Below are 57,671 nucleotides of genomic sequence, written 5' to 3'. Positions count from 1 at the left end.
TTATAAATTCATTTAAGTTCCCACACTTCAAGTTATATTCCGCGTCAATTTTATTAGGAAAGAAAAAGAAATATGAAGCTGGAGAAAGATATAAAATTTCACTTTTGATATTGTACCACATTTAGCAAAAACCAAGTAATGACATGGATAAAAGTAGGACAAAGAACATAGAGAGAACTAGCTAAATTCAAACCGGAAAATGATATTCCTAGTAATAATTATTGCAGAGTAAATTAGGAAAGCATTCTTCTGATAAGTGATAGAGTGATGGCAAACTTTTGAGGTGATTGTGAGAAATTCGCTATTTTTCTATTAGTTCATAATACAATCGTTGAATGAACTTTAGGTAGCAAAAACATAACGTTAAAACAGACAAATATACGATAAAGGAATACATCAAATTCCATCCAATATAGATAAATACGTGAAATAACGAAGCTACCCATTCCGAAAATGCAAGCATGATTGACCAAACTAATATATAAATAACTGTAAAGATACCCTTTAATTTCCACCTAACCATGAAATACACAAAAAAGTACCCTACTAGTGGATAGGCTATTCCTAAACATAACCAATCGTATAAATCCTGTTTGAATGTGTCGAGCGCCAGATACTGTTTAAATTTAATTCCTATAACATAATCCGTCCATTTGCCTATTGAGGCAAAATAAATCAGTATTGCTACAGTGATAACGGATGGTAATACTATACGGAATACAATAAATCCAATGATAAGAGAAATAAGAACGATTATTACAAACCACTCATTTTCATCAAAATGGACGGGTAATAATAACATGTCTTAAACTCCTTTCAAAAGGAAAAAATAAATACGTCTAAAAAGAAATACAATAAGAAGAACAACACACCAGACTAACCATGACATCCACATTGACATTTGATGATGTTCCATAATTCCTACAGAATCTGCTGTATATTCTAAAGCAACGAGGAAAAATGGAATGTTTACTATCAATAAATATTTCCATCTATGTTTACGAATGGATAAAAAGAATCCTACCATCCAAGTGATCAATGCTGGTACCAGTACTGCACTGATTACAACAAACGAAAAAAATTCATCCATATTATTAGAGGTTGATATAAGTCCAAGGTTTAGGCCACCCATACTATAAATATCATTAACTAGATTAGAGATAAATACAATAAGTACAACTGCTTCTAGTTTGTGAAGACAGTTTGTTCGAAATGCTAGGATAATTACCAATATAGTTAGTATGATGGTTATTGTTAGCACCATTAAAAATTACCTCATTAATATTACTCTATGGTTTCTATATATCAGCAATACAAATTTCTAATTTATATTAACTCATGGCCATAGTAGTGTCCGTCGCTTTTTAAATTCTTTGATTATATTTAGCATCACAATGACATTTTATTCTTTTATACTCTATATTTTTTGTGACAAAGTTAACTTTTTAACGAATATGGAGTAGTAGAATTAACCATTTCTTGTTCTGGTCTTGTACCTGCAAATAGATGTATTTATTCTGAACGGGAAAACATGATAAACATGAAAAAGACCCGGAAATCGGAAATGTTTATTTTCGCAAAAACCGGGTCTGAATCGTTTTGACTCAGAGATGTTTATTTTAGTTAGACAGCTTTTGTACAACTATAATAAACGCTTCTTTTTTCACCAATCAAAAACCCGCATTCCACCGTTCGAGTTAAAATAAGGTTTTGATACGGAACCCCCACTTTGAACGTTTCCCGCTGTTTTTCACCTGTTTTTTCACCATTTTTTCAGAGTTGGAATATAGTTTTGGGACGGAAGATAGACAAAGGCGAGAAGAGATTATTTAAAAAAAACGAATATATATTGAACAACAATTGTTTTTATTACTGAACCGCAATCAGGGTGAATTATATTGCCAAGGGATAAAGTCTTAATATGTTTATAAGAAAACTATTGAAAAGATATTGATTTGTATTGTAATGGCATAAAAACTCGGGATTCTATTGAAGAAAACCTGAGAATTAATTGGATTTTTGATGGAAATAGCAAAAGTATTTTTTAACGAATTTGGCGTTGGATTAGCAACTGTTTATTTTAAACTACCAAATGTAATTTATTAATTAGACATAGTAGAGCAAGGTTTAGTGAGATAATTGTCTTTATTCCTGTATTGGATGAGATGACTACTGTAGGCTTTGTTTTTTAAATAACATCTTTAGCTTGTAGAGTGTCCAAAAACACTAAACCTCTACACGTGGGAAATCCAGCGTTCATTGGAATGAAAGGTTGGATTCCCCCATATAGAGTCATTTTTTCATATTTTTGCTAATGTTTATCATTTTTTCAACACCAAATATAACCCTAGTTTCTTCAGAATTTAAAGAAACCTTATCATCGTTACCTACACTATGAATAGCTATGTTGTAGGATAATCCTTCTTGTTGCCAGTATAACATTTCTACAGAACCATTATCGGCGTACTTTCCTTTAATACCATCACTTAGGTCAACTTCCTTAAAGAATAATTTCGACTCTGGTTCATCCATTGGAATTACATTTGAATTTGATACTTGAAGTTCTAACACAAATTCCTTCGATGCGTCTTCGTAATATCTATGAAATACCTGCTCATAATCCATAACATTCGAAACTTCCTCGCTAACTGCCCCAACTTTAAAAGGAAGATTATCGTTGTCGATAGTATACATTTTTTTTGCAAACTGAACCCCATTCAATGCCTCTCCTTCTGAAACAATACCATCGGATACAACCATTAATTGATCTGCTTCAATGGAGGCTTGAGGTTGCGTTTCATTAAAGATAAGTGAATAACCTGTTCCCCCGACAACTCCGAGCAATAGTGCTGATGTAATAGAAATTATAGTTTTATTAATTCTCATTAGGTATCCTCCTTGTTTATTTTATTACAAATTGGGTTACTGTTGAATAGTTCTTACAGAATATACCTTGTGGTAAACCACATTGAAGTGGGCCACCACTTTTTAAAAATTGCGTTGTTGCAGTCCTTTCTCCACTTGCTGGGTAATAACCTAAATTCTTATTAATTGAAATTGTATTATAACTAAAATCATTTAAATATTTTCCTCTTCTACTAGTATAAGTGTAGGTTTTACCGTTTTTATAATCATAAACTTTAAAATCCTGCAAATATGGACTCCCTCTTTCTATTCTATTATTTTCAATTGAGTTACTTTTCATTTTTACAGTATAAGGATCTACCTTAGCTGTACTATCTCTATGAATAATTGTAAACTTTGCAATTTTGTCCTCAGCACTCCCACTTAAAATACAAGTATTTTGAAGAGGGTTAATGACCTCACATATCTTTGTCCAATGGGCTTCAATTGCATTTGTTGATAAAATAAAAGATAGTAGAAATACTGCAATAAAGGTTACTCGATTAATAATTTTTTTCAATTTTGGTCCCCCTTTTATACTTACTACATAATTTTTCGAACAATAAATACACTAGTTCTATAGAATAGAATAATATGATATTCTCTTTATTAAATAATTCATCCCTGTCCTCCAATCCTCTTTTTTAAAACTAAATGTATTTATATTACTATTATAAAATATTAATTAAATACTTATATTGGGAAAGTTCGATAAATTCCGACAAGATTTTACCTTACTTTTTCGGATGTTTCAAATGAACTTTCCCAAGTAGTTCATAAATATGTATAATCTACTTTTTTGATATCTGATTAATTAATTGATTAATTAATCAATTAATTGCTATATAGATTGAATGTTTTGTCGTGACCCTTTAATGGGTCAACGATGTCCACGTTAAAAACATATGGGTTTAATCAGACGCAATATTCATTTTCCTTTTATATTTTAATAAGAAAACTAACTATTACAATAATAATTAGTTTTCTTATTTAAAAAGTGTTAATATATTTTTAAGGTACTATATGTAAGCACAAACAAAATTTAGAATCACTCGAAGGAGGAGAGAATAATGTATTATCAAAACTTTAGTGACATTATTTTAACTTTTATCAGTTGGTGGATACTGTTACTAATCCTACAAAAGTTTTTCTATCGTTATCCTAGTGAAAAAAAAACTTGGAAAAAGGATATTTTCATAACGTTTATACAAAGTATTATAGTACTTATATTATTACCCTTTTTCTTCAAATTTTTGAGTTAACTTTGGAAAAACATCATCAAAAAAACAGCCCACTATAACGGAAAACCGAGGCAGGACAAGGAATGGACATGAAAAAGACCCCGAATTCGGAAATGTTTATTTTAACTGGGAAATTTACTTTTTAAATAGAAAAATCTTTTGTACCGTAAAAAAATACATCTGATTTTTCTCCCTTCTAAACTCCATCGTTCGAGTTAAAATAAAGTTTTTCTACGGAACCCCCATTTTGAAGGATTTCCGGATCAAAAATGGTCGTTTTTCCGTTTGTTATCCACCGATTTTTCCATCTTATTTTGGAGTTATAAAAAACATTTGTGAAATAAAAAAAACCAAGAAAAGAGAGAATTCAGGAATGACAAGGATTTGGGCATGAAAAGACCCCGAAATCGCAAAAGTTTATTTTTACGAAATCAGGGTCGGACTAGCAAATGTTTATTTTAACTAACAAAACTATTTTTTAGTTAGACAGCTTTTTCTCCAACCAAGCCACACTCTCAATATGCATACTTTGAGGGAACATGTCCACTGGTTGAACTTCCTTCGTTTCGTAGCCACCGTCCTCTAATATGCGTAAATCTCGTGCTAATGTAGAAGGATTACAGGACACATACACTATCCGCTTCGGTCCCATTTCTATCATTGCATTTAACAGACCTTCATCACAGCCTTTACGAGGTGGGTCTACAACAATGACATCAGGCTTTAATCCTTCTTCTTTCCACTTCGGCATTACTTCTTCAGCAGTGCCAACTTCAAATTCTGTATTTGTCATACCATTAAGCTTCGCATTAACTCTTGCATCATCGATAGCTTCCGGAACTATTTCGACTCCATATACTTTCTTTGCTTTTTGGGCTAAGAATAGTGATATCGTTCCAATCCCACAATACGCATCAATAACTGTATCCTCTTCACTTATCGCAGCATATTCTAACGCTTTTTCATAAAGCCTTTTCGTTTGCGTAGGATTCACTTGATAAAAGGACTTCGCAGAAATGGCAAAGCGAATCGGCCCAATTGAATCATAAATATATTCCTGTCCCCATAGGACCTTTGTTTTGTCCCCAAGAATGACGTTCGTTCTAGCTGAATTAATATTATGAATTATCGATTTCACATTTGGATATGTTTCTGTTAATTCACGAATGAATTCCTTCGCATGAGGTAATTCCTTTGTCCGTGTAATTAACACAATCATCGTTTCCTTCGTTTCTTGACCAGTACGAACCATAATATGTCTTAGCACACCAGTATGACTTTTCTCATCATACGATTCAATCCCAACTCGGTTTGCGATTCTTCTCACTGCTTCGACCATACGATCATTTAAATCTTCTTGTACAACACACGTATCCATATCTTCAATAATTTGATGGCTACGCATTTGATAAAAACCAGTTATCAACTCACCGTCCTTTTCCCCAACAGGGATGGCTACTTTATTACGATAACGCCAAGGATCTTCCATTCCAATTGTCGGATGTACAGGTACATGTTCCAAACGCGCAATTTTACGTAGCACATTTTTTACCTGTTGCTGCTTCATGGAAAGTTGCAAGTTATAACTCATATGCTGCACCTGGCATCCACCGCATTTATAAAACACATCACAAGGGGGCTCCACTCGTTCTGGACTTGGATTGTTTACTTCTAACAGTTTTCCAAAACCAAAGTTCTTATTAACCTTCACGACTTTTACAGTTGCTTCTTCTCCAGGCAAACCATATGGAACAAATAATGGATAGCCATCGATCTTTCCAACACCATTTCCTTCGTGGGTTAAATCTTCAAAACGGATGGTTACTGTTTCATTCTTTTTCACAGGAGCTTGTTTAGCCATATATGTATCTTCCTTTACGTACTTTTACTGTCTTACCATAATATCATAAACAAAGGAGACTACCTATTATTCAGTAGTCTCCCTATTTAAATAGGATTTTGGTACAAAAAACTCAATATGTTGCTGAAGGTTTCGGAATTCACCAGGTAGTAAACCTCCATATTCCCCATCGATATTGAGTTGCATTTTATCTTCAGGGGTAACCTTTACATGCCTTGCCTTCGTATAGATGACGTGATCATCTTCTAGGTGTGCACCTCTTAGTGCCATGCTTGCAATTCGAACAAATTCAGCAAGGTTAGTCTTGCGCAATATTAATAAGTCGAAATATCCATCATCTAAGCAAGCATCTGGTGCTAGTTTTTCAAATCCCCCAACAGAGTTTGTATTAGAGATTAAAAAGAGCATAATATCTTCTTCAATAATATTACCATCATACTCAATCTTAACACGAGCAGGTTTTAATGAAGGAAGCATCTCTATTCCTTTTACATAGTAAGCTAGTTGACCTAACATCGTCTTCAGCTTACTCGGAACGTCATATGTTAATTCGGTTAGCTTTCCCCCACCTGCAATATTAATAAAATATTGTTCATTTACTTTTCCGATATCTAATAGTTTCGTATGATTCTCTACAATCACATCGACAGCCTTTTGAATACTATCACGAGGAATAGTTAAAGCTCTAGCAAAGTCATTCGTCGTCCCAACTGGTATTACACCTAATTTCGGTCGGTATTCTTGTTCAGCTAGTCCATTAATAACTTCATTAATTGTACCGTCTCCACCGGCAGCTATGACGATGTCATATTTCCGCTCAACCGCAAGTTTTGCCGCTTTTATTGCATCACCTTCACCGGTTGTAGCATGTGCTGAAGCTTCATATCCCGCTAATTCCAATTTTTCTAGAACAGCAGGCAACTCCTTCTTGAATGCCTCTCTACCAGATGTTGGATTATATATAATACGGGCTCTCTTCATCGTACATGTCCCCTCTCCAATGCTACATTATGCTAGAAAAATCTATATTAGTATCTCTTTTAGCCATATGGATATATTTTCATGCATTACTATCATAGCCATATTTTACGATTTTGAAAAGTCTTTCGAAATATCTTAACGAAAATTGACTTACCATAACTTTTTATCCTGTTGAATAGAATAGTAGATTTATTCCTTATCTGAATAGCTGGCAAAAACTTTGAACATAATTAAACAAGCTGTCGAGAATTAATCGACAGCCTGAAAAGTAGCACATTTATTTTACGTGCTTATTTATCATTACTTGTGAGTTTAAAGTTTTCAACTAATTGTTGCAGTTCTTCTGCGACAGCAGTTAGTGAGGCAGCAGACCCTGCGATTTCTTCCATTGATGCAAGCTGTTGTTGTGTTGATGCTGAAACATTTTGTGTTTCGTCTGAAATTGCGTCTCCAATAGATGCAACCTCTTTGAATGTGTTATTAAAATGCTCTGTCGCAGAGGAAATCTCTTGAATTTCCGAAGTAACACGCATTATTTGATTCGTGATAGTATCTACATAACCAGTTATATTTTTAAACGATTCACCAGCATTATTAGCAATGTCGATTCCCTTTTCTACTTCTACTGTTGCTGTTTCCATAGATTTTACAGTATTAATCGTTTCTGTTTGGATTGTTCCTATCACTTCTTTTATTTGTTCAGCTGAGTCAGAAGATTGCTCAGCAAGCTTACGAACCTCATCTGCTACTACAGCAAAGCCTTTACCATGCTCTCCGGCTCTAGCTGCTTCTATCGCTGCATTTAACGCTAGTAAATTAGTCTGCTCAGAGATATCGGTAATAACATCCACAATATTACTAATTTGTTCTGATAATTTACCTAGACCTTCAATATTACTAGAAAGTTCATGAGTATTTTGTTTAATGTATTCCATCTGCGTAATCGTTGTACCCAATGCGTTATTTCCTTCTGTCACGGCTGACATTGCATTCGTAGCTGTGCTTGACACTTCATCAGAGCTTGATGCAATTTGATTGATGGACTCTACCATTTCTTGCGCTAATTTAGAACTTTGTGAAATACTACTATTTTGATTATCCATGCCCTGAGCAACCTCTTGAACTGATGTCGATATTTGTTCGGTTGCAGAAGTGTTTTGTTCCGTACTTGCATTTAATTCTTCTGCTGATGCAGCTAAACTAATTGATTTGTCTCGAACTTGGTGAATGACTTGATTCAAGTTCTCACGCATCTTATTAAATGCTTGTGCCAACGTTCCTAATTCATCGTTTCGTTTTAAGTCGATACTAACACTTAAATCTCCTTGACTCATCGTATCACTTGCTGCTACCAATTCCTTAATTGGCTTAGAAATAGAACGGATAATAAATACAATTATTGTTCCACCAAGTAATAATGAAACTATAAGGATAAATATTGTCGATTTTAAAATCGGGCTGACACTTTTATCAATTTCACTATCATACATAGATCCTGCTATTTTCCACCCTGTCGAGTCACTTGTTGCAAATGCTAATTGTTTCTGATTTCCCTCATGAACGTAACTAAATTGACCTTGTTCAGATTCATATAGTTTATCGAAAAATTCTTCCGTTGCCTCTGATCCTGCTTCACTAGTAGGATGACTAATAAATTTCTTTGTACCATCTAGTAAAAATAGATAACCTTCCTCGCCAATAGTTACCGAGTTAATAATTTCAGTGAGTCTGTTTAGTTCTAGATTCACCCCTACTACACCATTATTATCTGCAGTAACCCTCGCAATGGTTACAACAATCTCCCCTGAGGATGACGAAACATATGGATCTGTTACAACTACATTTCCTTTATCAGACATTGCCAATTCATACCAAGGGCGTTTTCTTGGGTCGTAATCTGGCGGATTCTGAAAAGATGTAGGGGAATTCATAAACTCTCCGGTTTGTGTACCAACATAAATTTGTTCGTAAATATCATCTTTAGAATTCTGTATTTCGTCTAGAATTCCTCTAGTTCTATCATCATGGTCATTTTCTATATCAGTAGTAACGATTGTATCTGCCAGATAATTAACAATATCCATCTGATTTAGAATAAATTGATCTACTGTTTGTCTCATGATATTGACATTTTTTTGCGCTGATTCTAACATACTTTTTTCCATATTGGAACTGGCGCTTTGATAAGAGAACAGCCCAATTGCAATACTTGGAATTAATAAGACTATCAAAAATGATATGACAAGTCTATTTCTTAAACTTAGTGATCTTGTTGCCTTTTTTTCTTTGAGCTTTTTAATCTTTTTTTCCTTCAACGTTTTTCCCTCCAAAAGGATCTGTAAATGATTTCATAAAGACTATATCGGACTAAAGTACTAATTGTTAATCCTTTTTAAGATAATAAAACTAATACGAAAAGTGGGATAATTAAATCAATTATTTTATAATCTAGAATAAAAAAAGCCTGTAGAATGTATCTACAGACTTTCGCTTTATTAATGTTATCTCTTATCCATTTCTTCAATTAAAATTTTATTAACCATCGGAGGGTTTGCTTGTCCTTTAGTTGCTTTCATTACTTGCCCGACTAAGAAGCCAAGTGCTCGGTCTTTACCATTTTTATAATCAATAATGGATTGTTCATTTTCATTTAGGATTCCAGTAATCACTTCCCGTAATTGACCTTCATCGGAAATTTGAACAAGACCTTTTGCTTTAACGATTTCTTCCGGATCGCCACCTTTTTCAACTAGTTCAGCGAATACTTTTTTCGCCATTTTAGAAGAAATAGTGCCGTCTTCGATTAGCTTAATCATCTTCCCTAGAGACACTGGCGTTAGAGCTAATTCATGTAGCTCTTTATAATGCTTATTCATATAACCAGACACTTCACCCATTAACCAGTTAGATGCTTGCTTTATATCGGCTCCGTTTTGAATCGTTTCTTCAAAGAAGTCGGCCATTTCTTTTGAACCCGTTAACACGGCTGCATCATATTCTGGTAAACCTAGTTCCGTAATATAACGTTGCTTACGTGCATCAGGTAGCTCTGGAATTTCACTCTTAATACGTTCTTTCCAAGCTTCATCAATATAAAGCGGTACTAAATCTGGTTCTGGGAAGTAACGGTAATCATCGGAACCTTCTTTGACACGCATAAGGATTGTTTCTTTAGTCTTCTCGTCAAAACGGCGAGTTTCTTGTAGAATCTCTCCACCAGATAATAACACTTTCTCTTGACGTTTTTCTTCAAACTCAAGTCCCTTTTGTACGAAAGCAAAAGAGTTTAAATTCTTCAGCTCCGTCTTCGTACCGAATTTATCTTGTCCATATGGGCGTAGAGAAATGTTTGCATCACAACGAAGTGAACCTTCCTGCATTTTCACATCAGAAACACCAGTGTATTGTATAATCGTCTTTAATTTTTCAAGATATGCATATGCTTCCTCTGGTGTACGCATATCTGGCTCTGATACAATCTCAATTAACGGTGTACCTTGGCGGTTGAAGTCTACATAAGAATAACCATCTTCACCATGAGTTAGTTTACCTGCATCCTCTTCTAAGTGAACACGGGTAATCCCAATTTTCTTTTTCTTGCCACCTACTTCAATTTCAATCCAGCCATGCTCACCAATCGGTTGATCAAATTGAGAGATTTGATACGCTTTCGGGTTATCTGGATAGAAGTAGTTTTTACGGTCAAATTTCGTATGAGTCGCAATTTCACAGTTAAGTGCCATTGCAGCCTTCATCGCAAAGTTTACCGCTTCTTCGTTTAATACTGGAAGAACACCCGGGTAACCTAAATCGATTGGGTTCACATTAGTGTTCGGGTCTGCACCAAACGCATTAGGACTCGGACTAAAGATTTTTGATTTCGTTTTAAGCTCTACGTGTACTTCAAGACCAATAATCGTTTCAAAGTTCATTAGTTTGCACCTCCTATTTGAGGTCGTTTCGTATGATGGTCAGTTGCTTGTTCAAATGCATGTGCTGCACGGAACACCGTACTTTCATCAAAGTGTTTACCAATAATTTGTAAACCAATTGGAAGTCCCTCAGGAGAGAATCCACACGGTATAGAGATTCCTGGAACTCCAGCTAAGTTTACTGGAATCGTTAAAATATCATTCGCATACATCGTTAATGGATCATTAATTTTCTCGCCAACTTTAAATGCCGGTGTTGGTGTAGTAGGTCCAATGACGACATCATACTCTTCGAAAATGTTATCAAAGTCATTTTTAATCAATGTACGAACCTTTTGTGCTTTTTTGTAATACGCATCATAGTAACCAGAGCTTAGTGCAAAGGTACCGAGCATAATACGACGCTTAACCTCTTCACCAAATCCTTCACTACGAGACTTCTTAAACATATCAATCATATTTTCCGCGTTTTCAGAACGTACGCCATAGCGAACCCCATCAAAGCGTGCAAGGTTAGCAGATGCTTCGGATGATGATAATAAGTAATAGGTAGCAACAGCATATTTAGAATGTGGTAAAGAAACCTCTTCCCATGTTGCACCTAGTGATTCATATACTTTTAACGCTGCTAAAACCGCTTCTTTTACTTCTGGGTTTACTCCTTCAGATAAATACTCTTTAGGGACAGCAATTTTTAATCCTTTTACATCACCAGTTAAAGCTTCTGTATAAGAAGGAATTTCTACATTCGCACTAGTAGAATCCATTTGGTCATGACCTGCAATAACCTCAAGAACACGGGCATTATCTTCAACCGTACGAGTTAGTGGACCAATTTGATCTAAGGAAGATGCAAATGCAACTAAGCCGAAACGGGAAACTAGTCCATATGTAGGCTTTAAGCCGACTACTCCACAAAATGCTGCTGGTTGGCGAATCGAACCACCCGTATCAGAACCTAATGAGAAAAGCACCTCTCCTGCTGCTACTGCTGCAGCAGAACCACCACTTGATCCACCAGGTACATAATCCGTGTTCCATGGATTACGTGTTGGAGTGAAACTAGAGTTTTCATTTGATGAACCCATTGCAAATTCATCCATGTTTAGTTTTCCAATTGTTACTGACTTCTCTGCATTAAGCTTCTCTACAACGGTCGCATCATATAATGGATCTTCAAAATTACGCAAAAACTGACTAGCACAAGTTGTACGTAATCCCTTCGTTACAATATTATCCTTAATCCCTGCAGGAATTCCGAATAACTTAGCTGTGGCATCAGTCTCAGCATCTAGTTCTTTTGCTTTTGCCCTTGCATTTTCTTCATCTAATGTTAAAAAGGCATGTACCTTATCATCTACTTCTTTAATACGATTATAAGAAGTATCCACAAGGTCACTAACTGTAATTTCTTTGCTATGTAATTTCGCTTCTATTTCTTTAATACTATGGTCAAATAGTGACATTGATTTCCCTCCTTATTCTAATATTGATGGTACTCTGAACTGGCCATCCTTTTGGTCAGGTGCATTCTTTAATGCTTCTTCTCTAGTAATCCATTTTCTAGGCTCGTCCTTACGCATGACATTTTTCAAATCTAATACGTGTGTAGTTGGCTCTATTCCATCTGTATCTATTTCATTTAGTTGTTCAGCAAACGAAATAATTGAAGTTAGTTGTTCCGTGAACATCTCTGCCTCTTGTTCTGAAATTTCAAGACGTGCTAAATTTGCTACATGTTTAACTTGGTCTTTCGTGATTTCTGCCATTTTCCGCACCTCCATTTATTTTTATTAACTATTCGTTATGAAAATAAAAAAACATCTACAATACTAATGATAATAGCAGAATTTACTAGGTATAGGCAAATATCAGGGTACAAATAAAAAAGCCAATCCTCTTTTAAAAAGAGAAGTGACTTCATCAAAATTTTTAAATTAATTTAACTGTGATTGTACTTCTTCAAATTCTTGTTCCATTTCCGGAGTAGGTTTTCCTAGTAGACTAATAACGATAGCCGCTAATAAGTTTAGAATGAATCCAGGAACGATTTCATATAACTCAAAGATGCCACCTTCAATATTACCCCAGATAACAACGGTAATTGCACCTAAAACTATACCAACCAATGCACCCCAACGGGTTATACCTTTCCAGAACAACGCTAATAGAATAGTCGGTCCAAATGCTGCACCAAATCCAGCCCATGCATAACCAACTAAATCAAGTACAGATGCATCAGGGTTAACAGCTATAAGCGTTGCAATTAAAGCTATTACTACTGTCGCAATTCTTCCTACCCATACAAGCTCTTTCTCAGAAGCTTTTTTACGAAGAATAGCTTTATAGAAGTCCTCTGCTACAGCTGAAGAAGAAACGAGTAATTGAGAGTCAATGGTACTCATAATGGCTGATAAAATTGCTGCTAGTAAAATACCAGATATGATTGGGTTGAATAATAATTGTGAAAATGCGATGAAGATTACTTCATGATTATCTAGCATTTGTACACCATTCTCCGAAATTATTTTAAACCCATATTCTCCAAGATAAGTAGGGTCTTGTGTACTAATAAATGCTAATCCTACAAAACCGGTAAAAATTGCCCCATAAAGGCCAAGAATCATCCACGTAGTACCGATAAATCTAGCTTTTGGTACGTCAGAAGCAGAGCGTAATGCCATGAAACGAACTAAAATGTGTGGTTGGCCAAAATAACCTAGTCCCCAAGCTAATGAGGAAATAATAGCCATCGTACCAACGCCAGTAATCATGCTTAAGTGTGCAGGGTCTATTGCGCCTACTGCTTCAACAGCTTTATCCCAGCCACCCATAGTATCAATTGCTACTATCGGAACAACGATTAGTGCTAATAACATAAGTACACCTTGGAAAAAGTCTGTCCAAGCAACAGCCAAGAATCCTCCTAAGAACGTGTAGGAAACAACTACAAGTGCTCCAATCCATAATGCAGCTTGGTAATCTAAACCGAATGAAGCTTCAAACAATGTTGCACCAGCAACCATTCCTGAAGATGTGTAAAAAGTAAAGAATAGTAATATAACTAGTGCAGAAATAACGCGTAAGAGGTGTGTATTATCTTTGAAACGATGTTCTAAAAAGTCTGGGAGAGTAATTGAATTTTCCGATACCTCTGTATAAATACGAAGACGCTTAGCAACAAATTGCCAGTTTAAGTAAGCACCAATTGCAAGTCCAACTGCGATCCACGCCTCACCTAAACCATATAAATATATAGCACCAGGTAGCCCTAATAATAGCCAACCACTCATATCCGATGCCCCGGCACTTAGTGCTGCAACTGCAGGTCCTAATTTACGACCACCTAATACATAGTCGGATAAGTCATTCGTCCTTCCATACATAATAATACCGATAATTAGCATTCCAACTAGATAAAAAATAAAAGTCGATAAGACTGTAGTATCCATAATTAATTCCTCCTTTTATTCGTGAATAATGAAATAAATGATAAAATTACTAGAATAGGCATCGGCACAAATAACCAAAACCAAGTTAATCCATCGATTTCCATTTATGAAACCCCTTTCTTTTTTCAATTAGTTACTTATTGGAATATATATGCAATATACTAGTTTATAAAAACCATTATTTGCATTAAGTCCAATACACTATTTTATGATAACATAGAAAGTTTACATTAAAGGAAATAGTCTCATATTTTTGTAATAAATCTAGATTCATGTTAAAATAGAAATCTTAAATCTATTAAGACTTCCTTAAACAAAAAAAGACCTGAAGCAGAGTTAACCACTTCAGGCAAAATCTATCATATAGTAATAGGGTAAAAACATAGATTACTGACAAGCTTAAGTAAATTGATTCAAATTAGTAAAGGTTCGCAATAGACACACTAGACATTTTAAAAATGCTAGGTTCTACTTCTCCATGCTGTGTTAAATCAGCTGCCTGACTATTTTGCATGAATAAAAATCCTCCCATTAGAAGTGTCCCTAAAGCTAAAGAAGCAAATAATTTCTTCAAGACTATCCCTCCTTTATAAGTTTACTATTTCCTCATAGGTGAGGTTAGCAAGTTTATAATATTTAACAGAGTCCTTATACTTACCTACACTTTCAAAATGCTTTGCCAACATATTGGAAAATAGAATGATATTCCCATGATCCTTATGTTTTTTGAGGTAAGGTATAAGATCCTCTATTACTAACGTAGTGAATAAATCATATTGTTCGTTAATAGCATATTTATATGATTGAATTATGTAGTAATTAACTTCATAAAATACATTGTTCTTCGAAAGTTCCAATAACTTCTCTGCTTTTTCAATTATTTCTAATGCTTTATCAAAGTTTTGAATTCTATAATATTCCTTAATTAGATTTGCTGAGGCTACCAATCTTTCATATAATCCAACAGCCTCATCATCAATAACACCAAGATAATGTTTAATTGCTTCTTTTGACTCACCAATAGCTGAATATAAGTAACCTAGATTCTGGTTCGTTAACTGAATAACTGTGTTATTCTTATTTAGTTCACCTAGATGTTTTGCTAAATTGTAGTGTTTAATTGCTTTTTCATACATTTTAATTCTTCTATATGAAATTCCTAAAAGAATATGACATTGTGCACATCGTATAAAGTTATATTCTTTTTGGAAAATATCAATGGATTTATTAGAATATTCAATAACCTCAAGTGTATTTATCAATTTACTGTGTGTAACAGCTATCGTATATTGCAAATCTGCAATTTCTGAATCTTGCAGGTGAACCTGCTTTATTTTGTCCTCTGCAAGTTTAAACAGATTCATTGCTTGGTTATATTCATTATTTACAAATGCAAAATTCCCTTTGAATTTATACCAGTAATAAAAATGCAGATTATCGAAAGTACCTGTTACTTCATTTAAGCTATTAATCTGTTCTAGTGCATTGTCGTATTGGCCTAATATTAGAAAATATCTTATTTTATGAATCTCAAACAGTATTAAACTGTCAGACCGAACTAACGTCAATAGTTCATTTAATTCATTATACTTTTCAATAATTTGTTGTTTATCATGCATATCGAAAAGCATATTAAACCATTGCTCACATTTTTCTTTAATAGTGATATCCTTATCACCATTTAATTCAATACCAAGTCTTGTACATAGCATACTCACAACTTCAGGACTAGCCTCTGCACGTAGATTTTCTATTTTTGACAAATAGCTCATAGAAACAATTCCTTCTGCTAATTCCTCTTGTGTCATTCCCTTTTTGACACGCTGCAATTTTATAAAGGAGCCAATTTCCATATTACTTTCCTCCTACTATTTGCCTCTATTTCTATTTGTTAACTATATATTACCATATTTTTAGAATTTTCATATTGGGAAAGTTGGGGGTAAAAAGTACTAATAAACCCCATAAAAACTTTCCTACTTTCCTCATTTTAGGAAAGTAGGAAAGTTTTAATAGAAAATTAATGTAAAGTATGCCGAATTATGTCGAATAATGTCGATTTTTTATCTTATTTTGATAAAAGTTTTCCTAACTTTCATAAAGAAGTAAAAAAGCCTCTTCCAAATGGAAGAAGGCTTTTTTCGTATTACAACATTTCAGACGTTGTTTTACCTTGCATATGTTGGATTAGATAATCTGGTCCTCCAGCTTTGGAATCTGTACCTGACATATTAAACCCACCAAATGGTTGGTAGCCAACGATAGCTGCAGTACATCCACGGTTGAAGTATAAGTTTCCAACATGGAAGTCTCTGCGTGCTTGTTCAAGGTGCTCACGGTTATTCGTGATTACTGCACCCGTTAATCCGTACTCTGTATTATTTGCAATCTCAATAGCTTCAGTGAAATCTTTCGCTTTAGTTAAACCAACAACTGGGCCAAAGATTTCTTCTTGCATAACACGTGCTTTCGGATCAAGGTCAGCAATTACTGTCGGGTTAACGAACCAACCTTTAGAGTCATCACCAGTTCCACCTACAAGTAAGTTACCTTCTTCTTTACCGATTTCAATGTACTTCATAATCTTATCATAAGAACCTTGATCAATTACTGGTCCCATATATAGATTTTCTGCAGGATCACCTACAGTTAACTCTTTTGTTAATTCTACAATACGGTCTTTCACTTGATCATAAACATCCTCATGAATTACTGCTCGAGAGCATGCTGAACATTTTTGACCTGAGAAACCGAATGCAGATTGAACAATGGATTGAGCTGCTAATTCTAGGTCTGCTTCTTTATCTACAACAATCGTATCTTTACCACCCATTTCAAGGATAGTACGTTTTAACCAAATTTGACCTGGCTGTACTTTTGCAGCGTTTTCAAAGATGTTTAGACCTACTTCACGTGAACCAGTAAAGCTAATAAAGCGAGTGCGTGGGTGGTTCACTAAGTAATCTCCAACTTCGCTACCTGGACCTGGAATGTAGTTAATAATACCAGCAGGCATTCCAGCTTCCTCAAGTACTTCCATAAATTTATAAGCAATAACAGGTGTAACACTAGCTGGCTTTAATAGTACTGTATTACCAGTTACCATCGCTGCAACTGCAGTTCCTGCCATAATTGCAAATGAGAAATTCCAAGGAGATATAACTAGTCCAACTCCTAAAGGAATATAATCAAAACGGTTATGCTCAATTGGACGGCTATTTACTGGCATACCATCTTTAATTTTAAGCATTTGGCGACCATAAAACTCTAAAAAGTCAATTGCTTCTGCTGTTTCACCATCTGCCTCTTTCCAAGGCTTACCTGCTTCTTTTACAAGATGTGCATTGAATTCATGTTTACGACGGCGTACAATCGCAGCTGCGCGGAATAGAATACCTGCACGGAACTTAGGATCAGAAATTCTCCAGTAATTTTGGAAACGTTCATCAGCAATTGTCATAGCTTTTTCAGCTAGTTCTTTGTTTGCTGTTGATACGTAGCCGATTACTTCTTCTTTATTAGAAGGATTTACGGAAACAATCTTATCTTCAGTAAAGATGCGTTCACCACCAATAATTAGTGGATATTCTTTTCCAAGGTCTGCTTCAACCTTCTTAAGTGCATCTAGCATTTGTTGTTTATTTTCTTCTACAGTAAAATCCAAAAATGGTTCATGCTTGTAAGGTACTACCATAAAATAAAACCTCCCATTTTGTAATCCTATTTATTCCTACCGTTTTATTAATAATCTAGGAGTCTAATATACAATATATCGCAAAAAACGGAGTGGAATATATCCACTCCTTATTCTAACGTAATATTAACTTCTCTTCAAACATTCTAGTTATTAATCGAAAAGATGTACGATAGGATCCTCTTCGCCTGCCTCACGATAAATATAACCTTCTAATTGATGGCTTGACGTTATTTTAATTTCAATATCATAATTATTAGGGAATTTATCCTTAACTAATCCTAATGTATACTGGGCAAAACCTATTATTTCAGCTTTACCATTAAATTCAACTGGTACTTCAATCGTAAGCTTTTGTAATTCTTCATTTACATAAAAGCCTTCTCCGATATACCCTACATAATTCGGAAAAAACTCTGCGATTTCCACACCAAATGTATTCACAATTTGAGCATCATCAAAATATTTTTCTTCCGCTTCATTGGATGGGAATAAAATATAATCTTCTTTAATAGGTTGCCAATCGTCAATCATCATATCGCTTGCTTCAACATATGTCTTCGCAACAAAATTACCCGGAACAGCAGAACCTACTTTTTCCTCACGATAGAGAGCAAACATAATTGGAACATTTTGCAGTCCATCAATTCCTCTAATCTTTTCTAAAACCTTTTGAGCAATTTCTTCACCTTGTTCTAACATCTCACTTTTAGATATAGACTCATAATAATATGGCCCACCAATTTCTGTTTGGAAGCGATACTGAGATTTCAATGCTAATCCGATTGATAATCCAACTAACTCAACTGAATTATCTTCATTCCTTTTAATGAAGTTCTGCTCTAGAATATGAGTTAAATATCTCGGATTTTCCCGATATGTTTCAACATCAGCACCTGACTCAACTTCTGGATTCAATTCATCTATCCAACTGTACACTGTAGAGCTATCCAAATATTGCCCTTCTTCAAAGTAATATTTATTAGGATCAAAATGTTCTTTCGAATGTCTCATTAATCCTTGTTCCATTTCATCAATATCAAGACGGTTAGCTCCCATCTGGTTCATTGTAACCCCTCTTGCTTTACTCGTTCTGTATGGAAGGATAATAGGATAGTCCTCATCGGATAGCTTATATGTTGGGACGATAGATGGCTGTCCTGTTGGCTGCTCTTCTGTTTGTAATACTTCATCATCTTCATCATTCAAACTAGGTGCACAACTCGCAAGTAATAGGAGAGTGCTAAGAAATAAGATATTAATTTTTCGCAACGGTTAGCACCTCCTTATTCGCCTTCTAACATGTTCATAAACTCATCTTCATTCCAAATCGTAATACCTAATTCAACCGCTTTATCATATTTCGAACCTGCGTCTTCACCGGCAATGACGATATCTGTTTTCTTACTAACACTTCCTGTCACTTTACCACCTAAGGCTTCAATGCGCTCCTTAGCTTCTGGACGTGAAAGTTTCTCCATTTTACCAGTTAGGACAACTGTTTTCCCGGCAAATGGATTAGAGTCTTGATCTACTTCTACTCGTTTTGGACCTTTATATTCCATATTTAACTTAAGCTCTTTTAATTCATTAATTAAATCATTTACTTTCTCTTCAGCAAAATATTGTACAACAGAGTCCGCCATTTTATCACCAATCTCATCGACAGCGATTAAATCCTCATAGGTAGCTTGCTGTAATTTATCCATTGTTTCAAATTCTGTTGCTAACGTTTTCGCTGCTTTTGCACCAATAAAGCGAATACCTAAACCAAATAGTAATCTTTCTAACGAGTTTTCTTTGGAAGCTTCTATCGCTAGTAATAGATTATCAACTGACTTTTCACCCATTCGCTCTAATTTCAGTAGCTCATCACGCTCTAAGCGATAAAGGTCTGCAATGGTATGAATTAATCCTTCGCTAAATAACTGATTAATAACTTTTTCACCTAGTCCATCAATATTCATCGCATTTCTGGATACAAAGTGAATAAGTCCTTCTTGAAGTTGTGCTGGACAGTTCGGGTTAATACAGCGCAAGGCAACTTCTTCCTCTAAACGAACTAACTCACTTCCACATGCAGGACACTCATCTGGCATAGCAAATGGCTCTTCTTTACCTGTTCGTTGTTCAAGTAGTACTCGAACTACTTCAGGAATAATATCCCCTGCTTTTTTTATGACAACCGAATCACCTATGCGGATATCCTTCGCACGGATTAAGTCTTCATTATGTAAGGAAGCTCGCTGTACGGTTGTGCCTGCTACTTTTACCGGCTCTAGTATGGCAGTTGGAGTTACAACACCTGTACGACCAACACTTAATTCGATATCTTTTAGCTTTGTAACAACCTCTTCAGCTGGAAACTTATAGGCAATTGCCCAACGTGGACTTTTTACTGTAAAACCAAGTTCTTCCTGGGTTTGCAAATCATCCACTTTAATGACAATACCATCTATTTCATATGGTAAATTAGGACGTTCCGCTGTCCAATATTCTACATACTCTAGAATTTCCTCAACAGAATCACATTTCTTCCACTCTGGATTCGTTCTAAATCCTAGTTCTTTAAGCTGGGTTAAACGTTCACTATGAGATGTAACCGGATCTGCTTCCCATTCACCAATGCCGTATAAGAAAATATCTAAATTGCGGGATGCAGCAATCTTCGGATCTAGTTGTCTTAACGAACCAGCTGCAGCATTTCTAGGATTAGCAAAAAGTTCTAACCCCTCTTCCTCACGTTGCTTATTTAACGATAGGAATGATTTATGTGGCATGTATGCTTCCCCACGAACTTCAATTTTCCGCTTTTCCTTTATGGAAAGTGGGATACTTTTTATGGTACGTAAATTACTGGTAATGTCTTCCCCAGTAGTACCATCTCCACGAGTTGCCCCACGGACAAACTTTCCATCTTCATAGGTAAGCGCAATAGCAAGTCCATCAATTTTCAACTCACATACAAAGGAAAGTGGCTTATCAGTACCTTGGCTTGCACGCCGAGCAAAATCGCGAAGATCTTGCTCGTTGAATGCATTGCCAAGACTAAGCATTGGAATTGAATGCTGTACCTTTTGAAACCCTTCGAGTGGCTCTCCACCAATTCGCTGGGTTGGCGAGTCACTCGTAATCAATTCTGGGAATTCCTCTTCTAATCTGCGTAGTTCTTCTAATTTTTGGTCATATTCCGAATCTGGAACCGATGGCTTATCTAGCACATAATATTCATGTGCATACTGATTTAATAATTCTTTTAAGGATTCAATTTTTTCCTGTGCCTGGGCCTTATCCATTTCACAAGCACCTCCTATTGTTTCGTAATTGGTGCAAATTTTGCAAGTAATCGTTTAATACCTACAGGTGCTGGGAAGGCAACATCTAATTCCATCTTATCCCCTTCACCTTGTACCTTTACAACCGTTCCAACTCCCCACTTTTTATGCTCGGCCTTATCTCCTGCATTCCATGTTTCTGTTTCCGCTCCAGTAGTAGTTTGCAGTCGTTCAGCTCTACGCTTCTCTTTCGGCTGACCTAGTGGTTGACCAGGAGTTGGTCTATTCCTAGATGGATTTCCAAATGGCGTTCTTTCTTGTCTATTAAAATCATTGCCAAATGAGCTTGAACCAAACATTGATTGCCTTATTTGTTCTAACCCATCAATTAGTTCTTCCGGGATCTCATTAATAAATCGACTTACTGGGTTCATATTTGTACGACCATAAAGGGTACGCATTTTCGCATTTGTTAAGAATAACTGCTTCTCTGCTCGAGTAATTCCTACATACGCAAGCCTGCGTTCTTCTTCCATTTCCTCATCGTCAAACATCGCACGACTATGCGGGAATACATTTTCTTCCATCCCGATTAAAAACACAACCGGGAATTCAAGTCCTTTAGCTGCGTGCAGCGTCATTAGGGTTACTTTTTCCTGATTATCAGGATCTTCTTCATCCACACGGTCGATATCTGCAATCAATGCTAAATCTGTTAAGAACGCTATTAATGTTTTATCTTCGCTTGTTGCTTCAAAATCTTTCGTTACAGTCATGAACTCTTCTAAGTTCTCTAATCTGCTTTGTGATTCAATCGTACGTTCATTTTTTAACATTTCTTCATAACCGGAACGTTCCAATACTTGCTGTACCATATCAGTTGCGGTTAAAAATTCTTGTTGCTGATTTAAAGATTTAATTAAGTCACCAAATTGAGCTAGTGCTTGTGCTGCTTTTTTCGGAACTCCTGTAAAATCAACAACTTCTACAGCTTGGTAGAAGGACATCCCGTTTTCAGCAGCATATGCTCTTAAACGTTCGATAGAAGTTTTACCTATTCCTCGCTTCGGCTCATTAACAACACGTTCGAAACTTAAATCATCATCTGGATTCGTAATTAATCGAAGGTAAGCAATCATATCTTTAATTTCTTTTCGATCATAGAATCGCATACCACCAACCATTTGATATGAAACTCCAGACTTCATTAACGTATCCTCGACTGCACGGGACTGTGCATTCGTACGATATAATATAGCGATATCACTAGGTGAATAGCCTTCTTCACGAATAAGCTCACGAATTTTATCGGTTATAAATAATGCCTCATCTTGCTCTGTAGCACCTTGATAATAATTAATCTTCTGTCCATCTGGATTTTCTGTCCAAAGATTCTTCGGCTTACGTCCAGGGTTATTCGCAATAACTTTATTTGCCGCTTCTAAAATAGATTTAGTAGAGCGATAATTTTGTTCAAGAAATACCGTTTTTGCGGCAGGATAATCTTTTTCAAAGGTAAGGATATTGGTAATATCCGCACCACGCCAACGGTAAATGGACTGGTCTGAGTCCCCAACAACACATAAGTTCTGGAAACGATTTGCGAGTTGTTTTACAAGCGTGTATTGCGCACGGTTCGTATCTTGATACTCGTCCACGTGAATGTACTGAAATCTACGTTGGTAGTATTCAAGTACTTCTGGAACACGCTTAAATAAATGGATCGTCTGCATTATTAAATCATCAAAGTCTAATGACTGGTTTTTACGAAGCACTTTTTCATAGCCTTCATATACACGTGCTACCTGTCTGTCGTAGAAATTACCTGCTTTATTGGAAAACTCTTCTGCTGTAACCAGTTCATTTTTGGCACTACTAATTTGCCCTTGCATCGCACGTGGCTCAAATTGTTTCGTATCGATATTTAAGTCTTTTAATACTTGTTTAACAACGGATAATTGATCCCCACTATCTAAGATGGTGAAGTTTCGGCTATATCCAATTCGGTCAATGTCTCTACGTAATATTCGTACACACATGGAGTGGAATGTAGATACCCACATATTAATTGCTTCTGGTCCTACTAATTTACTAACGCGGTCTTTCATTTCGCGGGCAGCTTTATTGGTGAAGGTAATTGCAAGGATATTACGTGGTGAAATACCTTTTTCCTCCATTAGGTAGGCAATTCGGTGTGTTAGTACACGAGTCTTTCCACTACCTGCGCCGGCCATAATTAGTAAGGGGCCTTCTGTATGTTTAACAGCTTCTTGTTGCTGTTTGTTTAGTCCTTTTATTAAGTCGTCTATTGTTCGACTCATGTTAAAACACCTTCCTTTTTTACAATCCTTCTGGCCATACCCGTGGCTTGTATACACTTCGCTTTCACTTCCAGTACAAGTGCGACATCTGCTCGAAAGTACCTCACAGTGTCTTCTTTGCCGCGGGCGGCTGGTAAGCCTCCTCGGAGCTAAAGCTCCTGTGGGGTCATCCCGCAGGAGTCTTCGTGTATACAAGCCACTCAGTGCTATATTTTTGTTACAATTATTAAATGAAGAAGCTTAATTCAACTACCCTTAACAGCCTCTACTGTTTTTAGGGCTTGTTTTAGATTGGTGTAGATGCTGTTACCTATGACGATGATGTCTGCGTGTTGTTTCATTTCTTTTGCTTGTTCGGCTGTTTCGATGCCTCCGCCGTAGAATAGGAGCGTGTTTTTTAGTTCTGCACTAACCTTTTTTACGAGTTCGGGGGTGCCGTATTTTCCGCTATATTCTACATAAAAAATTGGAAGATGAAATACATTTTCTGCCATGTAAGCATAAGCAATTACATCCTCATCACTTGGAAGCTTACAGTTTGTATGGTGAAATACCTTTGCTTCCTCGTTCAAGACACAATAACCTTCTACAAAAATTTCATCCCAATTCATAACATCTTTATATTCTTTAATCGCCTCATGCTGAATATCCATCATCCATTTTTTCTCTGTACTATTCATAACCATCGGAATGTAGTAATAATCAAATCCTGGTGTAATAGCATCCATAGTAGAAATTTCTAGGATAACAGGAACAGTATATCTCCGTATACTGGATAATAAATCCAATACGCCATCAAGGGTTACGTCATCTGTTCCTCCAACAATAATTGCGTCCGTACCAGATTCACAGATTAACTCTAAATCCTCATCATCAATTTCTTTTGCTGGATCAAGCTTAAATACATGCTTCCATTCTTTCATATTTGTATACAAGAGTCTAATCCTCCATCACTATTTTTCCATGAATTCATTATAGCAAAAAATAGACTACCAATTGAGTGATATGATAAGTTTTTTTGGAATGGTTAAAAGCTATTAAATTCTTGGAATTACAGATATTTTGCATTATTCGATTTTACTTAAAATGAAAAACCCCTTAAGTCACCACTTCTTGGCCAAACGTAAGGGGAGATTCGCTTATTGTACTTTTCTCACAAACACTACCTTTAAATAGTTACCTTCAGGAAATTCTTTAATCGTCCTAAAATCTTCTGGAAGCGAAAATTGTTCTAACTCTTTATATTTAAAACCTGTTTCCTGAAATGCCTTTTGTATAAACCCTTTGAACTTGTCCATACCAAACGCACTACTATTCGTAGATGCAACGATTACACCATTATCCTCTGTTATCGCGATTGCTTCTTTCAGTAAGTCTTTATAGTCTTTATCCGCACTAAACACATTCTTTTTTGATCTAGCAAAGCTCGGTGGATCAAGTACGACTAGATCAAATTTTAATTGTTTCCGTCCGGCATATTTAAAATATTTGAACACGTCTTCCACGATAATATCTTGTGCTTCATAATCAATGCCATTTAAACTAAATTGTTCAATCGTTTTAGGCTTACTACGGTTAGCAAGGTCAACACTTGTCGTTTTTACCGCTCCACCTAAAGAAGCAAATATAGAAAACGCACCAGTATAGGAAAAAGTATTTAACATATTCGTACCTTTTGCATATTTATCGCGAATTGTTTTTCTAACTTCACGTTGATCTAAAAATACTCCGACCATTGCTCCTTCATTTAAATATACCGCAAAATTAACGCCATTTTCTTTTATAATTAACGGAAACTCCCCGCGCTCACCTGTAACGAAATCATCATCTTCCATATACTGACCCTTAGCATCAAAACGTTTTTTCTGATAGATTCCTTTATAATCTACTGCCTCTTTTAAAGCTCCAATGATTGCATGGCGAAATTCATATATCCCTTTGCTGTACCAATTAATGAGATAAAAGCCATCGAAATAGTCAATCGTAATTCCGCCAACTCCATCTCCTTCGCCATTAAAAATACGAAATGCAGTCGTTGCATCATCCGAAAATAAATGCTCTCTTCTATGTAGTGCTGCAGTTATTTTATTTTTAAAGAATGGGATATCAAACTTTTCATGCTCATTTTTACTCAATAGCCACCCGTATCCTTTGTTTTGCTTCCCGTAGTAGCCTTTAGCTATAAATGCATTCTTTTCGTCTATTAAATTTACGATAGTACCTTCTTCTTTTAAAACTTTTAGATTACTAATTGCATCAGCTAATATAAGCGGGAACCCACTACGATACTTCCTCGTAAAATTAGGTTTTACTTTTAAACTTACGGTGTGTGTCATTACATTCAATCCATTCAAGTTTTTTTGTTAGAAAATTAATTGTACCATATAGTATTTTCAAATATTTACATCCTTATAATTCGGAAGTGTAAATAAAAATAAATAGCCCGTATCCTTTATGCGAACTAAAGAATACAGGCTAAAACTCTAGTTTATTCTTTTTCCATCGTCCGTTCTAGTACCAACTTATACCCGTCACTACCATAATCAATACATCTTCTAACTCTTGATATCGTAGCTGTTGATGCTTTTGTTTCTTTTTCAATCGTTTTATACGTAAAGCCCTCGGTCAGCATTTTGGCAACTTGGAGTCGTTGTGCAAGGGACTGAATTTCACCCATTGTTGCGATGTCGTCAAAGAATTTATAACATTCTTCTCTATCCTTTAAAGAAAGAATGGCATCAAATAAATTGTCCAGCGCTTCCCCACGTAGTTTATCAATTTGCATTACGCAACCTCCTATTCCCTACTTAATCGTAACGGACTCTTCCATACCTGGGCTAATTGGAACTACATTAATCCATGTTTTACCTGGTACAAAGCCAACAACCTCACCATTTTTAACTGGAACTATCTTTCCACTGCGATTCTCCCATTTAAGCTGTTGAACTTTTCCTTTTTGAATTAGATAAGCATCTCCACCAGCATAAAAGTCAATTGCTCTACGCCCTGAATCATCAATTACTTCATGATAGGTTTCCACAATGAATATATTATCTACTTTAATCGGATCACCAGTATTGAGCTCTACTGTCATCTCACTATCATTATAACGCGTATATTTCTCTGTTGTAGTATTATATTCATATTCAACAATTTCCATTGGATTATTCGAGTATACAATTTCGACAGAGTTTGCTGCACTTCCATCTATAGATTCTATTTTATCCTCTGTTAAAAAAGGCATTGGACTGTGTTCTGCAGTTACCTCATAACCAAGGTCACTAGCTACATTGTACACATTATGAAATAAAAGGTACGAATTATGTGGAGCCACACGGAATGATTCCCGCTTAAATAATTTACCATCATTGTCATAGATTGCACCATCGATATGATCAATTCCTCGGTTATCAAGCATATCATTTACAATACCAGCAGCTCCATGATAGACATATAACGCACCATATCGATTAGCTAAATCGAAATAGTATTCACGAGCACTACGAACAGGTCCAACAACATCAGGAAGATCACTATGGTATAGTGCTAGAAAACGGGTGATCATACCTTCAGCTAAAATTTCGAATACTACATCTGCTTGAGATAGCCCGGTTTGTGGTCTAGCGTTGCCATGGTTATTTACCATAATACCAACAATGCGATGGTCAACACTTTCATTCGTACCAATACCAGTTAATGGATAAACATTGGCGAATTGCGCTGGCTCTTCAACTTCTTCCTCTTGACCGATATTCACATCTTCCATTTCCTCTTCCGTTCTATTTCCAACGGATTCTTGCTCTGTATCGCAAGCAACTAACAACACTGCTATTGATAAAAACAGTATTAGCATTAGTTTTCTCATGTTCCCAACACCTTTGTCTAATCTTTTTAGTATCACTTATTCCATTATATGTTAACGCATTGTTGCTGGGAAGAGTACTTCTCGTTTCTTAATATCCAAGACTCCTTCTTGCGTTATACGAATATATGGTAAATGGGTGGACGATAAAAAGAGAATACTATATATCGGATCATTAAATTGATAGCCGAATTCAAGTAATTTTTCTTTTAACTGTTTCTCCTTTTCAATTAACTCATCCATACTACCACTAAACAGTTTTCCACCTAATAATAAAGGAAGCTCCGTCACGATTTCACCATCGTGTACTAGAACGATTCCACCACCTAATTCCTTTAACCGATTCCATGCAAGAAGCATATCGTTCTTATTCTTTCCAATAAATACTAAGTCACCCGTTTGTGAAAATGAGCTGACTAAACCTCCTAGGTTCTTCGTAAATCCTCGAATCGTTGTATTAACTCGCCACTCGCCATTTCTGTCTAATAGTAATAAAAACGCGTCATTACGTGAATCTGGTAACTTGTTAACTGTAATATCAGTTTGAATCGGATAAGGTTTAATAATGACATCGTTTATCATATCAAGCCCAATCGGTATCGAAAACTGTAAATCATTAATACTCATCTCCCAATCAAATGTAAGTGGCTCTATTTTATATTTTTTCCAGTTAATATACGAAGGTAGTTTTTGAACTTCACCATCTCTTACAATCCACTTCCCTTTTGCTAATACACTTTCCGGGTGCGGATTATCCTTACTTTGTAATATGTTAATATTTGCAATTCTGCCTGGAGCTATACACCCTAGCTTTTCTTCTAAATGGAAATGCTTTGCCACATTAAATGAAGCCATCCGATATGCATCTTCAATCGGTACTCCTTTTTGAATAGCAATATCAATACACACGTTCATTAATCCATTCTCATAAAAGCCAGGTGTTCCTCCATCTGTTGTCATTGTAAGCTGATCAAAATTCGTTAATCCCGCTTCTAGTATTTCCTCTAATAAATGCGGGAGATCTGGGCGAATCGAAGAATACCGTAGCCCCACCTGATATCCAAGCTTAAGTCGATTCATGACATCCTTACCACTTATCGATTCATGATCAGCAGACACGCCTAGTAGCTTTAGCTTTGTTAACGTGTTTTCCGATGCCCCCGGGAGATGTCCTTCTACACGTTTACCTTTTCTCTTGGTTTCTTGAATCCAATATAATAATCTATCATCACCATTTAATAGACTTGGCCAACCTGTTAATTCCCCACCTTGGATAACGGATGGATGATCCAACCATTCTAGTATATCTTCTGTATTGAACAATTTATCCTCATCAACTAACGCAGTTTGCGGGTCAAGTCGGCACCACCAATACATCGAGATAGGAAGTTTATCAAATTCCGAGATAATCGAAAACGCTTTCTTTTTATTTAATAAAAAAAGCCATGATAAATTATCATTAACTAATGTGGTTGTTCCGAATTTTGCGGCATGTTTCGCTAAATTTTCTGGATTGTATAATTGAAAAGGATGTGCATGGGGCTCCATATAACCAGGAACAAGAAATTTCCCTGTACAATCCATTGTTTCTTTAGCTTGTTCAGGAAGTTTATCCCCAACATAAATGATCCGCTCATTGTAAACCCAAATGTTGGCTGTTAACCATTGATTTAAGTACATATTTAAATAAGTAGCATTTTTAAGTACTAGTGTTGGGGCGATGCTTTCTTCTAGTACTTTTACATGTTTACGAAGTTCAATATTTCTCCAATGTCCATTTTCTAACATAGGCAACTCTCCAAATTTTTTCTTTTTCCAATTGTATCACAATTCGCGCTTTATTACTGTAAAGTTTTTGTCAATTGCAGTGACATTTTTGTGACAAATTTTGGATAAAGTAGGAGTATAAATTTAAAAAACTCATATTTACTCGTCTATTGGAAAAGTTTGTATTTTCCCGGATGGATGGATGTATATATATTATCATTTCCACAAAAAAAGACACTCCTATTTAAGAGTATCTTCCTTCAACTTACCGATATCTGTTCGGTAAAAAAATCCTTTTAGTTCTTCATTTGGAGGTAACGTAGAATATACTAATTTACCAGCATCCTCTAATGATGTACGTTTAGCACCTACTAAGAGCACCCTACCCCCGTTTGAGACAAAGGCCGTTTCCGTTTTATTTACACCCGCATACACAACAAATGATTCCCCAGCCAAGGCAGGTAGTGGGGTATTCTTTTGATATGGACCTGGATATCCTTCTGAAGCGAGAACTACTCCTAAACACGACTGTTCTTCCCAAGTAAGCTCTGGATTTTTCCCATCTAATACATCAAGGAATACTTGTAGTAAATCATTTTTCAGAAGTGGTAACACGACTTGTGTTTCTGGATCACCAAATCTTGCATTAAACTCGATAACCTTTGGCCCAGCCTCTGTCATAATAAGACCCGCATATAAAATCCCCGTAAAGGAACGACCTTCTGTGACTAACCCACTTGCGGCCTTTTGCAAAATCTCTTTGGTAGCATATTGAATAACTTCATCTGTAATATCAGGAACTGGGGCATACGCTCCCATTCCACCCGTATTCGGACCCTCATCATGATCAAATGCACGCTTATGATCACGAGCAGGAATCATCGGATAAACATGTTCTCCGTGAACAAATGCCATTAACGAAAATTCATTTCCTGCTAGAAATTCCTCAATAACTACCTTCGCGCCTGCCTCAGAGAAAGCCTTTGAAATTAGCATATCATCGATAGCCTGGAATGCTTGCTCGGTCGTTTCCGCAACTACGACCCCTTTGCCTGCAGCTAGTCCGTCTGCCTTAATCACGATAGGAGCACCTTTTTCGATAATATATGCTTTTGCTTTATTTGCATCAGTAAATGTTTCATAGCTTGCCGTAGGGATTTTGTATTTTTTCATTAGTTCCTTTGCAAAGCTCTTACTTCCTTCGATTAATGCCGCCTCTTTACTAGGAGCAAAAACACTTAAACCAACCTCATGGAACCCGTTAGCTATTCCTTCTAATAATGGATTTTCTGGACCAACTACTGTAAGACCAATTTCATTATCTTGTGCAAAATGGATTAGTTTTTCTATCTCGGTCTCATTAATCGGCACACATGTTGCAACACTCTCCATCCCAGCATTTCCAGGTGCAACAAAAAGATTATCGATTAAATTACTTTCTGAAAGCTTCATTACAATACTATGCTCACGGCCACCACGACCAATTACAAGAACGTTCATCATTTGGCCCCCTCATTAATGTTTGAAATGACGCATACGTGTATAAACCATGGCTATTCCATGCTCGTTACATACATCAATCGAATCTTGGTCACCCTTCGATCCACCAGGCTGAATAATTGCCGTTACTCCTGCTTTGATCGCTTCTTCCACCGTATCAGGCATTGGGAAAAAGGCATCCGATGCAAGTACTGAACCAACTACTTTATCACCAGCTTGCTCAATCGCAATTCGAGCAGCCCCGACACGATTCATCTGTCCTGCTCCAACACCAATGGTTTGGTTATTTTTTGCTAACACAATCGCATTGGACTTCACGTGTTTCACAGCCTTCCAAGCAAATAAAAGATTTTCAAGTTCTTCTTCTGATGGAGCTCTTTCCGTCACAACTTCTAGGTCACCTTTACTAACACTAGCAATATCTTTCGTTTGAATTAGTACTCCGCCATCAACTGTTGTTAACTTAAAGCTCTCATCTTTCTGTGCCATTTCCATTGTTAACAGACGAATATTCTTTTTGCGAGTTAAGATTTCCAGCGCTTTTTCGGAAAAGCTCGGTGCAATCACGATTTCAAGAAAAATCTCACTTAATTTTTCTGCGGTATCGGAATCTACCTCTCTATTTAAAGCAACAATACCGCCGAAAATGGAAACAGCGTCAGCATCAAATGCTAGCTGAAAAGCATCCGCAATCGATTCACCCATTCCAACTCCACAAGGATTCATATGCTTCACCGCAACAGCTGTTGGCAGGTCATATTCCGCTAATATCTCTACCGCTGCATTGGCGTCTTGGATATTGTTGTAAGAAAGCTCTTTACCATGTAACTGCTTAGCCGTAGCAAGACTCATGCCATTTTGGACTGGATTTTTGTAAAACGCAGCTTCTTGATGTGGGTTCTCTCCATATCTTAAGGTCTGAACTTTTTCATATGTAACAGTATAAGTCTCAGGGAACTTCTCACCTGTTTGTGATAAAAAGTAGTTTGCTATAATTGCATCATAGTTTGCCGTATGACGGAACACTTTTGCAGCAAGCTTTTGACGGAAATCTAGATTAATCGTGGTTGTTTTTAATCCTTCTAGAATAGCGTTATAATCTCCAGGGTCGACTACAACGATGACATCCTCAAAATTCTTAGCAGCAGAGCGTAACATAGTAGGTCCACCAATATCAATATTTTCGATAATATCCTCTCTCGTAACCCCTTCTGAAACAAGCGTTTGTTTGAATGGATAAAGATTAACAACTACAATATCGATTGGCCCTATTTCATTAGCTTCCATTTGCTCCAGATGATTAGGATTCGAACGCTTCCCTAGTAATCCCCCATGTACCTTAGGGTGAAGTGTCTTTAAACGACCATCTAAAATTTCCGGAAATCCAGTTACTTGATCAATGGAGACAGCTGGAATACTAGCATTCTGTAATGCCTTTAACGTACCACCTGTAGAAACAATCTCATAATCTAGTTCTACTAAACCTTGGGCAAATTCAACGATATTCTGTTTATCAGAAACACTAATTAATGCACGTTTTTTCATAGTTACACTCCTAGCTTATTTCAGGTATTGAAACTCTTTTGATATTTTCTCGGTTCGGGGTTCATGCTCCCGCTTTTCGGGCTCATCTCTTTTCAGTTTGGGAGCATCCTCGCGTTTTTCGGGCTCATCTTGCTCCTGCTTGGGAGCATCTTCACACTTTTCAGGCTCATCTGTTTTTGGTTGGGAGCATCTTCACGTTTTTCGGGCTCATCTGTTCCTGCTTGGGAGCATCTTCACGTTTTTCGGGCGCATCTGTTCCTACTTGGGAGCATCATCACGTCTATCGGGCTCATCTGTTCCTGCTTGGGAGCATCTTCACGTTTTCCGGGCTCATCTGTTCCTGCTTGGGAGCATCTTCACGTTTTCCGGGCTCATCTGCACCTGCTTGGGAGCATCTTCAAAGGATAAAGTTATTAATCCACCGTATTGAATTCACTCAAACACACTACCTCATTAATCACCCGCGGATACAACACATGCTCCACTGCCTGTATTCGGGCTTTCAAGGAAGTTTCTGTATCCCCAGGGAACACAGGCACTTTTTCTTGTGCAATAATTGGACCTGTATCCATCCCCTCATCAATATAATGAACGGTAACTCCTGTAACGTTCGCACCTGCTTGAAATGCTTGACCAATAGCGTCTTTACCAGGGAAAGCTGGTAAAAGCGATGGATGGATATTTAACATTTTCCCTTCGTATGCTTCTAATAGTGACTTACCTACTAACCGCATATATCCTGCTAAAAAGATCCATTCCACATCATGACTACGAACAGCTTGCAATACCTCTGCTTCATACTCCGTTTTAGAACTAAAGTCCTTAGGATTTAAAACAAACGTTTGTACACCAAATTGCTCCGCCTTTTCAATCACTTTAGCACCCGGTTTGTCACAAACTAGAAGGACAATTTCACAAGCTAAGTTTTCACTTTTCATTATCGCTTCAAAGTTGCTTCCAGTTCCTGAGGCAAACACTGCTGCTTTTACTTTACTCATAACGGAAATGTACTCCCTCATTTGCCACTACTTGCCCGATAACTGATGCATTTTCTCCAGAATCTGCTAACAGATTTAAAGCACGGTCTACATCTTCTTGGGAAACAACAATGGCCATACCAATTCCCATATTGAATACTCCAAACATGTCCTCCATTGTCATCTCGCCATTTTCTTGAAGGAATGTAAAAATCTCTAGTATCTCCCAGCTTCCAACAACTAAATCAACACCTAATCCAGCCGGTAGGATCCTTGGAATATTTTCATAGAAACCTCCACCGGTAATGTGAGAGATTCCTTTTACCGATACATCACGCAACAGTCGATTTACTGGTTTCGCATAAATCTTCGTCGGCTCCATCAACCACTCGCCAAGTGGCTTGGATAGTCCAGCTGGAGTCCCACGCAAATCCAATCCTTCAACCAGTTTGCGCACTAATGAATAGCCATTAGAGTGAATACCACTAGAAGGTAGCCCAATGACAACATCACCTGCTTGTATCGATTCCCCAGTAACAAGCGCCGACTTATCAGCAATACCAACGACAAATCCAGCTAAATCATATTCATTTTCCCCGTACATACCTGGCATTTCTGCCGTTTCTCCACCAATTAAAGCTGCTCCAGCACTCACGCAGCCCTCTGCAATTCCGGAAACAATCTGCTCAATTCGAGCTGGATCATTTTTGCCACAAGCAATGTAATCAAGGAAGAATAGGCTCTTTGCACCCTGCGCAACGATATCATTTACACACATGGCAACTAAGTCGATACCAACTGTGTCATGTTTATCTAACTCAAAAGCAAGTTTCAGCTTCGTTCCTACACCATCTGTTCCAGAAACTAATACAGGCTCTTTATATTGGAATGATGTTAGTTCAAACAATCCGGCAAAAGCACCAATTCCGCCAAGTACTTCTGGTCTTGTCGTTTTGGCAATATGCTTTTTCATTCGTTCTACTGCCACGTATCCTGCTTCTACATCGACACCTGCTGCCTTATATACATTTGACACTATGACACGCTCCTTAGCATTTCGTATAGGAAATTTCCAATTGACCTTTTTTCGTTACCGGGTAATTACCGGTCATACACGCCATACAAACCCCTTGGTTTATCGAATCATCTGAAACGATTGCTCTTTCCAAACCATCACTAGATAAATAAGCTAAACTATCTGCGCCAATCATTTCACTAATTTTTTCAATCGAATAATTAGCTGCAATTAATTCCTCTTTCGTAGACATATCGATTCCGTAATAACACGGATTGGTAATAGAAGGTGAAGCGATTCGAACGTGGACTTCCTTCGCTCCTGCTTCCTTCAACATACGGACGATTCGTTTACAAGTCGTTCCACGAACGATGGAATCATCGATCATAATGACACGTTTCCCCTCAACTATGGCACGTACAGGGGAAAGCTTCATTTTTACCCCTTGTTCACGAAGCTCTTGTGAAGGTTGAATGAACGTTCTTCCTGTATAACGATTTTTAATTAAACCCATTTCATATGGAATCCCACTTTGCTCAGCGTAACCAATTGCTGCTGAAATACTGGAATCCGGTACACCTGTTACAATATCTGCCTCAACAGGTGCTTCCTTAGCAAGTTCAATCCCCATTCGCTTACGGGACGCATGGACATTTACCTCATTTAAATTACTATCTGGTCGAGAAAAATAAACATATTCCATCGCACATAAGGCACGTTTCTCCTGCACTGCAAAGCGCGTTGACTCTAATCCCTCATTCGAAATTGTAATTAACTCACCTGGTATAACGTCTCTCTCGTAAGTGGCACCGATAATATCAAATGCAGAAGTCTCCGAAGCTACTACATACGCATCTCCTAATCTACCTATCGATAAAGGGCGTAACCCTTTAGGATCTAAGGCTATATGCATTCTATCTTCCATTAAGAGAATAAATGCATACGCTCCAACCAGTTGACGCAAGGCATCCTTTAACCCATCTAGCGAATCCATATAACCATTTCGCTTTAACAAATGCGCTAGTACTTCTGTGTCCGAGGATGTCTGTAAAATGCTACCTGCCGCTTCTAACTCCCCACGAAGCTCGTAAGCGTTCATGATGTTCCCATTATGAGCAAGTGCCATACTTCCTGATTGCGACCTAAAAAGTAATGGTTGAACATTATCAATCGTTCTTTCTCCTTGTGTTGCATAACGTACGTGTCCAATTGCTGCACGCCCATTTAGCTTGGAAAAGTCCACTCGCTTAAATACATCATTTACTAATCCTTGCCCTTTATGAAGCTTTAGCTCAAGCCCATTCGAAGTGACGACACCAGCACCTTCCTGACCTCGGTGTTGCAAGGCATGAAGACCATAGTAAGTTAATTCTGCTGCTTTCTCATGTCCCCAAATTCCAAAGACACCACATTCTTCATTCAAGCCTCTTATTTCAGCAAGCATGGGATTGCTCCTTTCCAAAGTCGGTGCATTTCCTCAACATTTTCCGATAGTATTTCGCCTTCATTACTTCTAATGGTTAATTGACCGTCAGCTGTTACTAGACCAATTTCTACAGCATCTTCCACCACTTTTTCAAAAGCTTCTTTCATTTCTGGTTTTACACTTACTAGAAAACGAGATTGGGTTTCGCTGAATAATTCCACTACCGCATTTCCAGATACCTGAACATCAGCACCTAATGACGTATCATAAAATAGACATTCTGCAAGGGCCACACCTAATCCACCCTCTGCAAGATCATGAGCTGAAACGACTAATCCGTTTTGAATAGCTTCTAAAACTTTAGCCTGACGTTTTGCTTCCACGTCAAGGTCTATCTCAGGAGCTTTCCCTTCATATATTCCTTGTAATAAATTTTGCAGTTCACTTCCACCGAATTCTTGTCTACTTTCGCCAATAACATAGATAACATCACCAGTATGTTGGAAAAAGCTCGGAGTAATATGCTCAAGTGACTCGTGTAAACCAACCATACCAACAATTGGCGTAGGGAATATTGCTTTTGCTTTTGATTGGTTATATAAAGACACGTTTCCGCTAATAACAGGAGTTCCTAGCACTTCACAAGCTGCACTCATACCTTCTACACTTTTCTCCATTTGCCAAAAAACTTCTGGATTAGTTGGATTACCATAGTTTAATCCGTCCGTTAAGCCAAGAGGTCTTGCACCGGAGCAAATTATGTTTCGTGCAGCTTCTGCTACCGCAATCTTTCCACCTGTTTCTGGATCTAAATAGATATAACGTGAATTACAATCCGTTGTAATAGCAAGAGACTTATTCGTTCCCTTAATTCGGACTACTGCTGCATCTGAACCCGGGCCTGTGACGGTATTCGTTTGTACCATAGAATCATACTGATCATAGACCCACTCTTTACTAGCGATTGTTGGTTGCTGTAGTAATTGTTTTAAAACTGCACCGCAGTCCTCAACAGTCGGTATTTTATTCCCAATCTTCTGAAATTCTTGGTAATACGATGCCTCTTGAGCTGGTAAATAATAGACAGGTGCCTCCTCCGCTAATGCATCAACGGGAATTTCTGCCTGCACTTCACCATGTTGCTTAATACGAAATACTTTTTCCTCAATAACGTGACCTACTGCTACAGCGTTAAGGCCATAGCGTGTAAACACATCTATAATCTCTTGCTCTCTTCCCTTTTTCACAACTAAAAGCATTCGCTCCTGTGATTCAGAAAGCATTAATTCATAAGCAGTCATATTTTGCTCACGTTGTGGAACTAGATCTAAATCCATTTCCATTCCTGTTCCCGCTTTACTAGCCATTTCACTTGCAGATGAAGTTAATCCAGCTGCACCCATATCTTGCATTCCAACAAGTGCATCAGACTGAATGACTTCTAAACAAGCTTCGATTAGTAATTTTTCCATAAAAGGATCGCCTACTTGTACTGCTGGACGATCTTTAGCCGCATCCTCTGCTAAATCATCAGAAGCAAACGTTGCCCCATGAATACCATCACGGCCAGTAGGTGCACCAGCATAAAGAACGGTATTACCAATCCCTGCTGCAATCCCTTTTTGAATTTCATCATGATTAATTAAGCCGATGCACATCGCATTGACTAATGGATTATCCTCATAGGAATCATCGAATTGTACTTCGCCACCAACAGTTGGTATCCCTACACAGTTCCCATAACCAGCAATACCACTTACGACTTCAGAAAATAAATATTTCACACGATCCGTTTTTAAATTACCGAACCTAAGCGAGTTCATTAATGCAATCGGACGAGCACCCATCGAAAAGACATCACGGATAATTCCACCAACCCCAGTTGCCGCACCTTGATAAGGTTCAACTGCTGACGGATGGTTATGACTTTCCATTTTAAATACAACAGCTTGATTGTCGCCAATATCGATAATCCCCGCACCTTCACCTGGACCTTGCAGTACATGAGGTGCTTTCGTAGGGAATTTCTTAAGTAATGGCTTTGAAGTCTTATAGCTACAATGCTCTGACCACATCACCGAGAAGATTCCAGTTTCCGTAAAGTTTGGAAGACGTCCTAAAATAGTTTTAACCATTTCAAATTCTGAACTGCTGAGTCCTATTTCTTGGTATAATTTTTCACGTTCAATTTGCTCTGGGCTGATTTCATGCGTTTGTAACATAATAGGACTCCCTCCATTTTTTCACGATTGATTGGAACAGCTTTAACCCATCATCACTACCTAGAAGTGCTTCCACTGCACGCTCAGGATGCGGCATCATGCCTAACACATTTCCATCTTTATTAATGATTCCAGCTATATTCTCTACCGAACCATTAGGATTGTTTTTATAAGTAAATACGATTTGATTATTTTCTTTTAAATCTTTAAGCGTATCCGAATCACAGAAATAGTTTCCCTCTCCATGAGCTATTGGAAAGCGAACAACTTCTCCCTTTTCATAGCCACTTGTAAACATTGTCTCGTTATTTTCTACAATTAGTTCCTCTTGGTGGCACATAAAGGATAGACCTTTGTTCCGCATTAAAGCTCCCGGAAGAAGCCTAGACTCGGTTAATATTTGAAATCCATTACAAACTCCAAGTACAGGCTTTCCTTTAGCAGCTTGCTCTCTCACTTGATTCATAACATCCGATGTAGCAGCGACTGCGCCGGAACGAAGATAGTCACCGTACGAAAAGCCACCAGGAAGTAGAATCCCATCATAATTTTCTAAATTACTAGTTTGATACCAAACTAAATCCGCTTCCGCACCTAGTACATCCTTTACCGCATGGTACATATCACGGTCACAGTTAGAACCTGGAAAAACGATTACAGCGAATTTCACGAGTGTACAGCCTCCTCCACGTTGAACTGATAATCCTCGATTACAGGATTAGCAAGAAGCTTATCGCACATTTCTTTTACACGCGCTTCCAAGTTCGGTCCATCTTCAACTTGCATCTTGATATATTTCCCAACACGAGCTTCTGCCACTTCGTTAAACCCAAGCGAATTTAAAGATTCTTGAATTGCTTTACCTTGTGGATCAAGTACACCTTGCTTCAATGTAATATACACCGTTACGTTTCTCATACTCTTCGCTCCAGTCGCTGTAAAATTTGTTCATAAACCGTAATTAAATCACCTGTACCTTGACGAAAAACATCTTTATCCATCTTGGCGTCTGTCTCTAAATCCCACAGTCTACATGTATCTGGTGAAATCTCATCGGATAAGACGATACTTCCATTGGGAAGACGACCAAATTCTAATTTAAAGTCTACTAATTTTAAATGAATAGATTGGAAGAATTCTTTTAAAACTGTATTGATTTCTAGTGCTTGTGCTTTTATTTCACGTAATTCTTTATGGGTTACGTCCGTTAAAAGCAGAGCGTGCTCATCATTAATGATTGGATCATCGAGTGTATCATTTTTATAATAAAGTTCTACAAGGCTAGGAATAAAAGGAGTTTTCTCCTCGAACCCTAAACGCTTTGTAATACTTCCTGTTGCCAAGTTACGAACAACTACTTCTAATGGAATAATGTTTGTTTCCATTACGAGCTGCTCCGTTTCATTCAACCGTTTAACAAAATGACTCTTGATGCCTCTTTCATGTAAATAAGGGAAGATTAAGGAAGATATAACATTGTTTAATCTCCCTTTTCCTGGAAAGTTTTCCTTCTTCTTACCATTAAAAGCTGTTGCATCATTTTTATAAGATAACACTAGCTTTTCCGAATCCGTGGAGGAGCGATAAACCTTCTTCGCCTTCCCCTCATATAATAGCTCTGCCTTCATGACGTTCACCTCAATTTAGGCCGATGCGTTCAAAGATCACATCAACATTTTTTAAATGGTACGTATAATCAAAGCAATCCTCTATCTCTTCTTCACTTAGTAAAGTCGTAATGCGGTCTTCCTTTTTCACTAGCTCTCGGAAATGAACTTCTGTTTCCCAAGCTTCCATCGCTTTTGGTTGTACGATGTCATATGCTTCCTCACGGCTCATTCCTTTTTCAATTAGTGCAAGTAGCACTCGTTGTGAAAAAATAACGCCATGAGTCTTATCAATGTTACGCTTCATGTTTTCCGGGAATACCGTTAAGTTTTTCACGATATTGCTGAAACGATTTAACATATAGTTCAGTGCAATTGTTGCATCTGGTAATATAACGCGTTCTGCTGAAGAGTGTGAGATATCACGTTCATGCCAAAGGGAGACATTTTCATATGCCGTTACCATGTAACCACGTATCACTCGCGCCATTCCGGTCATATTTTCAGAGCCAATTGGGTTACGTTTATGTGGCATTGCTGAAGATCCTTTTTGACCTTTTGCGAAAAACTCTTCTACTTCACGAGTTTCTGTTTTTTGTAGCCCACGAATTTCGGTTGCAAACTTTTCAACTGAAGTTGCGATAAGTGCTAACGTTGAAATGTATGCAGCGTGACGATCACGTTGCAACGTTTGCGTTGATACTGGATCTGGAGATAGTCCTAACTTTTCACAAACATATTGTTCAACAAATGGATCGATATTCGCATATGTACCAACTGCTCCTGAAAGCTTACCGAACTCTATATTTTTTGCCGCTAGCTCAAAACGCTCTAGATTACGTTTCATTTCCTCATACCAAAGAGCAAGCTTCAGTCCAAATGTCGTCGGCTCTGCATGAACACCATGAGTTCTTCCCATCATAACCGTATGCTTATGTTCAATAGCTTTGTTTTTTAAGATTTCAATGAAATTAGTTAAGTCTTTACGGATAATCTCATTTGCTTGTTTTAATAGGTAAGAAAGTGCCGTATCGACAACATCTGTAGAGGTTAATCCGTAATGGACCCATTTCCGTTCTTCACCTAACGTTTCGGATACTGCGCGAGTGAATGCGACAACATCATGTCTTGTTTCCTGTTCAATTTCGTAGATGCGATTTATATCAAAGGAAGCGTTTTTACGTAGCTCCACTACATCTTCTTTCGGAATAATACCAAGCTCACTCCACGCTTCACATGCTAAAATTTCAACCTCAAGCCATGCTTTAAATTTATTTTCTTCCGTCCAAATGGATCCCATTTCTTCTCTTGTATAACGTCCTATCATTGTTTTGCCTCCTCAAACTGTTTAACCTGTTCTATGTTGTTTTCTCCAATAAAGGTAATATGCCCCATTTTCCGCTTTGCTTTCGCTTCGTCTTTTCCATATAAATGAACGAATCCTTGATTTACTTTTGCCATTGCTCTTAGGGTAGGTACTACATCTTCCCCTAATATATTTATCATCAAAGAAGGCTCGAGTAAGTTTACTGGAATTAATGGCAACCCACAAATTGCACGAATATGCTGGGCAAACTGTGAAATATTACATGCCTCAATGGTGTAATGCCCGGAATTGTGCGGGCGGGGTGCCATTTCATTTAAATAGATTTCTTCTCCTGAAACAAACATTTCAATAGCGAATGTACCAACGACATTCATCTTATTTGCAAGTAGTGTTGCAGCTTTTCGTGCTTTTTGCTGAACTTCTTCAGAGACATTCGCTGGAGCTGTCGTTTGAAACAAAATATGATTCTTATGTACATTTTCCGCAACTGGGAAAAACTCTATGATACCTGTAGCTGTTCGAGTAAATACAATAGAAATCTCTCTATCAAAGGAAATCCAAGATTCGATAATGCAGTGATTATTTTTCTCTGCAAATTGAATAGCTTCTGGTATATCCGCTTTTGAGTTTAGTTTGAACTGTCCTTTGCCATCGTATCCACCACGACACGTTTTAATTACGACAGGAAAAGATACCTTCTTTAGTGCTTCCTGACATTCCACACCGTTACGAACAATAAAGAATTCTGGAACTGGCAAATGTAATTCTTTCATTAACGTCTTTTCTTTTTCACGATTCTGTGTTACCTCTAGTGCATAAGCTCCTTGTGGCAGCTTTCCTTCTTTTTCAATATAAGTGGCAGCCTGTAAATCCACATTTTCAAATTCATACGTGACAACATCACTTTTAGCTGTTAATTCTTTAATGGCAGCTAAATCATCATATGGAGCGATAATTTGCTCATCTGCTACTTGTGCTGTTGGGCAATTTGGTGCCGGATCTAATACGATAACGCGATAGCCCATGTATTTTGCAGCCATGGCCATCATGCGACCAAGCTGTCCGCCACCAATAATACCGATAGTTTGTGGTGGTAAAATTACATTATTGCTTTGCAAGGTCTTCCCTCATTTCTTCCACTTTTGCTATCATTTCTTTTCGATAGATTGCTAATCTTTCTGCAATATCTTCCTGAAAAGCACCTAGAACCTGTGCCGCAAGTATTCCTGCATTAGTAGCCCCTGCTTTTCCGATTGCAACTGTTGCAGTAGGTACTCCTCCTGGCATCTGTACGATGGAAAGTAATGAATCTAATCCATTCAGTGCTCGGCTTTGAACGGGTACCCCAATAACAGGTAACGTTGTTTGTGAAGCCACCATCCCTGGTAAATGCGCAGCACCACCTGCGCCAGCAATAATTACTTTAAGACCACGCTCGCGAGCCGTTTTCGCATACATAAACATCTCATCAGGTGTTCGATGTGCACTAATCACATCTTTTTCATAACTAATAGTTAAATCATCTAATACAGAACAAGTATGTTTCATTGTTTCCCAATCTGATATACTTCCCATAATTACTCCAACTAAAGCCATTATATTTCCCCTTTCTTTTCAGTGGATATGATTCCTTTTTTTATACCAAGAAAAAGGTCTATTCACCCTCTCCTCGGATGAGAGAAGATGAATAGACCATAATATAAGGTCACGAAATATATCATTGAATACCAATGACTCATCTTCCCTCATAGTCCAGCATTTACGGTGCCGGGTAGAGACTTCAAGGCCATATTCCAAGAAATATATGAGGGTCCGTATTCATTTGTCGCTTTTAGCATAACAAAGATACTATCGATGGTCAATTAAAAAATCGAACGTTTTTTCAATATAAATAATTAATGTTCGGTTTTATGCGTTATTTCGTATAAATACGGACAATCCCTTTCTTATATTGAACGTTTTACTCATATTTAGAATCAGAGACACCATCATTCCCAGTAGCATTTTCTGATTGAGTAACTGGTTTTTTCCTCGGATTAAGTAAGCGTCCTTTTCTAACTTGCTTCACCCAGAATCCTCCATGAATTTGCTTCGGTTCATACGATATGATAAAGGCTTTTGGGTCAATTGTTTTTATTTCTTCATACAATCTAAGCTCATACTTTCTTGGGGTTAAAATTTGCATAGATAACCGGTCCCCGTCCATTCCGTAAGCAGACCAACTCGTTACCCCATATCCTTTTTCCCTAAGTCTTCGAGTAAAGTTTAAATCTGGATTACCAGAAATAACATTCACCGTGATGTAACCGAGGGCAAGCTTTTCTTCAATGATTGAACCAACTACTACCCCAATTCCATAACCAAGGGCATAGGCAATTACATTTTGAATCTCATTTAAGTTATCTAAGACAAGGCCTAACCCAAAAATATACACAACGATTTCAAACATACTAACAAAACCCGCAACATAGCGCCGTCCTTTTAACGTTAGAATCATTCGAATCGTAAACATAGACACGTATATAATATTAATAATCAGAATGATAGCTACCATCATTAGTGCGTTTTCAAGCAATCAAATAACCTCCTAGTTTCTTATCATTAGGCATACACCCATTTATTAGAATTTGCATATAGTATGACTATCATACTGTAAAAAATGAGGTGTTGTCATGGATCCATTTCAACAAATGTCAGATTGGAAGCGAAATTTGGATCACTTCTTTGGCGAGCAGTTTTGGGATCAGTTTGAAGGGATCCTTAAACCAACCATTCCCCAAATCAATCTATATCAAACGGACAATGAACTATTATGTATTGCGAGTATACCAGGTTTAATGAATATGGAGAAAGTAGATATCTACGTAGATTATGCTACATTAGAACTTCGCGGAACGATTGATATTGGTCAAAGTAGTGGTACTGTAGTAAAAGAAGAAATTTTACAGGGGGTTTTTGAACGGAAAATATCCCTTCCTTTCCCAGTTCGTTCGGATAAAATAAAAGCTACTTATAGTAATGGATTACTTTATGTGCAATTGCATCGGTTAATTTCTGATTCTAGTCGGAAAAATCGGGTGAAGGTGGAGTTGTTGGAGGAAAAATAGTTCTAATTAGCCCGAAACTTCTTTCATCTAAGATAACTGATTGAATCATAACCGCTCCAGAAATCATAGTAAATTCCGGAGCGGTTAGATACATTATCATAATTTTCATCATTTCGAAACCCCACTAACTATTCTCTTTTCTGGTTGTTTCCAAAATAATGATAATACGATTCCAATTGCCATTATGATAGTAGCGAAATAATATGGATAATCAATATCGATATCAAATAAAAAGCCGCCAACAATTGGACCAAATATATTCCCTAAGCTAGTAAACATGGAGTTCATTCCTCCAACAAAGCCTTGTTCCTTCCCTGCGATATTGGAGAGATATGATGTTATTGCTGGACGGAATAAATCGAACCCTACAAACACAATAAAGGTTACAAGTAAAATGGAAAGATATGATTGGACAACCGTCATCATGTAAACAAGTACCCCAGATAACAGTAAACTGTATTGAATTAGCCTAATTTCTCCTAACATCCTAGTTAGTCTATCAAATAGTACAATTTGTGATATTGCCCCGAATATTGCACCCCCGGTAATAACAATAGCAATATCTGTTGGAGTAAATTGAAATTTATGATCTACGAATAAGCTAAAGAAGGATTCGAAAGCTGCTAGACCAAATGAAGTAATAAAAATTAGCACAAACGAAATGAAATACATCGGTGTAAATAAACGTTTGAAGCCAACTTTTTGTTCAAATTCTTGCTCTTCCTCAAACTCTTCCACGCGTTTCGGCTCAGTTAATAATATTATAGATAGTATAGCCGCAAACGTACCTAGCCCTCCTGCAAAGAAAAATGGTACTCGAATTCCGAAGTCAGCAAGAAATCCCCCAATTCCTGGACCGATGATAAATCCTGTACTAATAGCTGCAGACATATACCCTAATGCTTTCGGACGCGTATCTTTTGTCGTAATATCTACAATAAACGCGGTTACAGCCGGCATAATGAAAGCAGCACTAATTCCACCTAATATACGAGAAACGAATAATACTTCTATTTCCTTTCCCATACCAAATAAAAATTCTGAAAAACCGAAAATAAATAACCCGATAACAATCATTATTTTTCTACCGAATTTATCAACTGCTTTTCCTGCGAATGGGGATACTGCTAATTGTGCTATCGCAAATGCTGCAGTAAGATAGCCAACTGTCTTACCTGTAATCCCCAATTCATTCATTAATGAAGGCAATACTGGAATAACTAATCCTATACCTAAAAAGGCGATAAATAAATTTAATAATAATAACCATAAGGTGACTTTATTTGTTCGCATGTTTATAATCTCCCTAACCTTATTTCTCATAGTCATATTCATCATGCTTTATCTGTTTACAACTAAATATCCTAATGTATATAGTAACTATATAGTCAAGAGTGGAGATGAAAATAATGAGTAAAAAAAAGAAATATTTGAGTTCAGGTGAGTTTGCCAAACTTTGTAAAGTAAATAAACAAACCCTTTTTTATTATGATCAGATTGGGCTTTTATCCCCTGTATTGAAAAATGATAAAGGATATCGTTTTTATTCCATTCACCAATTAGAATTGTTTATGGTGATTGACTTGTTAAAAGATTTAGATATGCCACTTAAAGATATACAAAACTACATGAACAACAAATCACCTGAACGTTTTTTGGATTTGATGTATCAAAAGAAAGAAGAAGTTGTAAAGAAGCGTCAAGAGATAGAAATGAAGGAAAAAATTATTGAAGCGAAAATAGAATTAATGGAAGAAGCAGCGAAAACCGATTTTAATCGAATAACGTTAACACCATTACCAGAAGCAACACTTTATTTAAGTAGAAATATTGAAAACATATCAAATGAAGAATTTGTAGAAGTTGTTTCTGATTTCATCGATGAGTTATACATATCCAATCTAGATTCCGGATATCCAATCGGAGTCATAACGAAAAAGGAGCACATCTTAAAGGGAGAATATACAAATTATAGTTATTTATATATTGAGCAGCCTACCCCTAAGGAAGGTCACCCATATTTTAAAGCTGTTAAGGGGGATTTTCTTATCGGCTACCATGTTGGGGATGTCTCAACGGTCAACCTCACATACAAACGGCTTCTTACCGAAATGGAGCGTTTAAATTTAACTTTAGGTGATTATGTGTTTGAAGAATACATATACGATTCGATTGTGAAAAATCATGAGGGAGAATATGTCACAAAAATTATGGTGCATGTCCAGCAAAAAGTTTAATTAAATGGAAACTCACACAGCAATAGTTATACTGTGTGAGTTTATTAGTAAGAGTAAGGACTAATACAACAAAGCTCCAATCTATTACAAGGTTGTGCTATTTTTAATAACCTTTTTCCTCAATAATCCTTTATCTATTTTTCCAACATGTGTTTTCGGTAGTTCACTTAGGAAATAAAACTTCTTAGGAACTTTATACCGAGTTAGTTTTTGATTACAATATGCTATTAACTCTTCCTCCGTTAAGTCCCCCTTTAATGAAACAAATCCCGTCACGATTTCACCCCATTTTTCATCAGGTAAACCAATAACAGCTGCCTCATCAATTAAGTCATGAGCTTCTAGCCAATGTTCAATTTCTAGTGGATACACATTCTCTCCACCGGAAATAATCATTTCTTTCTTGCGCCCTACGATGTACACATAGCCTTCTTCATCTTGCTTAGCAAGGTCACCTGTATGGACCCAACCGTCCTTCAAGACTTCTTTCGTTTCCTCCGGCTTATTCCAGTAATATTCAAATGAATGGTGACCCTTTAGGATAAGTTCCCCAACTTCATTTTCTCCTGCAAGTGAACCATCATCCTTCACAATTTTAATAGTATTAAATAGCATCGGCTTACCGACTGAACCAATTTTACGAATGGTATCTTTTGGATCAATGAAAAAATTATTCGGCCCTGCCTCTGTTAATCCATAACCTTCTTTAAAAGCAATCCCCTTTTCCCAAAAGGCATCATAAATCTTATGTGGACAAGGAGCTCCACCAGAAACAAACACTTTCATATTCGGAAAACTCGCTTCTTGAAATTCCTTCGTTTGAATAATCATATGGTACATCGTTGGGACAAATAGCACGACCGTACATTGATATTTCATTAAGTCTTCGACCGCTTTTTTTGGCTGAAAATCAGGAGATAGAACTACCTTTCCCCCAGCTAATAATAAAGGCAGCGTATACACATTTAGTCCGCCTGTGTGGAACATCGGAGTGGTAATTAACGATACATCATCTGCACCGAGGTCCCAGCTTACAATTGTATTTAAAGCATTCCATAATATTGAGCGATGAGATAAAACAACACCCTTTGGGCGCCCTGTCGTTCCCCCAGTATAAATCATGGCAAGTGGATCCTCTTCCTTCATTGCCACTTCAAAAATATGTTGTTCATAGTTCAGCGTTCTATAATAATGATTGTCATCGATATGAATGATATCTGCATCCAATCCAGTTTGTTGTAATTTATCCAAAAACGACGGTGCCGTTCCTATTATTTTAGGCTTAGAATCTTCTATGACATAGGTCAATTCATCCGTACTTAATCGCCAGTTTAATGGGATAAAAATCGCCCCTATCCGCATACAAGCAAAAAAGAAATCTAAATACCCAATATGATTCGGCGCTAAAATAGCAACTCGATCACCTTTTTTAACTCCCTTTGTTAAAAAGAAATTTGCTATTATATTCGTTCTTTCATGAAGTTCTTTATAAGTCCAAGAATCATCCGTCATAGCATCTACAACTGCTTGCTTTTCTGGAGATATATTGACTCTACTCTGTAACCAGTCCAAATTCGCATGCATCCGTATCCCTCCACATTCTATTAATAGTTTAGGAAATTGGAGTTACATGACGGTTACAGATTCCCTTTTGAGGCTAAAGACCCGAAGTTTGTTGGATTTGACCCGAAGTTTTTGTTGCTTCACCCGAAGTTGAATCGATATGACCCGAAGTTTTCACAATTACCCATGAAGATACTCCTCTGCACTTTCTTAAACAGCAAAAAAGGCGTAGGATTCTCATCCAAACGCCTTAAACCATAAGTCCAATTACATCATAATTCCGCCATCCACATGCAACACATGTCCATTCACATAATCCGACTCATCTGATGCTAGAAATAGATACGCATTTGCGATATCTTCAGGTTTCCCTAGTCGCTGCATCGGTACCATTTCCTTCATCTTATCAATCACTTTATCAGGCATTGCAGATACCATTGCAGTCATAGTAAAACCTGGTGCAACGGCATTTACATTAATTCCCTTTCGCCCTAATTCTTTCGCCCATGTTTTCGTCATCCCAATTAGTCCTGCCTTCGCTGCTGCATAATTCGTTTGCCCGACATTTCCATATGTCCCTGTCACAGAGGAGGTATTGACAATTTTACCCTTCCCTTGTTCAACCATGGATGGTAATACCGCCTGGGTACAATTAAATACCCCAGTAAGGTTTACATCGATTACTTGTTGAAACTGCTCTAGTGTCATTTTTGATAGCATCGCATCTCTCGTAATTCCGGCATTATTAATTAAAATATCAATCTTACCGTATTCAGCTAAAGCTTTATCCACCATCGTATCGACACTTTCACGATCAGCAACGTTTACTTGGACAAACTTACACGTAATCCCTTCTTCAAGTAAATTCTTTTCACTTTCTATACCCTTAGCTTCATCAAAATCAGCAATAATAACTTTCGCGCCTTCATGACCAAATTTACGTGCTGCCTCAAACCCTATTCCACCTGCTGCTCCAGTAATAATCGCTACCTTATCTTGTAATCTACTCATTTATTAAACTCCTTTTACTGTTTTAATTCACACTAGTAACACTAGAGAAAAACTCTTCCATAACACCGATTAACAGATTTAAATCATCAATTAATGGAGAATGTCCACACCCTTTTAACTCTTTATAAACTGCCTTGTCACCAAAGTCTTCCCGGATTTCTTCCGTCATTTGTTTCGTAACGACTAAATCATTCTCACCCCAGGCAATAAGGACCGGAATGTCGATATCTTTCACACGGTCTTCCCCTTCTGTTAACCCATTATGAACTGAGCTGATGTTAAAGATGTTAAGTGCATGGTAAACTTCTGCTAGATTACGCTGTGTTGTCATATCCTCTAAATACTTCTGATAGCGTTCTTCATCTGGCTTATTATCCGTATAAATGACCATATCCCAAGTTTGACGAAGCAAATCATAGTTTTTCGAATCATATGCTCCTTGAACAGCGAGACGCTTACTGTCCTTAAACATATCATCTAATGTTTGAATTCGGTTGTTAACGTCGGGCATACCGTCTTCACCTAATGGGTAATAAGCATAACCACGGGTAGAGCCAGAGGCAAGAAGGAATAATCGATTACATAACCCTGGATGATCAACACAAAATTGCATACAAACCGTTCCACCTAACGACCATCCTACAAGGGCAAAATCTTTAATCCCAATAATATCTACCCACTGTTTTACATCATGTGAGAAATCTTTAATAGCAGTAATCTGATTGTGATAGCTAGATTCACCGAACCCTCTTAAATCCACTGCATAAACTTTATACTGTTCTGATAAATTTTCGATTACTAAATCCCAATGAACAGAAGAGGTCATATTTCCATGTACTAACACAACGATGTCCTCTCCACCGTCACGTTCCCGATAAGCAAATTCCTCACCATTTGGTAGACTTACTTTTTTGAGCACGACATTTGCCATTAGTGATCCTCCTTATTCTCCCCACTTTATAATATTTGCCCCCCAAGCATAGCCAATGCCTGCAGAGACTAACACCACAATATCTCCTTGCTTCAACTTGCCTTGCTCTTCCGCTAATTCTAGTGATAATATTTGGTCCATCTGCCCAATGTGACCATAATCTTCTAGATATATAGATTTATCATGATCCACCCCAAGTTGGTTTAGCACATATAAATGCGCTGACTTTTTCATATGAAGCATCGCAACATAACCGATATCTTCTTTTGTATAGCCGCTTTTATCAAGCGCACGTTCAATACATGTTATAAAATTTTTCATCGATTTAAGCTCAAGCCGTTCCTTCATACCAGAGGGATTGAGAACATCTAACTGATACAACCCAGCCTCTAATGTTTCTTTTGTGATTGGATTTTTCGTCCCACCAGTTGTGACATAGACATCTTCAGAAAAGGAACCGTCAGTAATGATATGCGAATCTAGTAGTTGATTGGCATGATGGCCTTTTTGCAAAATTATAGCACCACCACCAGCTGCTAAATTGAACATAAATCGAGTTCTAGGATTCTTGTAATTTATGAAGTCAACATTGCGATACCCGCCTGCAAGAAGTACTGTATTTATGCTAGGGTCTGATTTCATCATATCTTTTGCAACCTTTAGCCCCATAATCGTCGTTCCACATCTTAATGCTGTATCAAATGCCCATGCATGTACAGCACCAACTTCATGCTGAAGCTTAATTCCAGCTGTCCATAAAGGATATTCCTTATGCTCTTCACCGATATAAATGACAAGATCAATTTCTTTCGGGTTTATACCCGCTTTTTCAATTGCACGTTTGGCGGCAAGGATCCCCATTTCGGCTGTATGATCATCTTTACTAGGAATAGGCTTTTCTTTTATTCCCATCTTTTGTTCTACAACTTCAACAGGAATTCCTGCCTGATCTGATATTTCTTTTGCCGTCATTCTATTTTCTGGAAGATAAACACCTGTACTAACAATTCCTATCGACGCCATCACTTCACCCCCTACTTAACTAGCCTTCTCCTCAATAGTCACTTTCTTTTTCGAACGTCCTGCAAACTTCTGCCTAAGTGTTCCAACAATTCCTAGCGGGAAGAAAATTACAACTAGAATATAGACTGTTCCGTAAAGAATAATCCAACGCTCAAAAACCCAGTGAACATTCGCAAGTCCTGATATCCAATGATGTGCTAACTCAATAAGTGCTGCACCAAGAATTGGACCAACAAGTGTACCGACACCACCAATGATTGTCATCAATAGAACATCAATTGTCATATCTGTATGAAACACACTTGTATTAACAAAACGAAGTGACAGCATATATAAAACCCCAGCGAAGCTTGCTACAACACCAGCTACGATACTGACTAACACTTTATAGTGGAGTACTTTAAATCCTAAGGACTCGGTACGATTTTCATTTTCCCGAATTGCAACTAAAACTCTTCCGAACGGTGAATTGGTTAATCTTCTTAGTCCAAAGAAAATTAATACTAAACAAATTAAACTTACAATATATAGAGTCGTAGAATCCCTTATCAATTCCGGCACTTTAATCGTAAACCCGTCATTTCCTTTTGTAAGTGAACGCCATTTTTCTGCTGCTACTAAGAATAATCCAGCAAAAGCTAGGGTTAGCATCGCATAGAAATGACTCTTCAATCTTAAAGTTAACACGCCAACGATAAAGCTCACTATTCCAGCAAACAATACCGAAACTACAATCGCTAATAGTAACGCTCCAAAACTAGCATCAAAACGATCCATAAAAATAGCCGTTGTATAAGCACCAATTCCAAAGAACATCGCATGACCAAATGAAATGATTCCTGTATAACCGAGTAGAAGATCATAGCTCATCGCAAAAATTGCGAAGATAAAGATTTGGGTAATCATGAATTGGACACTTCGACCTGTTAAAATAAATGGTAAAATGAGCAAGATTGCTGTAACACCAAGATAGATTAAATTACTTTTTGACATACTTCGTAATACCATGCCCCTCACCCCTTCACCTTAAATAATCCCTGTGGTCTAAAGATTAGTACTATGGTCATAATTAGCATGTTTACTGCAAGTGATAATGCAGGCACATAATAAGCCATATATGCTTGTGCCAAACCGACTAATAATGCTGCAAATAATGAACCTGTAAAGCTTCCCATACCACCGATTACAACTACAATAAAGGCAAGGATAGAAAACTCTAGTCCCATTTCTGCATAAATTACACTTGAGTATCCAGCATGTAACATACCACTTAGTGCAGCAAGTGCAGCTCCTACCATGAAGACTGCCATGAAGACAAAACGTATATTAATTCCAAGTGTTTGAACCATTTCACGATTCATAACACCTGCCCTAACAATTAAACCAATACGTGTTTTCCTCAGAATCAGGAATATGGCTAGAAAAAGAACGATTCCCACCACTATTATGAACAAACGGTATTTTATTAGTGTTATATCACCTAGTTGAAAACTCCCTTCTAACCATGCTGGAGGATAAACCGCTTTTTGATCTGGTCCGAAAACAACCTTAATTAACTCTTGTAAAACGAGCATAAATCCTAACGTAATCAATATTTGTTGAATATGATTCCCATAGACCGGTCTAATAATAAGTCGTTCCGTTATAAGTCCTAGCACTAACCCTGTTAAAATAGCTAAAATAATTCCTAAAAAGAAACTATCTGTTAATAGATAGATCCAAACTCCAGTATACGCACCCCAGATAAATAATCCTCCGTGTGCAAAGTTCAACACGCTCATCAAACCAAATATTAGTGTTAATCCCGCAGCAAGGAGGAATATTAACATACCTGTTGCAAGTCCATTGACTGTTAAGCTAACAATTAAGTCCATGTCATTTCCTCCTTAAGATACACCAAGGTATTTTTTCATTAATGCTTTGTCTTCCTTTAATTCTCCCATCAAGCCATTGTGAACTGTTTGGCCATCATCAATAATGTAAAACTGATCGCCAATTTTACTTGCCATCATAAAATTTTGCTCCACTAGTAGAATAGTCGTTTTTTCTTTCATTTGGAGAATCGTTTCCATTACCTTTTCTACTATAATTGGCGCTAGCCCTTTACTAGGTTCATCAATCAGGAGTAAATCATTTTCATTCACATAAGCACGCGCTATAGCTAGCATTTGCTTTTGCCCACCACTTAACTGACCACCCGGCTTTTTCCAAAACTTCTTTAAATCTGGAAACAATTGAAGAATCCACTCTAATCGCTCTGTTGTTTCCTCGTCCTCACGCTTCATCGCAACTCGTAAATTTTCCCCAACAGTTAAATCCTCAAAAATCCCTTGGTCTTCAGGTACGTATCCAATTCCTTTATTGGCAATTAAATGAGGCTTCAAATTGGGTATATCCTCATCCTTAAATGTTATGGAACCTTTTGATACAGGGTTTAAACCCATAATTGTTCTTAATGTAGTCGTCTTTCCAGCACCATTCCTTCCAAGTAGAACGGTAACTTCTCCTTTTGGTACTTCGAAGCTAATATCATGTAAAATATGAAATTGTTGTATAAATGCCTCCACCTGAGAAAGCTTAAGTAAACTGCTCATCGTACATTCCTCCTAGATATGCGGATTGGACCGTTTCGTTTTCTACTATTTCATCTGGAGTACCTTTGGCAATTAATTCTCCGTGGAATAGTACAAGGACTTCATCGGATAAGTCCATAATCATATCCATCTTGTGTTCAATTAATACAATTGTTCGATTCTCTTCTGCCTTAATATGTTTAATCACCTCAATAATGGCCGGTACTTCCTCAAGAGACATACCTGCTGTCGGCTCATCGAGTAATAGAATTTCTGTTTCTAACGCCAACAACATCGCAATTTCTAGCTTTCTTTTTTCCCCATGTGCTAGATTAGCTGCTACATAGTCCGCCCTATCGTTAAGTAACACTAAATCCAATATGGCATGAGCCTTTTCTTCAAATTTCTTATAACGCAAGAAGTGTTTAAACATTTGGTACCGCACGTTTGCTTGAGATTGAACAGCTAGACGAACATTTTCTAGTACGGTTAAATTAGGAAATACATTGGTAATTTGAAAGGATCTCCCAATTCCAAGTCTCGTTCTATCCGTTGCGGATTTTTTCGTAATATCTTGATTTTTAAAGAATATGGAGCCCTCGGATGGAGATAGTTGACCACTTAGTAGATTGAAAAAAGTAGTTTTGCCAGCACCATTTGGGCCGATAATGGATGTGAATTTTTTTTCTGGGATTTGAACGGTTACATGATTAACGGCAACATGACCGCCAAAATTAATCGTAAGGTCCTTTGTTTCTAGTATGAACGTCATATAGCTCCTCCTTTACTGTTGATAAGGGAACAACCCTCGCCAAGTGGCAAGGGTATCCCATGATTTTTTTATGTTGCATTGGATGCGGTGGGTCCTCGCGATTCTCAAGTTTAGTACGGCGACACCCACCTGGTCCGGTGAGTACTCTCTGATGTTCGGCGTTTCGTGAACTGGGTTCGGTAATTTCTAACCAAGGTTCGGCGAGTTTCAATCTTAGTTCGGCGAACCCCACCTAGTTCGGCGAGTTCGGGCTGATATTCGGCATTTCTCCAACTCGGTTCGGTAATTTCTGGCCAGGGTTCAGCGACTTTCATACCTAGTTCGGCGAACCCCACCTGATTCGGCGATTTCAACTCAGTGTTCGGCGTTTCGTGAACTGCGTTCGGTAATTTCTAACCAAGGTTCGGCGTTTCTCAAGCTTAATTCCGCGACACTCACCTGGTTCGGCGAGTTCGGCTCAGGGTTCGCGGTTCGTGAACCGGGTCCGATAATTCCTGGCCAAGGTTCAGCGACTTTCATACCTAGTTCGGCGAATCCCACCTGATTCGGCGATTTCAACTCAGTGTTCGGCGATTCGCGGACTGAGTTTGGCTACCCTACACACTCTCTATTGATTCAATATTGGTGGTGCTGTTTCTTCTGGTGTTAATACACGTTTTAATACTGGTACAGGAAAGTCAAATTCGTCACTTTCCTCTAATGTTACAGAATACATTTCTTGTAATGCTTGATGATCCTCTTCACGGAAAGTCATCGTACCCTTAGGCGTTTCGAAACTCATGCCTTCCATGGTTTCAATTAAGACATCTGCCGTTGTATCTCCGTCTGTCTTTTTAAGCGCTTCCACAATTGCGATTGCTGCACTCATTCCTCCAGCGGTAAATAGGTCTGGAACTTCCCCATACTCTTCTTGATGAGCTTCAATTAACCAATCATTTACATCATTGTCTGGTAGAGAATGATAATATAATGTAAATCCTTCCATACCTAGTAGTGGAGTCATAGAAGGTAGTGTTGCTAAATCGGCCACTCCAGTTGTTACCATAATTCCATGATCTTGTACTTTCATATCAACGATTTGATTCCATGGTGTATTAGCACCTGCCCAAACGACATAGAGATAGTCTGGTTCCGCTTCAATAATCTTCTGTATGTTCGCTGTAAAATCAGTCGCAGCTTGATCTGCGTATTCTTCTAAAACTAATTCCGCTCCTAATTCTTCTGCCGCTGCAATAAATGCTTTTGCACCATCATGTCCGAATGAATAATCTGGAGCTAATGTCGCAATTTTAACTCCTTCTCCAGCAACTGCTGCAGCCGCTGCTGCTGCATCTTGGGATGAGTTTCTAGCTGTTCTAAAAATATAATCATTGTATTCAGAGCCTGTAATACTGTCTGCCGCTGCTGGCTCTACAACCATAATTTTTTCATACTCTTCCGCGAGCGGTGTAACGGCTAAAGTATCACCTGAACTTGAAGAGCCCATTAGGATATCGACTTTCTCGTCATCAAGTAATGCTAGCGCTTTTTGGCGAGCTATTTGTGGATCTGTTTCTGTATCCTCAATAATAAATTCAATTTTCTTCCCAGCAACCTCCATTGTTCCATCTGTTGCATATTCAAGGCCTAATTCAAATCCTCTTGTCGTTTGCTTTCCATAGGATTCTAGTGCCCCTGTCATGGAAGCTAGTACGCCAATTTTAATTGTATCGTCAGAATCTCCAGATGCACCGTTACCACAAGCAGCTAAAAATCCGACTAAAAGCAATGTAACCATAATGCCAATTGTTCGTTTCAAATTCATAAACATGTTCCCCCTCATAATTTGGAAATATTACTTAAAACAAATCATAACTTCATGTAGTTACAGTAAAGTTACAAACTCTAATTTTGCCATCTAACAGCCGTTGCAGCCCATGTATAGCCTGTTCCTGCAGATACAAGAACAGCTAGTTCACCCTTTTTCAGTAACCCCCTTTTTCCCGCAAAATATAGTCCATAACAGGGATCTAGTGCTGACATATGTCCATGATGTGTTAAATAGATTGCTTGATTTTCTGTTAATCCTACTTGTTGCATAATCTCGGTGAACATTGATTTTTTTGTATGTAGTGGTAGAAGTAGTTTTAAATCTTGAAGAGAGGCTCCACTTTTTTCTAAGGATTCCTTAATGACTTTTACAAAGTTGGGGACGGAAACTGGATCTAACCGTTCTTTCATGCTGAGTGGGTCAGGTACATCAATATAGTGCATTTCTTTTTCTACAACATCATAACTTGTTGGATTTACAGAACCTCCTCCTGGAACTAAGACATCCTTACTAAAAGATCCGTCTGTCATAATGGAGGAACCTAGTATTTCACTTTTCGTTGCATTTCTCGTTATTAGTGCTGCTGCTCCCCCATCCGCAAAATTAAACATAAAACGAGATCTTGGGTTCTTGTAATTAACAATTTGCGATTCCTTCGATCCACCTACCAGTAAAATGTTTTGAATACTAGAATCGGATACTAACATGTCTTTAGCTACTTTTACTGCTAATGGAAAACAAGAGCTTACATTCATCATTTCAAAGGAATAAGCATTCTTCGTACCAAGCTCGTGTTGTATTTTAGATGAAGCCGTCCATACTTGATAATCCTTATAGGGACTACCAAAATAAATCACAACATCAATGGATGCTGGATCAATCTCTTGTAAAATTTCCTTTCCGGCAGCAATTGCTAAATCAGAAGCGTGCAAATCATTTGGTGCTATCCTCTTTTCATATAGACCAAACTTCTCTTTAATAACATGTTCTGGAATAGTTGTCTTCTCTTCTAATGCCCTTGCTGTTTCAATTATTTCAGGCTCATAAATGCTTACCTTCTCAATCCCTATCACGTTTTATCATCTCCTTTGATAGTTTCATGACTCCTTCTCCATCCAGAACTATTTCTCCATTTTGGTTCATACAAGTTGTTTGAACGGTAATTAGTCGTCTATCCTCATCAAGTTTTATTACCTCACCACGAGTAGTAATCGTATCACCAATGTATACCGGCTTAGTAAAATTCAAAGTTTGTGATACATAAACAGAACCAGGCCCAGGAAGGTGCATACCGAGTAACCTAGACAGAAAGCTTGCGGTTAAAATACCATGACTAATTCGTTCGCGGAAAAATGTTTGTTTAGCATATTCCTTATCGACATGGATTGGGTTATAATCTCCACTTAAACCTGCAAATAAGACAATATCCGTTTCTGTTACTGTTCTTGTGAATTCAGCTTTCTGGCCAATTTTATATTTCATATTCTTCCCTCTCTTGTTAGAAGATTTAGTAGAGCTTTTTTATCAATCTTTCCCGTAGCGTTTTTCGGTAAATCTTCAAGTATCGTAATTTGTTTCGGTATCTTGTATCTTGCTAGTTTAGTAGAACAGTAGTTTATAATCTCATTTTCAGTAATATCTATATCAATATTGAGAGAGACAAAAGCTACGGGGACTTCTCCCCATTTTTCATTCTGCATGCCAACAACTGCTGCTTCATTAATTGCAGTTAGCT

Annotated in this window: 50 protein-coding genes and 1 riboswitch (1 of these 51 only partly in view); of the genes, 2 read left to right on the top strand and 48 right to left on the bottom strand. The window is 37.4% G+C overall.

Features of this window, described 5'->3' with window-relative positions; translation table 11 throughout:
* Positions 1-301 precede the first annotated feature (301 nt).
* From AB1K81_RS14995 to AB1K81_RS14825, 35 genes are all read right to left on the bottom strand, one after another.
* Positions 302-802, bottom strand: coding sequence for a hypothetical protein (locus tag AB1K81_RS14995; protein WP_412977483.1), 501 nt, complete (start codon positions 800-802; stop codon positions 302-304).
* A 3-nt stretch (positions 803-805) separates the two neighbouring features.
* Complete coding sequence (locus AB1K81_RS14990; protein ID WP_412977482.1) at positions 806-1,264, bottom strand: hypothetical protein; 459 nt, start codon at positions 1,262-1,264, stop codon at positions 806-808.
* 1,028 nt (positions 1,265-2,292) lie between these two features.
* A complete protein-coding gene (locus AB1K81_RS14985) occupies positions 2,293-2,886 on the bottom strand; it encodes a hypothetical protein (protein ID WP_412977481.1) in 594 nt (197 codons plus the stop codon).
* A gap of 16 nt (positions 2,887-2,902) precedes the next feature.
* On the bottom strand, positions 2,903-3,424 hold the full coding sequence (locus AB1K81_RS14980; protein WP_412977480.1) for a hypothetical protein: 522 nt from the start codon (positions 3,422-3,424) through the stop codon (positions 2,903-2,905).
* A gap of 1,199 nt (positions 3,425-4,623) precedes the next feature.
* On the bottom strand, positions 4,624-6,006 hold the full coding sequence (gene rlmD / locus AB1K81_RS14975) for a 23S rRNA (uracil(1939)-C(5))-methyltransferase RlmD (RefSeq protein ID WP_412977479.1): 1,383 nt from the start codon (positions 6,004-6,006) through the stop codon (positions 4,624-4,626).
* Between the two features lie 66 nt (positions 6,007-6,072).
* The gene (locus AB1K81_RS14970; RefSeq protein ID WP_412977478.1) at positions 6,073-6,987 is read right to left on the bottom strand and encodes a diacylglycerol kinase; all 915 of its coding nucleotides are present in this window, start codon (positions 6,985-6,987) and stop codon (positions 6,073-6,075) included.
* Between the two features lie 290 nt (positions 6,988-7,277).
* Entirely contained in the window at positions 7,278-9,302 is a 2,025-nt protein-coding gene (locus AB1K81_RS14965) for a methyl-accepting chemotaxis protein (protein ID WP_412977477.1), read from the bottom strand.
* Positions 9,303-9,488: 186 nt separating this feature from the next.
* Complete coding sequence (gene gatB, locus AB1K81_RS14960) at positions 9,489-10,919, bottom strand: Asp-tRNA(Asn)/Glu-tRNA(Gln) amidotransferase subunit GatB (RefSeq protein WP_412977476.1); 1,431 nt, start codon at positions 10,917-10,919, stop codon at positions 9,489-9,491.
* A complete protein-coding gene (gene gatA, locus AB1K81_RS14955) occupies positions 10,919-12,385 on the bottom strand; it encodes an Asp-tRNA(Asn)/Glu-tRNA(Gln) amidotransferase subunit GatA (protein ID WP_412977475.1) in 1,467 nt (488 codons plus the stop codon). The genes gatB and gatA overlap by 1 nt, the downstream gene beginning before the upstream one ends.
* Positions 12,386-12,397: 12 nt before the next feature.
* Positions 12,398-12,688, bottom strand: a complete 291-nt coding sequence (gene gatC / locus AB1K81_RS14950; protein WP_412977474.1) for an Asp-tRNA(Asn)/Glu-tRNA(Gln) amidotransferase subunit GatC — start codon at positions 12,686-12,688, stop codon at positions 12,398-12,400.
* A 168-nt stretch (positions 12,689-12,856) separates the two neighbouring features.
* Positions 12,857-14,371: a sodium/proline symporter PutP gene (gene putP / locus AB1K81_RS14945; protein WP_412977473.1), complete on the bottom strand. Its 1,515-nt coding sequence runs from the start codon at positions 14,369-14,371 to the stop codon at positions 12,857-12,859.
* A gap of 418 nt (positions 14,372-14,789) precedes the next feature.
* Entirely contained in the window at positions 14,790-14,945 is a 156-nt protein-coding gene (locus tag AB1K81_RS14940) for a hypothetical protein (RefSeq protein WP_412977472.1), read from the bottom strand.
* Between the two features lie 13 nt (positions 14,946-14,958).
* Complete coding sequence (locus tag AB1K81_RS14935; RefSeq protein ID WP_412977471.1) at positions 14,959-16,224, bottom strand: helix-turn-helix domain-containing protein; 1,266 nt, start codon at positions 16,222-16,224, stop codon at positions 14,959-14,961.
* A 293-nt stretch (positions 16,225-16,517) separates the two neighbouring features.
* Complete coding sequence (gene pruA / locus AB1K81_RS14930; protein WP_412977470.1) at positions 16,518-18,065, bottom strand: L-glutamate gamma-semialdehyde dehydrogenase; 1,548 nt, start codon at positions 18,063-18,065, stop codon at positions 16,518-16,520.
* A 153-nt stretch (positions 18,066-18,218) separates the two neighbouring features.
* Positions 18,219-19,337, bottom strand: a complete 1,119-nt coding sequence (locus tag AB1K81_RS14925) for a CamS family sex pheromone protein (RefSeq protein WP_412977469.1) — start codon at positions 19,335-19,337, stop codon at positions 18,219-18,221.
* A gap of 14 nt (positions 19,338-19,351) precedes the next feature.
* Positions 19,352-21,361 (bottom strand): NAD-dependent DNA ligase LigA, encoded by a 2,010-nt coding sequence (gene ligA / locus AB1K81_RS14920; protein WP_412977468.1) that lies wholly within the window; start codon positions 21,359-21,361, stop codon positions 19,352-19,354.
* Positions 21,362-21,375: 14 nt separating this feature from the next.
* Positions 21,376-23,661 (bottom strand): DNA helicase PcrA, encoded by a 2,286-nt coding sequence (pcrA, locus tag AB1K81_RS14915; protein ID WP_412977467.1) that lies wholly within the window; start codon positions 23,659-23,661, stop codon positions 21,376-21,378.
* Between the two features lie 245 nt (positions 23,662-23,906).
* Positions 23,907-24,584, bottom strand: coding sequence for a heptaprenylglyceryl phosphate synthase (pcrB, locus tag AB1K81_RS14910; protein ID WP_412977622.1), 678 nt, complete (start codon positions 24,582-24,584; stop codon positions 23,907-23,909).
* A 216-nt stretch (positions 24,585-24,800) separates the two neighbouring features.
* Entirely contained in the window at positions 24,801-25,997 is a 1,197-nt protein-coding gene (locus tag AB1K81_RS14905) for a class I SAM-dependent rRNA methyltransferase (protein WP_412977466.1), read from the bottom strand.
* A 152-nt stretch (positions 25,998-26,149) separates the two neighbouring features.
* On the bottom strand, positions 26,150-26,446 hold the full coding sequence (locus AB1K81_RS14900) for a YerC/YecD family TrpR-related protein (RefSeq protein WP_412977465.1): 297 nt from the start codon (positions 26,444-26,446) through the stop codon (positions 26,150-26,152).
* 18 nt (positions 26,447-26,464) lie between these two features.
* The gene (locus AB1K81_RS14895; RefSeq protein WP_412977464.1) at positions 26,465-27,526 is read right to left on the bottom strand and encodes a DUF3048 domain-containing protein; all 1,062 of its coding nucleotides are present in this window, start codon (positions 27,524-27,526) and stop codon (positions 26,465-26,467) included.
* A 51-nt stretch (positions 27,527-27,577) separates the two neighbouring features.
* Positions 27,578-29,311 carry an adenine deaminase C-terminal domain-containing protein gene (locus AB1K81_RS14890; protein ID WP_412977463.1) on the bottom strand — a complete coding sequence of 578 codons (1,734 nt, stop codon included), beginning with the start codon at positions 29,309-29,311 and terminating at the stop codon, positions 27,578-27,580.
* 219 nt (positions 29,312-29,530) lie between these two features.
* On the bottom strand, positions 29,531-30,790 hold the full coding sequence (gene purD / locus AB1K81_RS14885; protein ID WP_412977462.1) for a phosphoribosylamine--glycine ligase: 1,260 nt from the start codon (positions 30,788-30,790) through the stop codon (positions 29,531-29,533).
* 15 nt (positions 30,791-30,805) lie between these two features.
* Entirely contained in the window at positions 30,806-32,335 is a 1,530-nt protein-coding gene (gene purH / locus AB1K81_RS14880; RefSeq protein WP_412977461.1) for a bifunctional phosphoribosylaminoimidazolecarboxamide formyltransferase/IMP cyclohydrolase, read from the bottom strand.
* Positions 32,336-32,748: 413 nt separating this feature from the next.
* On the bottom strand, positions 32,749-33,333 hold the full coding sequence (gene purN / locus AB1K81_RS14875; RefSeq protein ID WP_412977460.1) for a phosphoribosylglycinamide formyltransferase: 585 nt from the start codon (positions 33,331-33,333) through the stop codon (positions 32,749-32,751).
* The gene (gene purM, locus AB1K81_RS14870) at positions 33,326-34,348 is read right to left on the bottom strand and encodes a phosphoribosylformylglycinamidine cyclo-ligase (protein ID WP_412977459.1); all 1,023 of its coding nucleotides are present in this window, start codon (positions 34,346-34,348) and stop codon (positions 33,326-33,328) included. Before purM ends, purN begins: the two co-directional genes overlap by 8 nt.
* A 13-nt stretch (positions 34,349-34,361) precedes the next feature.
* Positions 34,362-35,771, bottom strand: coding sequence for an amidophosphoribosyltransferase (gene purF, locus AB1K81_RS14865; RefSeq protein ID WP_412977458.1), 1,410 nt, complete (start codon positions 35,769-35,771; stop codon positions 34,362-34,364).
* A complete protein-coding gene (gene purL / locus AB1K81_RS14860; protein ID WP_412977457.1) occupies positions 35,756-37,975 on the bottom strand; it encodes a phosphoribosylformylglycinamidine synthase subunit PurL in 2,220 nt (739 codons plus the stop codon). Before purL ends, purF begins: the two co-directional genes overlap by 16 nt.
* Positions 37,959-38,645, bottom strand: a complete 687-nt coding sequence (gene purQ, locus AB1K81_RS14855; RefSeq protein ID WP_412977456.1) for a phosphoribosylformylglycinamidine synthase subunit PurQ — start codon at positions 38,643-38,645, stop codon at positions 37,959-37,961. Before purQ ends, purL begins: the two co-directional genes overlap by 17 nt.
* Positions 38,642-38,893 carry a phosphoribosylformylglycinamidine synthase subunit PurS gene (gene purS / locus AB1K81_RS14850; protein WP_412977455.1) on the bottom strand — a complete coding sequence of 84 codons (252 nt, stop codon included), beginning with the start codon at positions 38,891-38,893 and terminating at the stop codon, positions 38,642-38,644. The genes purQ and purS overlap by 4 nt, the downstream gene beginning before the upstream one ends.
* Positions 38,890-39,603 (bottom strand): phosphoribosylaminoimidazolesuccinocarboxamide synthase, encoded by a 714-nt coding sequence (gene purC / locus AB1K81_RS14845; protein ID WP_412977454.1) that lies wholly within the window; start codon positions 39,601-39,603, stop codon positions 38,890-38,892. The genes purS and purC overlap by 4 nt, the downstream gene beginning before the upstream one ends.
* Positions 39,604-39,613: 10 nt before the next feature.
* Complete coding sequence (gene purB / locus AB1K81_RS14840; RefSeq protein WP_412977453.1) at positions 39,614-40,909, bottom strand: adenylosuccinate lyase; 1,296 nt, start codon at positions 40,907-40,909, stop codon at positions 39,614-39,616.
* Positions 40,906-42,027, bottom strand: coding sequence for a 5-(carboxyamino)imidazole ribonucleotide synthase (purK, locus tag AB1K81_RS14835; protein ID WP_412977452.1), 1,122 nt, complete (start codon positions 42,025-42,027; stop codon positions 40,906-40,908). The genes purB and purK overlap by 4 nt, the downstream gene beginning before the upstream one ends.
* Positions 42,014-42,505 carry a 5-(carboxyamino)imidazole ribonucleotide mutase gene (gene purE, locus AB1K81_RS14830; RefSeq protein ID WP_412977450.1) on the bottom strand — a complete coding sequence of 164 codons (492 nt, stop codon included), beginning with the start codon at positions 42,503-42,505 and terminating at the stop codon, positions 42,014-42,016. The genes purK and purE overlap by 14 nt, the downstream gene beginning before the upstream one ends.
* 132 nt (positions 42,506-42,637) lie before the next feature.
* Positions 42,638-42,737, bottom strand: a riboswitch (purine riboswitch).
* Positions 42,738-42,869: 132 nt separating this feature from the next.
* Complete coding sequence (locus tag AB1K81_RS14825; protein ID WP_412977449.1) at positions 42,870-43,484, bottom strand: DUF2179 domain-containing protein; 615 nt, start codon at positions 43,482-43,484, stop codon at positions 42,870-42,872.
* Between the two features lie 97 nt (positions 43,485-43,581).
* Between AB1K81_RS14825 and AB1K81_RS14820 the strand changes: the two genes are divergently transcribed.
* A complete protein-coding gene (locus AB1K81_RS14820) occupies positions 43,582-44,016 on the top strand; it encodes an Hsp20/alpha crystallin family protein (RefSeq protein WP_412977448.1) in 435 nt (144 codons plus the stop codon).
* Positions 44,017-44,124: 108 nt separating this feature from the next.
* On the opposite strand, the gene norA is transcribed toward AB1K81_RS14820, so the two are convergent.
* Positions 44,125-45,309: a multidrug efflux MFS transporter NorA gene (gene norA, locus AB1K81_RS14815; protein WP_412977447.1), complete on the bottom strand. Its 1,185-nt coding sequence runs from the start codon at positions 45,307-45,309 to the stop codon at positions 44,125-44,127.
* A 116-nt stretch (positions 45,310-45,425) separates the two neighbouring features.
* Here norA and AB1K81_RS14810 point away from each other — a divergent pair, with 116 nt between their 5' ends.
* Positions 45,426-46,253, top strand: a complete 828-nt coding sequence (locus tag AB1K81_RS14810) for a MerR family transcriptional regulator (protein WP_412977446.1) — start codon at positions 45,426-45,428, stop codon at positions 46,251-46,253.
* A gap of 84 nt (positions 46,254-46,337) precedes the next feature.
* Here the strand turns inward: AB1K81_RS14810 and AB1K81_RS14805 are convergent, their stop codons facing one another.
* The 12 genes from AB1K81_RS14805 to menE form a co-directional block, all read right to left on the bottom strand.
* Complete coding sequence (locus AB1K81_RS14805) at positions 46,338-47,837, bottom strand: class I adenylate-forming enzyme family protein (RefSeq protein WP_412977445.1); 1,500 nt, start codon at positions 47,835-47,837, stop codon at positions 46,338-46,340.
* A gap of 246 nt (positions 47,838-48,083) precedes the next feature.
* A complete protein-coding gene (gene fabG / locus AB1K81_RS14800; protein WP_412977444.1) occupies positions 48,084-48,827 on the bottom strand; it encodes a 3-oxoacyl-ACP reductase FabG in 744 nt (247 codons plus the stop codon).
* A 22-nt stretch (positions 48,828-48,849) separates the two neighbouring features.
* Entirely contained in the window at positions 48,850-49,758 is a 909-nt protein-coding gene (gene phaZ / locus AB1K81_RS14795) for an intracellular short-chain-length polyhydroxyalkanoate depolymerase (protein ID WP_412977443.1), read from the bottom strand.
* Between the two features lie 12 nt (positions 49,759-49,770).
* Positions 49,771-50,781 carry a 3-oxoacyl-ACP synthase gene (locus AB1K81_RS14790; RefSeq protein ID WP_412977442.1) on the bottom strand — a complete coding sequence of 337 codons (1,011 nt, stop codon included), beginning with the start codon at positions 50,779-50,781 and terminating at the stop codon, positions 49,771-49,773.
* A 15-nt stretch (positions 50,782-50,796) separates the two neighbouring features.
* Positions 50,797-51,789 (bottom strand): branched-chain amino acid ABC transporter permease, encoded by a 993-nt coding sequence (locus AB1K81_RS14785; protein WP_412977441.1) that lies wholly within the window; start codon positions 51,787-51,789, stop codon positions 50,797-50,799.
* Between the two features lie 5 nt (positions 51,790-51,794).
* The gene (locus AB1K81_RS14780; RefSeq protein WP_412977440.1) at positions 51,795-52,655 is read right to left on the bottom strand and encodes a branched-chain amino acid ABC transporter permease; all 861 of its coding nucleotides are present in this window, start codon (positions 52,653-52,655) and stop codon (positions 51,795-51,797) included.
* A gap of 12 nt (positions 52,656-52,667) precedes the next feature.
* Positions 52,668-53,375: an ABC transporter ATP-binding protein gene (locus tag AB1K81_RS14775; RefSeq protein ID WP_412977439.1), complete on the bottom strand. Its 708-nt coding sequence runs from the start codon at positions 53,373-53,375 to the stop codon at positions 52,668-52,670.
* Entirely contained in the window at positions 53,359-54,126 is a 768-nt protein-coding gene (locus tag AB1K81_RS14770) for an ABC transporter ATP-binding protein (protein ID WP_412977438.1), read from the bottom strand. Before AB1K81_RS14770 ends, AB1K81_RS14775 begins: the two co-directional genes overlap by 17 nt.
* 607 nt (positions 54,127-54,733) lie before the next feature.
* Complete coding sequence (locus tag AB1K81_RS14765; protein ID WP_412977437.1) at positions 54,734-55,930, bottom strand: substrate-binding domain-containing protein; 1,197 nt, start codon at positions 55,928-55,930, stop codon at positions 54,734-54,736.
* 80 nt (positions 55,931-56,010) lie between these two features.
* A complete protein-coding gene (locus AB1K81_RS14760; protein ID WP_412977436.1) occupies positions 56,011-57,009 on the bottom strand; it encodes a 3-oxoacyl-ACP synthase in 999 nt (332 codons plus the stop codon).
* Positions 56,996-57,418 (bottom strand): MaoC family dehydratase, encoded by a 423-nt coding sequence (locus AB1K81_RS14755; protein WP_412977435.1) that lies wholly within the window; start codon positions 57,416-57,418, stop codon positions 56,996-56,998. The genes AB1K81_RS14760 and AB1K81_RS14755 overlap by 14 nt, the downstream gene beginning before the upstream one ends.
* A protein-coding gene (gene menE / locus AB1K81_RS14750; RefSeq protein ID WP_412977434.1) for an o-succinylbenzoate--CoA ligase crosses the window boundary here: on the bottom strand, positions 57,415-57,671 show its final stretch. The gene runs 1,243 nt beyond the window's last position; 257 of the gene's 1,500 nt are visible here — the last part of the coding sequence; the start codon falls outside the window, past its right edge; its stop codon occupies positions 57,415-57,417. The genes AB1K81_RS14755 and menE overlap by 4 nt, the downstream gene beginning before the upstream one ends.

This window comes from Ornithinibacillus jepli (assembly GCF_047228935.1).
Taxonomy (GTDB): Bacteria; Bacillota; Bacilli; order Bacillales; family Amphibacillaceae; genus Ornithinibacillus.
Note: the sequence above shows the minus strand (reverse complement) of the source record. Positions and strands in the feature narration are given on the sequence as shown.

Coding starts and splice junctions, on each gene's coding strand:
- AB1K81_RS14995 (WP_412977483.1), bottom strand. CDS start 802: ATGTTATTATTACCCGTCCATTTTGATGAAAATGAGTGGTTTGTAATA.
- AB1K81_RS14990 (WP_412977482.1), bottom strand. CDS start 1,264: ATGGTGCTAACAATAACCATCATACTAACTATATTGGTAATTATCCTA.
- AB1K81_RS14985 (WP_412977481.1), bottom strand. CDS start 2,886: ATGAGAATTAATAAAACTATAATTTCTATTACATCAGCACTATTGCTC.
- rlmD (WP_412977479.1), bottom strand. CDS start 6,006: ATGGCTAAACAAGCTCCTGTGAAAAAGAATGAAACAGTAACCATCCGT.
- AB1K81_RS14970 (WP_412977478.1), bottom strand. CDS start 6,987: ATGAAGAGAGCCCGTATTATATATAATCCAACATCTGGTAGAGAGGCA.
- gatB (WP_412977476.1), bottom strand. CDS start 10,919: ATGAACTTTGAAACGATTATTGGTCTTGAAGTACACGTAGAGCTTAAA.
- gatA (WP_412977475.1), bottom strand. CDS start 12,385: ATGTCACTATTTGACCATAGTATTAAAGAAATAGAAGCGAAATTACAT.
- gatC (WP_412977474.1), bottom strand. CDS start 12,688: ATGGCAGAAATCACGAAAGACCAAGTTAAACATGTAGCAAATTTAGCA.
- putP (WP_412977473.1), bottom strand. CDS start 14,371: ATGGATACTACAGTCTTATCGACTTTTATTTTTTATCTAGTTGGAATG.
- AB1K81_RS14935 (WP_412977471.1), bottom strand. CDS start 16,224: ATGGAAATTGGCTCCTTTATAAAATTGCAGCGTGTCAAAAAGGGAATG.
- pruA (WP_412977470.1), bottom strand. CDS start 18,065: ATGGTAGTACCTTACAAGCATGAACCATTTTTGGATTTTACTGTAGAA.
- ligA (WP_412977468.1), bottom strand. CDS start 21,361: ATGGATAAGGCCCAGGCACAGGAAAAAATTGAATCCTTAAAAGAATTA.
- pcrA (WP_412977467.1), bottom strand. CDS start 23,661: ATGAGTCGAACAATAGACGACTTAATAAAAGGACTAAACAAACAGCAA.
- pcrB (WP_412977622.1), bottom strand. CDS start 24,584: ATGAAAGAATGGAAGCATGTATTTAAGCTTGATCCAGCAAAAGAAATT.
- AB1K81_RS14905 (WP_412977466.1), bottom strand. CDS start 25,997: ATGACACACACCGTAAGTTTAAAAGTAAAACCTAATTTTACGAGGAAG.
- AB1K81_RS14900 (WP_412977465.1), bottom strand. CDS start 26,446: ATGCAAATTGATAAACTACGTGGGGAAGCGCTGGACAATTTATTTGAT.
- AB1K81_RS14895 (WP_412977464.1), bottom strand. CDS start 27,526: ATGAGAAAACTAATGCTAATACTGTTTTTATCAATAGCAGTGTTGTTA.
- AB1K81_RS14890 (WP_412977463.1), bottom strand. CDS start 29,311: ATGTTAGAAAATGGACATTGGAGAAATATTGAACTTCGTAAACATGTA.
- purD (WP_412977462.1), bottom strand. CDS start 30,790: ATGAACGTTCTTGTAATTGGTCGTGGTGGCCGTGAGCATAGTATTGTA.
- purH (WP_412977461.1), bottom strand. CDS start 32,335: ATGAAAAAACGTGCATTAATTAGTGTTTCTGATAAACAGAATATCGTT.
- purN (WP_412977460.1), bottom strand. CDS start 33,333: ATGAGTAAAGTAAAAGCAGCAGTGTTTGCCTCAGGAACTGGAAGCAAC.
- purF (WP_412977458.1), bottom strand. CDS start 35,771: ATGCTTGCTGAAATAAGAGGCTTGAATGAAGAATGTGGTGTCTTTGGA.
- purL (WP_412977457.1), bottom strand. CDS start 37,975: ATGTTACAAACGCATGAAATCAGCCCAGAGCAAATTGAACGTGAAAAA.
- purS (WP_412977455.1), bottom strand. CDS start 38,893: ATGAGAAACGTAACGGTGTATATTACATTGAAGCAAGGTGTACTTGAT.
- purC (WP_412977454.1), bottom strand. CDS start 39,603: ATGAAGGCAGAGCTATTATATGAGGGGAAGGCGAAGAAGGTTTATCGC.
- purB (WP_412977453.1), bottom strand. CDS start 40,909: ATGATAGGACGTTATACAAGAGAAGAAATGGGATCCATTTGGACGGAA.
- purE (WP_412977450.1), bottom strand. CDS start 42,505: ATGGCTTTAGTTGGAGTAATTATGGGAAGTATATCAGATTGGGAAACA.
- AB1K81_RS14820 (WP_412977448.1), top strand. CDS start 43,582: ATGGATCCATTTCAACAAATGTCAGATTGGAAGCGAAATTTGGATCAC.
- norA (WP_412977447.1), bottom strand. CDS start 45,309: ATGCGAACAAATAAAGTCACCTTATGGTTATTATTATTAAATTTATTT.
- AB1K81_RS14810 (WP_412977446.1), top strand. CDS start 45,426: ATGAGTAAAAAAAAGAAATATTTGAGTTCAGGTGAGTTTGCCAAACTT.
- AB1K81_RS14805 (WP_412977445.1), bottom strand. CDS start 47,837: ATGCATGCGAATTTGGACTGGTTACAGAGTAGAGTCAATATATCTCCA.
- fabG (WP_412977444.1), bottom strand. CDS start 48,827: ATGAGTAGATTACAAGATAAGGTAGCGATTATTACTGGAGCAGCAGGT.
- phaZ (WP_412977443.1), bottom strand. CDS start 49,758: ATGGCAAATGTCGTGCTCAAAAAAGTAAGTCTACCAAATGGTGAGGAA.
- AB1K81_RS14790 (WP_412977442.1), bottom strand. CDS start 50,781: ATGGCGTCGATAGGAATTGTTAGTACAGGTGTTTATCTTCCAGAAAAT.
- AB1K81_RS14785 (WP_412977441.1), bottom strand. CDS start 51,789: ATGGTATTACGAAGTATGTCAAAAAGTAATTTAATCTATCTTGGTGTT.
- AB1K81_RS14780 (WP_412977440.1), bottom strand. CDS start 52,655: ATGGACTTAATTGTTAGCTTAACAGTCAATGGACTTGCAACAGGTATG.
- AB1K81_RS14775 (WP_412977439.1), bottom strand. CDS start 53,375: ATGAGCAGTTTACTTAAGCTTTCTCAGGTGGAGGCATTTATACAACAA.
- AB1K81_RS14770 (WP_412977438.1), bottom strand. CDS start 54,126: ATGACGTTCATACTAGAAACAAAGGACCTTACGATTAATTTTGGCGGT.
- AB1K81_RS14765 (WP_412977437.1), bottom strand. CDS start 55,930: ATGAATTTGAAACGAACAATTGGCATTATGGTTACATTGCTTTTAGTC.
- AB1K81_RS14755 (WP_412977435.1), bottom strand. CDS start 57,418: ATGAAATATAAAATTGGCCAGAAAGCTGAATTCACAAGAACAGTAACA.